The sequence below is a fragment of the Nocardia jiangsuensis genome, assembly GCF_042650385.1.
GTDB lineage: Bacteria > Actinomycetota > Actinomycetes > Mycobacteriales > Mycobacteriaceae > Nocardia > Nocardia jiangsuensis.
In genome coordinates this window covers 112,706-161,173 of record NZ_JBHSAX010000009.1, presented here as the reverse complement: position 1 = coordinate 161,173, position 48,468 = coordinate 112,706, and the positions used below count along the sequence as shown (strand labels likewise).

Annotated in this window: 49 protein-coding genes (1 of these 49 running past the window's edge); 28 read left to right on the top strand and 21 right to left on the bottom strand. The window is 71.7% G+C overall.

The genetic code is table 11. The features are described 5' to 3' along the window. Positions 1 to 6 precede the first annotated feature (6 nt). From ACFO0B_RS09990 to ACFO0B_RS09975, 4 genes are read right to left on the bottom strand one after another with little or no spacing between them, the layout of a single operon-like run. A complete protein-coding gene (locus tag ACFO0B_RS09990) occupies positions 7 to 1,359 on the bottom strand; it encodes a cytochrome P450 (RefSeq protein WP_378612086.1) in 1,353 nt (450 codons plus the stop codon). A 10-nt stretch (positions 1,360 to 1,369) separates the two neighbouring features. Then, positions 1,370 to 1,564: a ferredoxin gene (locus tag ACFO0B_RS09985; RefSeq protein ID WP_378612085.1), complete on the bottom strand. Its 195-nt coding sequence runs from the start codon at positions 1,562 to 1,564 to the stop codon at positions 1,370 to 1,372. 14 nt (positions 1,565 to 1,578) lie between these two features. Beyond that, on the bottom strand, positions 1,579 to 2,439 hold the full coding sequence (locus tag ACFO0B_RS09980; RefSeq protein ID WP_378612084.1) for a mycofactocin-coupled SDR family oxidoreductase: 861 nt from the start codon (positions 2,437 to 2,439) through the stop codon (positions 1,579 to 1,581). Between the two features lie 25 nt (positions 2,440 to 2,464). Beyond that, positions 2,465 to 3,172: an SDR family NAD(P)-dependent oxidoreductase gene (locus tag ACFO0B_RS09975; protein ID WP_378612083.1), complete on the bottom strand. Its 708-nt coding sequence runs from the start codon at positions 3,170 to 3,172 to the stop codon at positions 2,465 to 2,467. A gap of 186 nt (positions 3,173 to 3,358) precedes the next feature. On the opposite strand from ACFO0B_RS09975, the gene ACFO0B_RS09970 reads away from it, so the two are divergent. The 4 genes from ACFO0B_RS09970 to ACFO0B_RS09955 are packed head-to-tail and all read left to right on the top strand — an operon-like array spanning position 3,359 to position 8,385. Continuing rightward, positions 3,359 to 4,825: an aldehyde dehydrogenase family protein gene (locus tag ACFO0B_RS09970; protein ID WP_378612081.1), complete on the top strand. Its 1,467-nt coding sequence runs from the start codon at positions 3,359 to 3,361 to the stop codon at positions 4,823 to 4,825. Then, positions 4,822 to 6,030 (top strand): CaiB/BaiF CoA transferase family protein, encoded by a 1,209-nt coding sequence (locus ACFO0B_RS09965; protein ID WP_378612079.1) that lies wholly within the window; start codon positions 4,822 to 4,824, stop codon positions 6,028 to 6,030. The genes ACFO0B_RS09970 and ACFO0B_RS09965 overlap by 4 nt, the downstream gene beginning before the upstream one ends. Positions 6,031 to 6,049: 19 nt before the next feature. Continuing rightward, complete coding sequence (locus tag ACFO0B_RS09960) at positions 6,050 to 7,225, top strand: OB-fold domain-containing protein (RefSeq protein WP_378612078.1); 1,176 nt, start codon at positions 6,050 to 6,052, stop codon at positions 7,223 to 7,225. Beyond that, positions 7,222 to 8,385 carry a thiolase C-terminal domain-containing protein gene (locus ACFO0B_RS09955; protein ID WP_378612077.1) on the top strand — a complete coding sequence of 388 codons (1,164 nt, stop codon included), beginning with the start codon at positions 7,222 to 7,224 and terminating at the stop codon, positions 8,383 to 8,385. Before ACFO0B_RS09960 ends, ACFO0B_RS09955 begins: the two co-directional genes overlap by 4 nt. 255 nt (positions 8,386 to 8,640) lie before the next feature. Here ACFO0B_RS09955 and ACFO0B_RS09950 read toward each other — a convergent pair whose 3' ends face one another. Together ACFO0B_RS09950 and ACFO0B_RS09945 are read right to left on the bottom strand one after the other, a co-directional pair. Beyond that, a complete protein-coding gene (locus tag ACFO0B_RS09950; RefSeq protein WP_378612076.1) occupies positions 8,641 to 8,943 on the bottom strand; it encodes a hypothetical protein in 303 nt (100 codons plus the stop codon). Between the two features lie 4 nt (positions 8,944 to 8,947). Further along, positions 8,948 to 10,204 carry an amidohydrolase family protein gene (locus ACFO0B_RS09945; RefSeq protein ID WP_378612074.1) on the bottom strand — a complete coding sequence of 419 codons (1,257 nt, stop codon included), beginning with the start codon at positions 10,202 to 10,204 and terminating at the stop codon, positions 8,948 to 8,950. Between the two features lie 194 nt (positions 10,205 to 10,398). Between ACFO0B_RS09945 and ACFO0B_RS09940 the strand changes: the two genes are divergently transcribed. Both ACFO0B_RS09940 and ACFO0B_RS09935 read left to right on the top strand, forming a co-directional pair. Beyond that, a complete protein-coding gene (locus ACFO0B_RS09940) occupies positions 10,399 to 11,223 on the top strand; it encodes a radical SAM protein (RefSeq protein ID WP_378612072.1) in 825 nt (274 codons plus the stop codon). A gap of 17 nt (positions 11,224 to 11,240) precedes the next feature. Beyond that, positions 11,241 to 12,353, top strand: coding sequence for an adenylate/guanylate cyclase domain-containing protein (locus tag ACFO0B_RS09935; RefSeq protein WP_378612071.1), 1,113 nt, complete (start codon positions 11,241 to 11,243; stop codon positions 12,351 to 12,353). Here ACFO0B_RS09935 and ACFO0B_RS09930 read toward each other — a convergent pair. The 4 genes from ACFO0B_RS09930 to ACFO0B_RS09915 form a co-directional block, all read right to left on the bottom strand. Then, complete coding sequence (locus ACFO0B_RS09930; RefSeq protein WP_378612070.1) at positions 12,341 to 12,793, bottom strand: MaoC family dehydratase; 453 nt, start codon at positions 12,791 to 12,793, stop codon at positions 12,341 to 12,343. The two genes, ACFO0B_RS09935 and ACFO0B_RS09930, sit on opposite strands and share 13 nt — an antisense overlap. A 139-nt stretch (positions 12,794 to 12,932) precedes the next feature. Further along, positions 12,933 to 14,354 carry a FadD3 family acyl-CoA ligase gene (locus ACFO0B_RS09925; RefSeq protein ID WP_378612069.1) on the bottom strand — a complete coding sequence of 474 codons (1,422 nt, stop codon included), beginning with the start codon at positions 14,352 to 14,354 and terminating at the stop codon, positions 12,933 to 12,935. 8 nt (positions 14,355 to 14,362) lie between these two features. Then, positions 14,363 to 15,559, bottom strand: a complete 1,197-nt coding sequence (locus tag ACFO0B_RS09920; RefSeq protein ID WP_378612068.1) for an amidohydrolase family protein — start codon at positions 15,557 to 15,559, stop codon at positions 14,363 to 14,365. A gap of 38 nt (positions 15,560 to 15,597) precedes the next feature. After that, positions 15,598 to 17,151: an AMP-binding protein gene (locus ACFO0B_RS09915; RefSeq protein ID WP_378612067.1), complete on the bottom strand. Its 1,554-nt coding sequence runs from the start codon at positions 17,149 to 17,151 to the stop codon at positions 15,598 to 15,600. A gap of 198 nt (positions 17,152 to 17,349) precedes the next feature. Between ACFO0B_RS09915 and ACFO0B_RS09910 the strand changes: the two genes are divergently transcribed. Further along, on the top strand, positions 17,350 to 17,934 hold the full coding sequence (locus ACFO0B_RS09910) for a hypothetical protein (protein WP_378612066.1): 585 nt from the start codon (positions 17,350 to 17,352) through the stop codon (positions 17,932 to 17,934). A 3-nt stretch (positions 17,935 to 17,937) separates the two neighbouring features. Here the strand turns inward: ACFO0B_RS09910 and ACFO0B_RS09905 are convergent, their stop codons facing one another. After that, entirely contained in the window at positions 17,938 to 18,546 is a 609-nt protein-coding gene (locus ACFO0B_RS09905; protein WP_378612065.1) for a TetR/AcrR family transcriptional regulator, read from the bottom strand. A gap of 357 nt (positions 18,547 to 18,903) precedes the next feature. On the opposite strand from ACFO0B_RS09905, the gene ACFO0B_RS09900 reads away from it, so the two are divergent. The 15 genes from ACFO0B_RS09900 to ACFO0B_RS09830 all read left to right on the top strand — a co-directional run bounded on the left by ACFO0B_RS09900 (position 18,904) and on the right by ACFO0B_RS09830 (position 34,034). Next, positions 18,904 to 19,776, top strand: a complete 873-nt coding sequence (locus ACFO0B_RS09900) for an MlaE family ABC transporter permease (RefSeq protein ID WP_378612064.1) — start codon at positions 18,904 to 18,906, stop codon at positions 19,774 to 19,776. Continuing rightward, positions 19,776 to 20,630: an ABC transporter permease gene (locus ACFO0B_RS09895; protein ID WP_378612063.1), complete on the top strand. Its 855-nt coding sequence runs from the start codon at positions 19,776 to 19,778 to the stop codon at positions 20,628 to 20,630. Before ACFO0B_RS09900 ends, ACFO0B_RS09895 begins: the two co-directional genes overlap by 1 nt. Before the next feature lie 4 nt (positions 20,631 to 20,634). Beyond that, positions 20,635 to 21,900 carry an MlaD family protein gene (locus tag ACFO0B_RS09890; RefSeq protein WP_378612062.1) on the top strand — a complete coding sequence of 422 codons (1,266 nt, stop codon included), beginning with the start codon at positions 20,635 to 20,637 and terminating at the stop codon, positions 21,898 to 21,900. Beyond that, complete coding sequence (locus ACFO0B_RS09885; protein WP_378612061.1) at positions 21,897 to 22,934, top strand: MlaD family protein; 1,038 nt, start codon at positions 21,897 to 21,899, stop codon at positions 22,932 to 22,934. Before ACFO0B_RS09890 ends, ACFO0B_RS09885 begins: the two co-directional genes overlap by 4 nt. 5 nt (positions 22,935 to 22,939) lie before the next feature. Then, positions 22,940 to 23,968, top strand: a complete 1,029-nt coding sequence (locus ACFO0B_RS09880; RefSeq protein ID WP_378612060.1) for an MCE family protein — start codon at positions 22,940 to 22,942, stop codon at positions 23,966 to 23,968. Next, the gene (locus ACFO0B_RS09875) at positions 23,965 to 25,068 is read left to right on the top strand and encodes an MCE family protein (protein WP_378612058.1); all 1,104 of its coding nucleotides are present in this window, start codon (positions 23,965 to 23,967) and stop codon (positions 25,066 to 25,068) included. Before ACFO0B_RS09880 ends, ACFO0B_RS09875 begins: the two co-directional genes overlap by 4 nt. Beyond that, the gene (locus ACFO0B_RS09870) at positions 25,065 to 26,171 is read left to right on the top strand and encodes an MlaD family protein (protein ID WP_378612057.1); all 1,107 of its coding nucleotides are present in this window, start codon (positions 25,065 to 25,067) and stop codon (positions 26,169 to 26,171) included. The genes ACFO0B_RS09875 and ACFO0B_RS09870 overlap by 4 nt, the downstream gene beginning before the upstream one ends. Beyond that, the gene (locus ACFO0B_RS09865) at positions 26,168 to 27,442 is read left to right on the top strand and encodes an MlaD family protein (RefSeq protein ID WP_378612055.1); all 1,275 of its coding nucleotides are present in this window, start codon (positions 26,168 to 26,170) and stop codon (positions 27,440 to 27,442) included. The genes ACFO0B_RS09870 and ACFO0B_RS09865 overlap by 4 nt, the downstream gene beginning before the upstream one ends. Before the next feature lie 11 nt (positions 27,443 to 27,453). Then, complete coding sequence (locus ACFO0B_RS09860) at positions 27,454 to 28,110, top strand: hypothetical protein (RefSeq protein WP_378612054.1); 657 nt, start codon at positions 27,454 to 27,456, stop codon at positions 28,108 to 28,110. 90 nt (positions 28,111 to 28,200) lie between these two features. Next, positions 28,201 to 29,481: a cytochrome P450 gene (locus ACFO0B_RS09855; RefSeq protein WP_378612053.1), complete on the top strand. Its 1,281-nt coding sequence runs from the start codon at positions 28,201 to 28,203 to the stop codon at positions 29,479 to 29,481. Between the two features lie 25 nt (positions 29,482 to 29,506). Continuing rightward, on the top strand, positions 29,507 to 30,340 hold the full coding sequence (locus tag ACFO0B_RS09850; protein WP_378612052.1) for a mycofactocin-coupled SDR family oxidoreductase: 834 nt from the start codon (positions 29,507 to 29,509) through the stop codon (positions 30,338 to 30,340). A gap of 4 nt (positions 30,341 to 30,344) precedes the next feature. After that, positions 30,345 to 31,250 (top strand): LLM class flavin-dependent oxidoreductase, encoded by a 906-nt coding sequence (locus ACFO0B_RS09845; RefSeq protein ID WP_378612051.1) that lies wholly within the window; start codon positions 30,345 to 30,347, stop codon positions 31,248 to 31,250. Between the two features lie 64 nt (positions 31,251 to 31,314). After that, positions 31,315 to 31,782 (top strand): MarR family transcriptional regulator, encoded by a 468-nt coding sequence (locus ACFO0B_RS09840; RefSeq protein ID WP_378612050.1) that lies wholly within the window; start codon positions 31,315 to 31,317, stop codon positions 31,780 to 31,782. A gap of 94 nt (positions 31,783 to 31,876) precedes the next feature. Next, entirely contained in the window at positions 31,877 to 32,875 is a 999-nt protein-coding gene (locus ACFO0B_RS09835) for an acyl-CoA dehydrogenase family protein (protein WP_378612049.1), read from the top strand. Next, the gene (locus tag ACFO0B_RS09830; protein ID WP_378612048.1) at positions 32,859 to 34,034 is read left to right on the top strand and encodes an acyl-CoA dehydrogenase family protein; all 1,176 of its coding nucleotides are present in this window, start codon (positions 32,859 to 32,861) and stop codon (positions 34,032 to 34,034) included. The genes ACFO0B_RS09835 and ACFO0B_RS09830 overlap by 17 nt, the downstream gene beginning before the upstream one ends. Positions 34,035 to 34,085: 51 nt before the next feature. Here ACFO0B_RS09830 and ACFO0B_RS09825 read toward each other — a convergent pair whose 3' ends face one another. After that, positions 34,086 to 34,637: a carboxymuconolactone decarboxylase family protein gene (locus tag ACFO0B_RS09825; protein WP_378612047.1), complete on the bottom strand. Its 552-nt coding sequence runs from the start codon at positions 34,635 to 34,637 to the stop codon at positions 34,086 to 34,088. Between the two features lie 119 nt (positions 34,638 to 34,756). Here ACFO0B_RS09825 and ACFO0B_RS09820 point away from each other — a divergent pair, with 119 nt between their 5' ends. Continuing rightward, positions 34,757 to 35,329 carry a hypothetical protein gene (locus tag ACFO0B_RS09820; protein WP_378612046.1) on the top strand — a complete coding sequence of 191 codons (573 nt, stop codon included), beginning with the start codon at positions 34,757 to 34,759 and terminating at the stop codon, positions 35,327 to 35,329. Between the two features lie 4 nt (positions 35,330 to 35,333). Here ACFO0B_RS09820 and ACFO0B_RS09815 read toward each other — a convergent pair whose 3' ends face one another. From ACFO0B_RS09815 to ACFO0B_RS09795, 5 genes are read right to left on the bottom strand one after another with little or no spacing between them, the layout of a single operon-like run. Continuing rightward, complete coding sequence (locus tag ACFO0B_RS09815) at positions 35,334 to 35,666, bottom strand: hypothetical protein (protein ID WP_378612045.1); 333 nt, start codon at positions 35,664 to 35,666, stop codon at positions 35,334 to 35,336. Between the two features lie 43 nt (positions 35,667 to 35,709). Further along, on the bottom strand, positions 35,710 to 36,780 hold the full coding sequence (locus ACFO0B_RS09810; RefSeq protein WP_378612044.1) for an NAD(P)H-dependent amine dehydrogenase family protein: 1,071 nt from the start codon (positions 36,778 to 36,780) through the stop codon (positions 35,710 to 35,712). Positions 36,781 to 36,815: 35 nt separating this feature from the next. Then, positions 36,816 to 37,652: an acyl-CoA thioesterase gene (locus ACFO0B_RS09805; RefSeq protein WP_378612043.1), complete on the bottom strand. Its 837-nt coding sequence runs from the start codon at positions 37,650 to 37,652 to the stop codon at positions 36,816 to 36,818. 48 nt (positions 37,653 to 37,700) lie between these two features. Beyond that, positions 37,701 to 38,264, bottom strand: coding sequence for a twin-arginine translocation pathway signal (locus tag ACFO0B_RS09800; RefSeq protein WP_378612274.1), 564 nt, complete (start codon positions 38,262 to 38,264; stop codon positions 37,701 to 37,703). After that, positions 38,192 to 39,118 carry a hypothetical protein gene (locus ACFO0B_RS09795; protein WP_378612042.1) on the bottom strand — a complete coding sequence of 309 codons (927 nt, stop codon included), beginning with the start codon at positions 39,116 to 39,118 and terminating at the stop codon, positions 38,192 to 38,194. The genes ACFO0B_RS09800 and ACFO0B_RS09795 overlap by 73 nt, the downstream gene beginning before the upstream one ends. Positions 39,119 to 39,264: 146 nt before the next feature. Here ACFO0B_RS09795 and ACFO0B_RS09790 point away from each other — a divergent pair, with 146 nt between their 5' ends. Genes ACFO0B_RS09790 through ACFO0B_RS09780 form a run of 3 tightly spaced genes read left to right on the top strand, consistent with a single transcriptional unit; the run spans position 39,265 to position 41,462 of the window. Then, positions 39,265 to 40,785 carry a class I adenylate-forming enzyme family protein gene (locus tag ACFO0B_RS09790; protein WP_378612041.1) on the top strand — a complete coding sequence of 507 codons (1,521 nt, stop codon included), beginning with the start codon at positions 39,265 to 39,267 and terminating at the stop codon, positions 40,783 to 40,785. An 11-nt stretch (positions 40,786 to 40,796) separates the two neighbouring features. Further along, complete coding sequence (locus ACFO0B_RS09785; protein WP_378612040.1) at positions 40,797 to 41,099, top strand: hypothetical protein; 303 nt, start codon at positions 40,797 to 40,799, stop codon at positions 41,097 to 41,099. A gap of 18 nt (positions 41,100 to 41,117) precedes the next feature. Next, positions 41,118 to 41,462, top strand: coding sequence for a DUF4286 family protein (locus ACFO0B_RS09780; protein ID WP_233017357.1), 345 nt, complete (start codon positions 41,118 to 41,120; stop codon positions 41,460 to 41,462). 53 nt (positions 41,463 to 41,515) lie between these two features. On the opposite strand, the gene ACFO0B_RS09775 is transcribed toward ACFO0B_RS09780, so the two are convergent. Then, on the bottom strand, positions 41,516 to 42,313 hold the full coding sequence (locus ACFO0B_RS09775; RefSeq protein WP_378612039.1) for an acyl-CoA thioesterase: 798 nt from the start codon (positions 42,311 to 42,313) through the stop codon (positions 41,516 to 41,518). 48 nt (positions 42,314 to 42,361) lie between these two features. Beyond that, entirely contained in the window at positions 42,362 to 43,006 is a 645-nt protein-coding gene (locus ACFO0B_RS09770) for a TetR/AcrR family transcriptional regulator (protein ID WP_378612038.1), read from the bottom strand. A 139-nt stretch (positions 43,007 to 43,145) separates the two neighbouring features. Between ACFO0B_RS09770 and ACFO0B_RS09765 the strand changes: the two genes are divergently transcribed. Next, positions 43,146 to 44,138 carry an acyl-CoA dehydrogenase family protein gene (locus ACFO0B_RS09765; protein ID WP_378612037.1) on the top strand — a complete coding sequence of 331 codons (993 nt, stop codon included), beginning with the start codon at positions 43,146 to 43,148 and terminating at the stop codon, positions 44,136 to 44,138. After that, the gene (locus tag ACFO0B_RS09760) at positions 44,122 to 45,297 is read left to right on the top strand and encodes an acyl-CoA dehydrogenase family protein (RefSeq protein WP_378612036.1); all 1,176 of its coding nucleotides are present in this window, start codon (positions 44,122 to 44,124) and stop codon (positions 45,295 to 45,297) included. The genes ACFO0B_RS09765 and ACFO0B_RS09760 overlap by 17 nt, the downstream gene beginning before the upstream one ends. Positions 45,298 to 45,370: 73 nt before the next feature. Here the strand turns inward: ACFO0B_RS09760 and ACFO0B_RS09755 are convergent, their stop codons facing one another. Together ACFO0B_RS09755 and ACFO0B_RS09750 are read right to left on the bottom strand one after the other, a co-directional pair. Then, a complete protein-coding gene (locus tag ACFO0B_RS09755) occupies positions 45,371 to 46,924 on the bottom strand; it encodes a hypothetical protein (protein WP_378612035.1) in 1,554 nt (517 codons plus the stop codon). A gap of 116 nt (positions 46,925 to 47,040) precedes the next feature. Beyond that, positions 47,041 to 48,468 carry the 3' portion of a hypothetical protein gene (locus ACFO0B_RS09750; protein ID WP_378612034.1) on the bottom strand. Its footprint extends 393 nt past the window's final position, so 1,428 of the gene's 1,821 nt are visible here — the last part of the coding sequence; its start codon lies beyond the right edge, outside the window; it ends in the stop codon at positions 47,041 to 47,043.

Genomic DNA, 48,468 nt, shown 5'->3' with positions numbered 1-48,468 from the left:
CCGGATTCAGATCTCGGCGGCGCCGCGGTGCACGGTGACCGGCTCGGCGAGCCGCTGCTCGTCGACGACCTTCTGCAAATTCTCCAGCGTCTCCGCCAGCCCGGGACCGAGCCGGGGCCCGGGGGTGAAGGTGGCGGGCAGGTGCCGCATGCCCTGGATCACCGCGATGGTGTCGTAGTGCACAGTCTCCTCCGGGATCGCCCGGTAGTCCGGCATCCGGTCGAGCACGGCGACCAGCATCCGCTTGAAGACCGTGCGCGCCACGTTGGAGCCGATGCAGCGGTGGATGCCGAGCCCGAAGCTGTAGTGCCGGTTGCCCTTGCGGTCCAGCACCACCTGTTCCGGGTCCTCGAAGACGGCCGGGTCGCGGTTGGCCATGGCCCAGGAGAGCCAGAGCCGCTCGCCCTCCTTGAAGGAGGCGCCCGCCGCATCGAAGTCCTCGGCGACGGTGCGGCCGTCGCCGGGGGCGGGGGTGTAGTAGCGCAGGAACTCCTCGGTGGCGGAGTCCAGCAGCACGTCGCGCTCCCGGCTCAGCTCGGCCCGCTGCTCCGGGTTCTCCGAGAGCCACTCCAGCGCGTGCGCGGTGAGCGCGGTGGTGGTGTCGAAGCCGCCGCCGATGAGCAGGCTGAGCATGCCGAGGATCTCCATGTCCGGCAGCGGCTCGCCGTTCACCTGCGCGGAGGCGACCGCGTGGATCAGCCCCGGCCGCGGGTTCTGCCTGATCTCGGCCAGGTTGGTGAGCAGGTCGATGCCGAGGGCGCGGTGCATCTCCGCGACCCGCGGATAGTCGGGGGAGTCCGGCGGTGTGTAGACGGCGGCGTGCACCGGCTCGTTGTAGATGGTCCACTTGGCCAGCGGGACGCCGAGCATGCCGAGGGTGAGCACGGCGGGCACCACATTCGCCAGCTCGTCGACGAAATCGATGCGGCCGCTCTCGATGTGCTCGTCGATGGCGGCGCGCACCACCTCGTCCACGAACGGGATCCAGCGCTTCACCGCGGCGGGGGAGAGGTAGGGGTTGAGCGCGGAGCGCAGCTCGCGGTGCTCCGGCTCGTCCATCTCCAGGATGCCGCCGCGGATACCGCGGGCGCGCGGGGCGGGCGGGATGGAGATGCCCCGGTACCCCTTCCGCACGCCGTGCGGATCGTGGTCGTTCGAGACGTGCGGGCAGCGCGCGAGCTCGAAGACCTCGCGGTTGCCCGCGGCCACCCAGTGCCCGTCGTAGGTATCGGTCCAGGCGAGCGGGCACTCGCCCTGCATCTCCTCGGTGATCTCCTGGAACTTCTCCCGGTACTCCGGTGCGTACCGGTCGAAGTGGAAGCGGGGCGTCCGGTGGCTCGTGTTCTCCCCGGGGGTCATGGGCCGCCTCCTATTCCGCGACGGAGATCGCGCGCTCGGGGCAGGAGTGCACGGCCTCGCGCACCTGCTCCGCCTGATCCCCCGGGACCTGCTCGGCCACCGGAGTGGAGTGGCCGTCGATGTCACTGAGTTCGAACGACTGCGGGGCGATCATGGCGCACAATGTGTGCCCCTGGCAGCGATCCTGATCGACCTGGACCTTCACGGTGTTTCTCCCTCTCAGATGTGGTAGTCGTACCACTTCAGGTAGCCGCCCGCGTCGACGCGCAGCTGCGTACCGGTGATGAAGCGAGCCTCCTCGGAGGCAAGGAAGAGCACGGCGTCGCTGATGTCCCCGGGTTCGATGTAGGGGATCGGCATGGCCTGCTGGACGCCGAAGGCTGGCTCGGCGTCGGCGCGGGTCGGGTGCTCCAGATCGGGGCGGAACGAGCGGTACATGGGCTCGCTCTGCAGCATGGGGGTGTTGCAGTTGGTCGGGTGGATGACGTTGGCGCGGATGTTCTGCACCGAGATGTGCAGCGCCAGCTGGTGCACGTACTGCGCCAGCCCGCGCTTGGCCACCACGTAGGCGATGCCGCCCGGGTCCTTGCCCGGCTGGTCCACCTTGCCGATGTCCATCAGCGCCGCGACCGAGCCGGTGGCGATGATCGAGGCGCCCGCCTTCAGGTGCGGCAGCGACGCCTGGATGGTGTTGATGACGCCGATCAGGTTGGTGTCGATCACGTCCGACCAGGCCTGCCACTGCGGCTGGCCCTTCATCCCGGCGATCCCGGCCTGGGCCACCACGATGTCCAGCCTGCCGAACTCGGCGATGGCGGTGGCGACGACCTCGCGCAGCCGCGGCGCGTCGCGCACGTCGGCCTGCTCGGCGATGATCCGGCGGCCGGTCTTCTCGACCAGCCGCGCGGTCTCGTCCAGGTCCTCGCGGGTGGCCATCGGGTAGCCGATGGTGTCGATGTCGTGGCAGATGTCGATGGCGACGATGTCGGCGCCCTCCTCCGCCAGCCGGACGGCGTGGCTGCGGCCCTGGCCGCGGGCCGCACCGGTGACGAAGGCGACCTTGCCCTCTACACGTCCCACGGGAATTCCTCTCGTTCGATCTTGCTCAGGTGTTCCGGCCGCCGTTGACCCCGAGGATCTGGCCGGTGATGTAGCCGGCCTCCTCCGAGATCAGGAAGGCACAGGCCGCGGCGATGTCCGCCGGGGTACCGATGCGGCGCACCGGGGTTCGCTTGATGTGGTCCTCGACGGTGCCGCCGAGGCGCCCGCCGTCCTCGTTCTTGCGCAGCATCGGGGTGTCGATGAAGCCGGGCGGCACCGCGTTCACGGTGATGCCGTTGGGGCCGAGCTCCAGCGCCAGCGCCTTGGTGAGCCCGTTGACGGCCGACTTGGCCGCCACGTAGTGCGTCATGAAGGGCTGGCCCGAGTGCGTGCTGGAGGAGGAGATGTTGACGATCCGCCCCCAGCGCTGCTCGAGCATGTCCGGCAGCACGGCCTGCACGCAGTGGAAGACGCCGTGCAGGTTCACGTCGACGACGCGCTTCCATGCCTCGAAGGTGAGGTTCTTGAACTTCTCGAAGCCCTCGAGTCCGGCCGAGTTGACCAGCACGGTGACCGGCCCCAGCTCGGCGCGGATCGTCTCCAGCGCGGCGGCGATCTCCTCCGGCTTCGTGACGTCGGCCTTGAAGCCGAGCTTGTCGTCCTCGGCGGGGGCGAGATCGAGCGTGGCGACCCGGTAGCCGTCGCTCCGCAGCCGCTCGGCGATACCGAGGCCGATGCCGGACGCGCCTCCCGTGACCACAGCGGTTCTCACGCGCGACCCCCGGGTGTAGTCTTCGACACAAGAATCTCCTTTTCGGATGTGAGAACGGTACTCTCGTGGTGTCCGGTTTCGCAAGACGGGCGAGCATCCCGATCGGCGATAGTTGCCACGGCCCGCTGTGCTGAATGTATCATTCTCGCCAAGAGAGAATGTGCTTTCCAGTAGCGAGGAGACGGGATGTCAACGCAGGAACAGGCGGTCGCAGTGGCGCGCCGGCTGCTGATCGATGGGCAGCTGGTCGAGACCGGGCGGACACTTGCCTCGCTCGACCCGGCCACCGGCGAGATCTACGGGTACGCCCCCGAGGCCGGGGTGGCCGAGGTGGACGCGGCGGTCGCCGCCGCGCGGCGCGCCTTCGACGAGACCGATTGGGCCACCAACGCGGAGTTCCGGGCGCACTGCCTGGACCAGCTGCACACGGCGCTGCGCGCGAATCTCGAGGAGCTGCGCGCGCTGACCATCGCCGAGGTGGGCGCGACCAAGGCGCTCACGCACGCGAACCAGCTGGAGACGCCGATCGAGATCGTGCGCTACTACGCGGACCTGCTGAAGAGCTACGACTTCACCGAGGATCTCGGCAATATCGAGGTCCGCGGCCAGCAGCACCACCGCTGGGTGGAGAAGGAGGCGGCGGGCGTGGTCGCCGCCATCGCCGCCTACAATTACCCGCACCAGCTGGCCTTCGCCAAGCTCGCGCCGTCCCTGGCCGCGGGCTGCACCGTCGTGCTCAAGGGCGCCCCGGACACCCCGCTGGCCACCCTCGCGATCGGCGAGATCATCGCGAACCACACCGATATCCCGGCGGGCGTGGTGAACGTCCTCGCCTCCTCCGATATCGAGGTCGGCAAGCGGATGACCACGCACCCCGAAGTGGACGTGGTCACCTTCACCGGCTCCACCCCGGTCGGGCGGCAGATCATGGCCGCGGCCAGCGGCACGCTCAAGAAGGTGTTCCTCGAGCTCGGCGGCAAGTCCGCGGCGATCGTGCTGGACGACGCGGACTTCTCGCTCGCCGCCATGTTCGCCTCGTTCAGCATCGTGACGCACGCGGGCCAGGGCTGCGCGCTCACCACCAGGCTGCTGGTCCCGCGCAAGGACCACGACCGGATGGCGGAGCTGGTGGCGGGGAACTTCGCGCACGTCAAGCACGGCGACCCGAACGATCCGGCCACCTACATGGGCCCGCTGATCAGCGAGCAGCAGCGGGAGAAGGTGGACGGGCTGGTCAAGCGCGCGGTCGAGGCCGGCGCCACCCTGGTGACCGGTGGCGAGAAGCTGAACCCCGGCTTCTTCTACGCGCCGACGCTGCTGGCGAACGTCGACCCGGACAGCGAGATCGCGCAGGAGGAGGTCTTCGGCCCGGTCCTCGCGCTCATCCCGTACGACGATGACGACGACGCCGTGCGGATCGCCAACAACTCCATCTACGGCCTCTCCGGCGCGGTCTTCGGCGCCGACTCCGAGCGCGCCAAGGCGATCGCGCGGCGGATCCGCACCGGCACCTTCAGCATCAACGGCGGCAACTACTTCTCCCCGGACGCGCCGTTCGGCGGGTACAAGCAGTCCGGCATCGGCCGCGAGATGGGCCGGGTCGGGCTGGAGGAATTCCTGCAGCTCAAGACCCTCGCCGAGGTGCTCCCGTGAGCGGGCCGCTGGCGGGCATCAAGGTGCTGGAGGTCGCCATGTACGGCTTCGTCCCCTCGGCGGGCGCGGTGCTCTCGGACTGGGGCGCCGACGTGGTGAAGGTGGAGCACGCGGTGGCGGGCGACCCGCAGCGCGGGCTGCGGCGGGTGGGCGCCTTCACCGTCGAGGGCGACCCGAATCCCAATGTGGAGCACGCCAACCGGGGCAAGCGCAGCGTCGGGATCGACATGTCGGTGGCCGAGGGGCGCGAGGTGATCCTGGAGCTGGCCAAGGGCGCCGACGTCTTCCTGACCAGCTTCCTGCCCTCGGCGCGGACCAAGTTCGGCATCGACGTGGACGACATCCGCGCGGTGAACCCGTCCATCGTCTACGCCAGGGGCAGTGCGCTCGGCCCGCGCGGCACCGAATCGGTGCGCGGCGGGTACGACATGACCGCCTTCTGGTGCCGCGGCGGCGTCGCCGCCACCATCACCCCGCCCGGCACCGACGGCATGATCCAGCCGCCCGGCCCCGCCTTCGGCGACACCATCTCCGGCACCAACCTGGCGGGCGGGATCGCGGCCGCGCTGCTCAAGCGCGAGCGCACCGGCGAGACCTCGGTGGTCGACGTGTCGCTGCTCGGCAGCGGGCTCTGGGCGCTCGGCCACACCATCGCGCTCTCCGCGCACGGCAAGCAGCCGATGGTGGCGCCGAAGCCGGGAACGCACGGCGCGCCGACGAATCCGCTCTCCGGGCTCTACGCCACCTCGGACGGCCGGTTCCTCTCCTTCGTCATGCTGCAGCCCGCCAAGTTCTGGGCCGACGTGGTCCGGCACATCGACCGCCCGGAACTGGCCGACGACCCGCGCTTCGCGGACGCCGCCGCCATCGCGGAGAACACCGCGGCCGGCGTCGCCGTCCTGCGCGAGGCGATCGGCGCGCGCACGCTGGCCGAGTGGACCGAGCGCTTCGCCACCCTCGCCGGGCCGTGGGCGCCGGTGCAGGATTCGCAGCAGCTGCTCTCCGACGGGCAGATCCGGGCCAACGAGTACGTGCTGCCCGCGGGCGAGCTGCAGCTGGTCTCCAGCCCGGTGCAGTTCGACGTGGCCGCGCCGGAGCTGCGGCCGGGGCCGGAGTTCGCGGCCCAGACCGAGGAGGTCCTGCTCGAGCTCGGCTTCGACTGGGATCGCATCATCGCGCTGAAGACCGCGGGCGCGGTCTCCTGACGCCCGAGAGGAGTTGATCATGCCGCACGTCGCGTCGATGGGGACGTACCTGCCGTGCTGGGGGGATCGACACGACCGCGTCGTCGGCGACGACGAGGACGCCGTCACGCTGGCCGTCGAGGCCGGGCGCGCCGCGCTGGCCGGCGGCGAGCCGGTGGAGCGGGTTGTGCTGGTCAGCCGCGAGCTGCCGCTGGTCGGCAGCAGCAACGCGGCGGTACTGCTGGCCGGGCTCGGGCTGGACCCCGAACTCGAGGTGATCGAGCGGCTCGGCGGTGCACCCGCCACGCTGGACGCGCTGAGCTCGGCCCGCCCGCGCACCCTCGTCATCGGGGTCGACCTCGAACCCGCGGGCGCGGCGGCGGCCTGGCTCTCCGATCGGGACGGCGCGCAGGTGCGCACCACGGCGCGGGTCTCCCGCAGCCTGCCGGTGCGCACCCGCAACGAAACCGGCGTGCACGACTACGGCGATCCCCGGCTGCTGCGCGAGCGCGGCCTCGCCGCCTCGCTCTCCGCGGCCTGGCTGGACACCCCGGTCGCGGTGGCCGGGGTCGACCACAAGCAGGCGACCGCGCTCTGCCAGGCCCCGCCGCCGCAGGTGCCGACGCTCGGCGCCTCCGCCGCGCTGTTCGCGCTCGCCACCATGGTCGAGTGGGACGCGGCCGGGCTGCTGGTCGGCGTCGAGCAGGCCAGCCTCTCCGGGGTGACCGTCGTCCCCGGCCCGGTCGCGCTGCACCGGGTCGAGCCGCCGGCCCGGCCGCCGTCGGACGGCACCTTCGAACCCGGCGCCGACCTGCCCATCTCGCTCGCCGCCTACGACCGCGCCTTCGAGGCGAAGGTGCGCTGGGAGGCGGGCAGCCACCCGGGCAGCGACGAGCTGGACTTCCCGCCCCGCTACCGGCTCGGCGCCGACGGCACGCTCGCCACCGACTACACCCTGGTTCCGCTGCCGCGCACCGGCACCGTGTACGCGGAGACCACGGTCCGGATGCCGGTGCCCGGGCTGAAGAGCCCGTACTCGCTGGTCATCGTCGAGCTCGACGGGGTCGGGGTGCGCGCGCTCGCCAAGGTCACCGGCGCCGACGCAGGCACCGCCACCATCGGGGTGCGCGGGCGGATGGTGCTGCGCCGGGTCGCGGAGCGCTCCGGCGTGCCGGACTACGGGTACGCCTTCGAACCCGAAACGGAGAACTCATGAGAAGGGTCGCGGTCGTCGGCGCCGGGATGACGCCGTTCGCCGAGCACTACGCGCTCGGCATCCAGGATCTGCTGCCCATGGCCTTCGCCGAGTGCGCCGCCTCGGTCGACAAGGGCGTGCGGCTCACCGACGTCGAGGCCGCCTGGTTCGGCGCGCTGCGCACCACCGACGGCTTCCCGGCGGGCGTGCTCGCGGACGCGCTCGGCGTGCCCGACCTGCCGGTGACGCACGTCGAGAACTCCTGCGCCACCGGCAACGACGCGGTCCGCAACGCGCTCTACGCCATCGCCTCCGGCGCGGTCGACGTGGCACTCGTGATCGGTGCGGACAAGCTGCGCGAGACCGCCGAGAAGGACATGCTGCGCGAGTGGGAGTCCATGACGCGGCACCGCTCCTGGGACTACCAGCTCGGGCTCTTCGCCCCCGCCGGGTTCGCCCTGCACGTCAACCGCTACCTGTACGAATCACCCGCCACCCGCGAGCACCTCGCCATGGTCGCGGTGAAGAACCACCGGCACGGCGCGACGAACCCCAAGGCGCGGCTGCGCTTCGAGATCAGCATGGAGCAGGCGCTGGCGGCGCCGATCGTCGCCGAGCCGTTCGGCGTCTACGACTGCGTGCCGCAGAGCGACGGCGCCGCCGCGCTCATCCTCGCCGCCGAGGACGTGGTCGACCGCTACACCGACGCGCCCGTCTGGGTGCGCGGGGTCGGGCTCGGGCTGGACACCGTCATGCACCAGCACCGCGCCGACCTCACCACCTTCCAGGCCACCGTCCGCGCCGCGCGCCGCGCCTTCGACATGGCCGGGCTCGGGCCGTCCGACATCGACGTGGCCGAGGTGCACGACTACTTCACCGGCATCGAGCTCATGAGCTACGAGGACCTCGGCTTCGCCGAGCGGCACGAGGGGTACAAGCTGCTCGAAGCGGGGGTGACCTCGGTCGGCGGCGCGCTCCCGGTCAACCCGAGCGGTGGTCTCAAGTGCAAGGGCCATCCGCCGGGCGCCACCGGCGTCGCCCAGTGCGTCGAGCTCTTCGAGCAGCTGCGCGGAACCGCTGTCAACCAGGTCGACGGTGCTCGAATCGGTCTGGCGCACAACCTCGGCGGGCCCACCGCGGTAGCAGCGGTCACGATCCTCGAGGGTCCGGGGCGGTCCTAGCCTCGTGCCCACCGGGCGGCTGTCGCGCTGCCGCCCGGGGCCGGCCGTCCACAGCGACGGGCGTCGCTCTCTGCCACGAACGGGCGCCGCGTTGCCCTGTTCGCGAGCGGGCGCAGCGTTGCTCCCCGCCGCAAGCGGGCACCGCGGGGCTCCGTGCCGCCGGCGGGCGCCGCGCGGCGGTCCGGTCGCAGGCCGGAAATCTCCCCTACACGGGACGAGCCCGGCACCGACAGGTGCCGGGCTCGTCCCGATCGATCAGAGTTCCTCCCAGACGGTGAGCCGCGTCCGCGCGGGATCACCGGCATCCGTCACCGCCATCCGCCCATCCTTGGCGCGTGCCCCGAGCTCGGCCAGCACGGCGGCCGGGTCACCCTCGAGGGTGAAGACCGAGAGGTAGCGCCCCTCGTCGGGACCACCGCGCACGAGCCGGTGCCGTTCGGCGGCGACAACGCCGGGGATGGCGAGCATCTCCGGGATGTGCACCTCGGTGTACCAGCGGTTGTACTCCTCGTCGCGCCCCTCCTTCGGGGTCGCGAACACCATCAGCCGAGCGGGCACCGCGTCACCCGGCCTGGGCGGCGTAGGCGGCGGCGTACGCGGCGCGCGAGGTGGTCGAGATGTCCACGTCGGTGGCGGTGGCGCGCAGCGCGCCGACCGAGGCCCGCTCGCGCGGGATGTGCTGGAAGGGATCCCAGTTGAAGTGCCTGCAGGCATTCTCCCAGGTGATCTTGTTGATATCGGCGTCCGATGCGCCCGCCGCGTCCAGCTCCTCCAGCACGAACTCCGGGGCGTTCGGCCAGATCGAGTCCGAGTGCGGGTAGTCGCACTCCCAGGCGATGTTGTCGATCCCGATGTCGTGCCTGGACTTCAGCGCCGTCCGATCGGTGACGTAGCAGGCGAGCACGTGCTCGCGGAAGACCTCGCTCGGCAGCTTGCCGCCGAAGTCCCTGCGCAGCCAGCGCTGGTTGGTGTAGTGCCGGTCGGAGCGGTCGAGGAAGAACGGAATCCAGCCGACGCCGCCCTCGGAGAGCGCCACCTTGAGCTTGGGGAACTTCCGGAAGGCAGGGCCCCACAGCAGGTCCTGCGCGGCGATCAGCGAGATGCTCGGCGCCAGCACCATGAGGTTGTCGATCGGCGCGTCCGGCGCCAGCCGCAGCACGCCGAAGCCCTGCCCGATGTGCAGGTTCATCACGGTGTCGTTGTCCTGCAGCGCGTTGAAGACCGGCGCCCAGTAGTCGCCGTCGTGGTAGCTGGGCAGGCCGTCGATGTGCGGCAGCTCGGGCATGGTCACCGAGTGGCAGCCGCGGCTCGCCAGCCGCTCGATCTCGGCCACCGCGAGCTGCGGATCCCACATGGGCAGGATGCCGATCGGGATGAAGCGGCCCGGGTAGGCGCCCGCCCAGTCCTCGATGTGCCAGTTGTTGTAGGCCTCGATCATGGCGACGGTGATCTCGTCCTGGCCGCCGCGGCTCAGATGGCCCGCGCTGAACCCGGTGAAGGTCGGGAAGCACATCGAGGCGAGCACGCCGTTGACGTCCATGTCGCGGATGCGAGCGTGCACGTCCCAGACGGCGGGGCGCATCTCGGCGTAGCCCGCCGGGTCCCGGCCCCACTCCTCGGCGGGCCAGGTGACCACGGCGTTCAACCCCGCGACGCCGGTGGGCCGGTCGCGGTAGATCCACTGGTCGATGCCCTTGTCGTTGGGGACGACCTTGGGCACGTACTCCGCGAACTTCTTCGGAACGTGGTTGTCGAACATGTCGAGCGGCTCGACCACATGGTCGTCGATGCTCACCAGAATCAGGTCATCGGGTTTCACGGGACTCCTCGCTCTGTCGTGGACTGTGCCGAGATGGTCGATCTTCCCTCAAGAGAACGGCACTCTCACACCTGGCTCGAGGATACCGCAGGGGAAACGCTGGGTCGATGGTCCGTGGCCCCGCGCCGCCCTTGTTCTGCTGCGGAAGCAGGATTATCCTAAGTGGAGAATGTAATTCTCACGAGGAGGTCGGCATGACCGCACCGACGACCGTCGTCTGGGAGCTCGCGCCGCGCTACCCCCGCTCCGGACCGTACCGCTTGCCTGCGCCGGGTGCGCCGCGCGCGCTCGACACCGCCGAATGCCGCACCCTGCTCGACGAATTCGCCCGGCTCGGTGTGGTCACCGTCGAGGTGTCCGGTGGCGAGCCCACCGGCCGCGCCGACTTCGCCGATCTCGCCGCGCACGCGAGCGCCCGCGGGCTCGGCCTCGCCTTCCACACCGACGGCACCGGGGTCACCCCGGCGCTGGCCAGGCAGCTCGCCGGCGACCACCGGCGCACCGCGCGGGTCGCGCTGGCCGCGCCGACCGAGGCGGCCGACGATGCCGTGCGCGGCCCCGGGGCCTACCGGGCGAGCGTGCGCGCCATGGAGCTGCTCGCCTCCGCCGGGGTCTACGAGTTCGAGGTCGCGGTGCCGCTCACCCGGCACAGCGCCGAGCGGCTGGACGCGCTGCTCGCCGTCGCCGGGATCTTCGGCGCCCGGCTGCGCCTCACCGGCGACCGGCCGCCCGAGGCCGCGCCGGACGCGGCGCAGCGCAGGGCGGTCGCCGCCTGGGTCGCCGAGCACCGTGAGCGGGTGCGCTTCGGCGTGCACCCCACCGGCGATCTCGCCGAGGAGTGCGGCGCGGGCCGCGACATCTGCCTGGTCGACGTCGTCGGCGACGTCTTCGCCTGCCCCGTCGCGCGCGGGGTGCGCCCGCACGGGAACGTCCGCGACGCGGGCGGTTTCGCCGCGGTCGCGCGCAGCCTGGTCCCCGCCGTCTGCCCGGCCGCGCCCGCCGTCGCCCGCCCGGCCTGACGGTCGGGGGTGGGGGAGTGAGCGATTCGCCCGAACCGGGCACCAGCCCCGGCGCGCCCGCCGACGTCACGACGCGGGCAGCGCAATCTCGGCCCGGTGTTGCGGGAGCGGATGTCGGCGTGGCGGATGCCGAGTTCGACGCGGTCCGGGCGGTCGCGGACGCTGTCGCGCGCGGCGCGGGACGGGAGGCGGCCGGGCCGGTGGCGTTCGGCGAACCCCGCCGGTACACCGCCGATCGAGCGGCGGAGGTCGCAGGCATCCCGCCGGCCAGGGCCCGCAGGTTCCTGCGCGCCCTCGGCTACCCGGCGGTGGACGACAGCACCCCCGATTTCGCACCGTCGGACGTCCGCCTGCTGCGGCTGCTCACCGGCTACGTCGACGAAGGGATGGTCGACGAGGCCGAGGCGCTGCACCTGACCGGCGTCCTGGCCAGGGCCATCGCACAGCTGGCCCGGTTGCAGGTCGACATCGTGGCCGGGCAGATGCAGCGCGCCCCGCAGACCGTCGACACCGTCTCCGCGCTGGCCGAGCGGATGCCGGAGGTGCAGTGGCTGCTCGGCCAGCTCTGGCGGCGGCGCCTGGAGGACGCCCTGCACGTGCTCGACCCGGCGGCCGACCCGCCCGCGGGCAGGGACAGCGGGGTCGGCTTCGCCGATGTCGTCGGCTTCACCGAGCTCAGCCGCGATCGCAGGGCCGGTGACCTGGTCCGGGTGGTGGCGCGGTTCGAGCACCGCTCGATCGACGTGGTCGCCGCGTCGGGTGGCAGCGTCGTCAAGCTGCTCGGCGACGAGATCCTGTTCACCGCGGACACTCCCGCCGCGCTCGCCGAGATCGGCATCGGGCTGACCCACGCCTTCGCCGCCGACCCGGACATCCCGGGGCTGCGCGTCGGCGCCGCCTGGGGCCCGGTCATCCGCCAGCTCGGCGATGTCTTCGGCACCACGGTGAACCTGGCCAGCCGCCTCACCGCGCTCGCCGAGCCCGACACGGTGCTGATCGACCCGGCGCTGGCCGAAGCCCTCACGGGCAGCACCGAATTCCGGCTCACCGCGGGCGCTCCCACCGACGTCCGCGGCATCGGCCTGCTCACCCCCGTGCGCCTGGAGCGAGCAGCCGATCAGCTCAGGTAACGCACCAGATGCTGGGCGACGCAGGCCGGTTTCGCCGCCCCCTCGGCGGTGATGGTGACGGTCCGTGACGCCTGCACCCCACCGGCGACCTCGGTGACCGCGGTGAGCGCGACCGTCCCGCGCACCTTGCTCCCCACCGGCACCGGGTCGATGAAGCGCACCTTGTCCAGCCCGTAGTTGATCGCCATCCGCGCCGAGCGCACCGCCATGACCTGCTGCGCGATCGGCGCGAGCAGCGCGAGCGTGAGGAACCCGTGCGCGATGGTGCGCCCGTAGGGCCCGGCGGCGGCCCGCTCGGCGTCCACGTGGATCCACTGGTGATCCCCGGTCGCCTCGGCGAACCGGTCGATCCGCGCCTGATCGATCTCGATCCAGTCGCTGCCGCCGAGTTCGGTGCCGACGGCGGCGCGGAGCGCGTCGAAGTCGGGGAATTCGATCATGAGGGGAAACCTTCCAGGTCGTGGCGCGAGTACGGTGCCCGTCGCGTGGCCGTGCGCCGGGCACCGTACTCGCCCGAGCCGCGGCAGGCCGGCCCCGGGCGCACATGGGGGTGTTCGGAGGAACGCGCCGGGGCCGGGCTCAGCGCAGCTGGTCCTTCATCACCTTGCCGGTGGCGTTGAGCGGCAGCGCATCCAGGAACCGCACCGAGCGCGGCACCTTGTAGCCTGCCATCCGATCCCGGCTCCAGCCGATCAGCTCGTCCTCGGTGAGCGGCGCCGCAGGCACCACGTAGGCCCGCCCGACCTGGCCGAGCCGCTCGTCCGGCACCCCGATCACGGCGGCCTGCGCCACCGCGGGATGCTCCAGCAGGAACCCCTCGATCTCCGCCGGGTAGGCATTGAAGCCGCCGACGATGAACATGTCCTTCTTCCGCCCGACGATCCGCAGCCTGCCGTCCGGGTCCAGCTCACCGAGGTCTCCGGTGTGCAGCCACCCCTCCGGGTCGATCGCCGCGGCGGTGGCCTCGGGATCGTCCAGGTACCCCTGCATGACGTTGTAGCCGCGGACCAGGATCTCGCCGTCATCCGCGATCCGCAGCTCGACCCCGTCGCACGGCTGCCCGACGGTGGTCGCGATCTGCTCGAAGGTGTCGCCGGGGCGGGACGCCGTCGCGGTGCCCGCCTCGGTGAGGCCGTACCCGGTCATGATCGACCGGAACGGCAGCTCCTCGCGCACCCGGCGGATGAGCTCCACCGGGATGTCGGCCGCGCCGGTGACGGCGGCCCGCAGCGAGGAGAGGTCGCGGCTGCCCTTCGCCGCGAGCAGCGAGTGGTAGAGCGTCGGCGGGCCGGGCAGCATGGTGACCCGCTCGCGCTCGACCAGGTCGAGCACGGTGTCGACGTCGAAGACCGGCACCGGCAGGATGGTGGCGCCGCGGATGAGCGAGGCGACCAGCCCGGCCTTGAGCCCGAAGGTGTGGAAGAACGGGTTGACGATCAGGTAGCGGTCGCCCTCCCGCAGATCCGCCAGCTCGCACCACTCCGCGTAGAGCCGCAGCGTCTGCGCGTGGTTCATCAGCGCGCCCTTGGGGCGGCCGGTGGTGCCGGAGGTGAAGATGATGTCGGCGATGTCGGTGCCCGCCACCGGGCGCTCGAACGGCTCCCCGCTGCCGAGGAACTCCGACTTCAGATCGAGCACCGGCACGTCGGCGGTGTACTCGGTGCCCTGGAAACCCTGCTGCACCAGCACCGCCTTCGCCCCGCTGCGCCGGATGACGTCGCGCGCCTCTTCGGCCTTGAACCGGGTGTTCACCGGGACGAGCACGCCGCCCGCGGCCATCAGCCCGAAGGCGGCGACGATCCACTCGGCCGAGTTGGGCGCCCAGACCGCGGCCCGGTCGCCCTTCTCGATGCCGAACGCGGCGAAGGCGCCCGCCGCGCGGCGCACCCGCTCCGCGAGTTCGGTGAAACTCCACCGCAGCTCACCGTCGACGACCGCCTCGGACGAACCGAAGCGGTCGGCGGCGGAGAGCACCATCTGCGGGATGGACTCCCAGGTCATGATGGGTTCTAGACCTTGAGCAGCCGGGCCAGGTTGCCACCCATGATGCCGGCCTGGTGCTCCAGCTTCATGTCCTTGATCTCGTGGATGTAGCGGGCCGGCTCGGCCAGCCCCTCCGGGTGCGGCCAGTCCGAGCCGAAGAGCACGTGGTCGGCGCCCATCACGTCGGAGAGCCGGACCAGGTCCTCCTCCCAGAACGGGGAGACGTAGAGGCTCTGCTTGAGCGCCTCGACCGGGTGGCGGAAGCCGAAGCCCTCCGGCGCCTTCTTGTACACGTCGGAGAGCTGCTGCAGCAGCGGCTCCAGCCAGGCCGAGCCGTTCTCGATGACCGCGATCTTGAGATCCGGGAAGCGGTTCAGCGCGCCGTGGCAGACCCAGGAGGCCACCGCGTCGGTGACCGGCCGCCACTGGTTGGTCATGGCGAAGGTGTTGGTCTGGAAGGGCAGCATCTCCAGGCTGTTCCCCTCCCACTCGGCGTCGTAGCGCGAGTAGCCGCTGTCCGAGGAGTGCATGGTGACCAGCACGTCCAGCTCGACCACGCGCTTCCAGAACGGGTCGAACTCCGGCAGCGCGAACGAGCGCATGCCCTTGTAGCCGGGCACCGGCGCCGGGCGCACCAGGATGGCCTTCGCGCCGTGCTCGACGACGGCCCAGTTCAGCTCGTCGATCGCGCGCTCGACGATGGGCAGGGTGATCACCGGGATGGTGAAGATCCGGTCCGAGTGCACGAAGGCGCCGTCCTGGCCCCAGTCGTCCAGCATCCAGCGGTTCAGCGATTCGACCACCGCGTGGATCAGCTCCGGGTGGTGCCGCATCCGCTCTTCGATCAGGCTGGCCAGGGTCGGGAACATCAGCGCGCGCTGCAGCTGCAGATCGTCCATGACCTTGAGCCGGGCGATCGGGTCACGGAAGGCGTCGATCGCCTTCATGGACTTGCCGAAGATCTCCCTGCGGCTCTTGCCCTCGGGGTTGCCGTGCTTGAAGTACTCCTCCATCGCGCCGGGGCGGGCGACGACCTCGAACGTGGGGTTCGGGATGTACTCGCTGATCTGGCCGAGCACCGCGATCTTCGTGCGGCCGTTGATCTCGACGTACTGGATCGCGCCCTTGTACTGCTCCGGCAGGTACCGGGTCAGCGCTTCCTTCGTCTCGTACAGGTGATTGTCCGCGTCGAAGAGTTGATACGGCAGGTCGACCTTGCTCATGGAATCCTCCTTGTCGTCTAGTGAGAATGATATTCTCTTCAGGAGCGAGTCGCAACGCCCTGAGTGGATGCGAGTTCCCGGCGGACCACGTATTTCTGGATCTTGCCGCTGGGGGTGCGCGGGAAATCCGCGACGACGTGCACCTGCTCCGGCCACTTCTGCTTGGCCAGCCCGGCCGCGGCGAAGTGCGCGCGCAGTGCGTCCAGGTCCGGGGCGGCGTGCCCGGGCAGCAGCCGCAGCACCGCGGCCGCGCGCTCGCCGAGCCGCGGATCGGGTACCGCCACCGCGACCGCCTCGGCCACGCCGGGCAGCGTCAGCAGCAGCTCCTCGACCTCGAGCGCGCTGATGTTCTCGCCGCCGCGGATGATGATGTCGGACTTGCGATCGGTGATGGTCAGGTAGCCGTCCGCGTCGAGCACGCCGATGTCGCCGGTGTGGTACCAGCCGTCGGCGTCGAAGGCCGTCGCGGTGAGCTCCGGGTCGACGTAGCCGAGGCAGAGGTCGGGGCCGCGGCTGATGATCTCGCCGTCCTCGGCCAGCCGGAGCTCGACGCCGGGCAGCGGGTTGCCGTCGGTGTAGAGCCGCTTGTCCTCGGGTGCGCTGTGCAGCGAGCCGGTGATCGAGGGGTGCTCGGTGCTGCCGTACGAGCGGTAGACCGTGATCCCGGCGCTCGCCAGCCTGGTGGTGATCGCGGCGGGCACCGCGGCGCCGCCGAGCCCGGCGTAGCGCATGGCGGGCAGGTGCGCGGGGGTGTGCTCGGGGTGGTCGAGCAGGCTGGTGACGTAGTACGGCACGCCGCCGCCGACGGTGATCCCGTGCGTCGTCATCAGGCCGAGGATGCGGCCGGGGTCCCAGACGTCGATGAGGTGGATCGGCTTGCGGTCGAGCACCGGGATGAGCAGCGCGTTCACCATGCCGATGAAGTGGCCGACCGGGGCGGCGGTGAGCTGGTCGCCGCGGTCGGCGGGGTACCAGGCGGCGAGCTGCCTGGTCTCGTGCACGAGCGTGTTGTGGCTGTGCACGACGCCCTTCGGGGCCCTGGTGGTGCCGGAGGTGAAGGCGATCAGCGCCGGGCCGTCGGGGTCGGTGCCGAGCACGCCGGGCATGGGCTCCGGGTCGAGCAGGTCGTCGAAGTCGCGGCCGACCACGCCGGTGATCGGGACCGCCGCGTAGGGCTCCGGCGGGAACTCCAGGCTGCCGAAGCGCTCCAGCGTGATGAACACCTTCGGCCGGACCGTGTCCAGGATGTAGCCGAGCTCGCGGCGGCCGTAGAAATGCACCACCGGGACGACGGTGGCGCCGAGGACGGCGGAGGCCCAGAAGGTCGCCGCCGCCTCCATCCAGTTCGGCAGCTGGAAGGCGACCACGTCGCCCGGGCCGACCCCGCGCCTGCGCAGCCCGGCCGCGAGCCGCCGCGCGACCTGCTCGACCTCGGCGAAGGTGCCGTCGTAGGGGCGCTCCGTGGAGTGGATCCGGAACGCGGCCCCCGGCGCGGCGGCGAGCCCGTCCGCCAGGAGTTCGCCCAGCGTCTCGCCGGTCCACCAGCCCTGCTCCCGGTAGCGGCGGGCCAGCTCGGGAGGAATCGTGCGCATGGGAGCCCCTTCTCGACCGCATAGCGTTCTCTCGAACAGAGAATCACATTTTCCGGCGGGAGAACAAGCGTGTGGCCTAGGGTGTGGTCGGTAGTTCGTTCCGGGTGGTGCGGCAGCCCCGCGTCCCCCCAGTCCCGACGCCGCCGGGCGCCCGGAGCGATCGCCGTGTCGACTCTCGCGATCCTCGGGATGGAAACCATGGCTACTCGATCCGCCGCCCCCGGCGTCCACTCCGTCACCCGCTGGCGGGCGCATGCCCGCGAGCACCCGCTCCGGCACCGGCTGGCGGTGGTGGCCCCGGACGCCGCCGACGTCATCCGCAATGCCGGTGGCTGGCTCTTCGACCGCTCCGCGGCGGGCTGGGAGGTGACCGTGCTGGTCGCCGACTCCGGCGACGTCGCGCCGCTGCGGATCCTCGGCGTCACCGTGCTCGACCTGCGCCAGGCGCTCGCCGGGCCGATCCACGAGATCTGGCCCATGGCGGTGGCCGTCTCCGCCGCGACCTACCGGGTCGAGCCGCTGGTCCGCACGGGGGTGCTGGACTGTCTCGATCGCGGCCTCACCGAGGTCGCGGTCTGGGGCGACGACCTGCCGGACGAGCTGGCAGGCCGGGTCGCGCCCTCCTATCACCGGGTCAGCGTCGCGGCCCGCGCCTTCAAGTCCTGCGCGCTGGCCGCCGCCGGATGTGCGGGGGAGCCGGTGCCGCCGACCGAGGTCTTCGGCGCCGGTGAGCTGCTGCCGCCGCGGTACCGGGCCGAGATGCGCGACCTGCTGCCCGCCTGACGGTCAGCCCGCGGGCTCGGGGCTGCCGGCCCTGGCCCGCTCGAGTTCGGCGATCTCCCGCTCGACGAGGTCGAAGGCCTCGCTGTGCCCGCCGGACATGCCGAGTGCGCGCTCCAGCACCACCACCCGGGACACGCTCGTCATGAGCACCGCCATCGCCGCGGGCGGGAAGCGCTCGGTGTCCAGCCCGTACTCGGCCAGGATGCGGGTCAGCGCGGTGGTCTGGATCGTGCGGAAGCGCTCGGCGTAATCGGCGACCGCCGCCCTGATGGCCGGGCGGTGATTCGACAATCCCACGAACTCCATGGTGAAACGGACGGCGGCGGGATCGATGCTGAATTCCCAGAGCGCGCGCAGCGGGGCGGACGTTTCCATCATCTCGGCCTGCATGACGAGCCCCTCGTCCGCGCGCCGGATGAAGATTTCCAGCAGGAGGTCGTCCATCGAGCGGAAGTAATAATGCACGAGCTGGGGTTTGAGCCCGGCGCGCTCGGCGACGCGCCGGGACGTCACCGCCGCCCAGCCCTCGTCGAGCAGCAGCTGCTGGGCGGCCTCCAGTAGAACGCCGCGGTTCTTGGCGTCGGGGGCGCCGATACGGCGGGGCGATGGCATCCGCCTGCTCCCTTCCGGAGTCCTGATCCTGGGATCAATTCGTATCGTAGTAGTGGACGGCTGTCACTATTGACGTCTCTCCGGCAACCATGCTATGCATGTGCACAGCATCTGTTCCGGTGGAGTAGCTCTGCGATTTCCTCCGGGTTGACGGGCAATTGCCGTCGCCCCTATTTCGCATTTTCCGACATGTTCGATGTGAAACGCGTGTGGTGCGAGGAGAATCAAATTCTCTCAATCGTGCATTCCACTCTTGACGACGCTGAGAGATAGCGCCCACAATGGGAACAGTTGGTTCTCACAAGTGCAGTACGAGATTCTCCGCGACGTTTCCGCCGCCGATCAGAAGGTTCATAGATGACGCTCAGCCCTGGTCCCGCAGGCGGTGAACTCCCCGTCGCGAAGCCGGCGACCCGGGAGGTCACCGACTGGGGCCGCGGCTACCTGAAGCGGCATCCGGTGGCCGCGCTGGAGACCGTCGGCGGGCAGTTCGTGCTCGGCGTCCGCGCCATCCAGTACCTGGTCGCCGATATCGTCACCGGGCGCTTCGCCTTCGCCGAGTTCGTCAGGCAGTCGGCCTTCATGGCCTCGGCGGCGGCGCTGCCGACCATCTTCGTCTCGCTGCCGATCGGGGTGACGCTTTCCATCCAGTTCGGCCTGCTCGCCGGGCAGGTCGGTGCCACCTCGCTGGCCGGCGCGGCCAGCGGGCTCGCGGTGATCAGGCAGGGCGCGCCCATGGTGGCCGCGCTGCTCATGGCCTCGGCCGTCGGCTCGGCCATCTGCGCCGACCTCGGGAGCCGCAAGATCAGGGACGAGCTGGACGCCATGGAGGTCATGGGCGTCTCGGTGGTCAGGCGGCTGGTCGTGCCGCGGGTGGCGGCCGCGGTGCTGGTCGGGGTCTCGCTCACCGGGGTGGTCTGCTTCGTCGGCTTCCTGGCCGGGTACCTGTTCAACGTCTTCGTCCAGGGCGGCGCGCCGGGCAGCTTCGTGGCCACCTTCGCCTCCTTCGCCACCGTCGGCGACCTGTGGCTCACGTTGGTGAAGGCGGTCGTCTACGGCGCCATCGTCGCGGTGGTGGCCTGTGAGAAGGGGCTCGGCACCAAGGGCGGGCCCGCGGGCGTCGCCAACTCGGTCAATTCGACGGTGGTCTCCTCGATCCTGCTGCTCATGGTGGTGAACGTCGTGTTCACGCAGATGTTCATGATCCTGTTCCCGCGGTCGGGGCTGTGATGGCCGCGCCGTACCGCCCGCTCGGCACCCGCACCCTGCTGCGCACCTCGCGCCAGCTCGGCACCTCGTTCATGCGGCTCGGCCACATGATCACCTTCCTGTTCCGCGCGCTCGGCTCGATCCCGGTGATGCTGCGGCACTACCGCGGTGAGTTCCTGCGCATCCTCTCCGACATCACCTGGGGCAACGGCTCGATCGTCGTCGGCGGCGGCACCGCGGGGGTGATCATCGTGCTCGGCGCGGCGGGCGGCGCCATCGTCGGGCTGGAGGGGTACAACGCGCTGCACCTGCTCGGCATGGAGCCGACCATCGGGCTCATCGCCTCCACCGCCTCCACCAGGGAGCTGGCCCCGATCATGGCCTCGCTCGCCTTCGCCGCGCAGGCGGGCTGCCGCTTCACCGCGCAGCTCGGCGCGATGGGGATCGCCGAGGAGATCGAGGCGATGGAGTCCATGGGCATCCGCTCGATGCCGTACCTGGTGAGTACCAGGCTGCTCGCGTCGATCGTGGCCATGATCCCGCTCTACGTCATCTGCCTCGCGGTGAACTACATCGCGGTCGAGGTGGTGGTCGGGCTCTCCGGCGGGCTCTCGCACGGCACCTACCAGCACTACTTCCAGCTCGTGCTGAACGGCCCCGACATCGTCTACTCGCTGCTCAAAGCCATTGTCTTCGTGATCATCACGACCACCGTGCAGTGCTACTACGGCTTCTACGCCTCGGGTGGACCGCAGGGCGTCGGCATCGCGGCGGGCCGCGCCATGCGCGCCGCCATCTCGCTGATGATCATCGTCAACCTGCTACTCACGGTCGCGCTGTGGGGCATCGGCGCCAGCGCCCGGCTCGGAGGCTGAGGTCATGTCGGTGCTGTTCGAGAAGGACGGCCGCGGGCCGTCCGGCACCGCGCTGCTGCTGCGCGGGCTGGTGCTGGTGCTGGCGACCGCGCTCGTGGTGACGCTGCTGCTGCTCAAGTCGACCGGTCGCTTCGACGAGAAGCTCGAGGTGACGGCGGTGCTCGCGCAGCTCGGCGACGGGCTGCCGACGCGCTCGGACGTCAAGTTCCGCGGCATGCTGGTCGGCATCGTCGCCGGGGTCACCCCGGCCACCGGCGACGCCGGGAACAGGGTGCTGCTCCAGCTCGATCCGGTTGCCGCGCAAGGTATTCCGCGCACGGTGACGGCCAGGGTGGTTCCGAGCAACGTCTTCGCGGTCTCCTCGGTGCAGCTGGTCGACAACGGCCCCGGCCCGGCGCTCACCGCGCAGACCGAGATCCGCCAGGACACCAGCCTCTCCACCGTGCAGCTGCAGACCGCGCTGACCAAGCTCCGCGAGATCATCGCCAGCACCGCCCGGATCGGCACCGGCAACACCGTCGGCATCCTCGCCACGGTGGCGCGCGCCACCGACCGGCGCGGCACCGACCTGGTCGAGGCGGGCGCCCAGCTGAACCGGATCACCGCCGAGTTCGACGCGCTGCTCACCCCGGACGGCGGCCCGCCCACGCTGACCATGGTCGCCGACGCCGTGCGCGGGCTGAACACCTCCGCCCCCGATCTCCTCGACGCCCTGCACCACGCGGTGCTGCCCATGCGCACCCTGGCCGAGCAGGACGCCCAGCTGGCGGGGCTGCTCGGCGCGGGCAACGCCACCTTCGGCACGCTCGCCGGTTCGCTGGACCGGCGCACCGACCAGATCGTCGACGTCACCCGGAAGATGGGGCCGGTGATCGACGTCTTCGCCGAGGGCTCCCCGGCCTTCGGCCCGATCGTGGTGCGCATCAAGCGCCTCTCCGAGCTCTGGTTCTCCGAATTCTGGAACGCCGACAACCCGCGCGGGCGCGGCAAGTTCCAGTTCCGCTTCACCCCGCACACCCCTTACACCAGGGCCGACTGCCCGCGCTACGGCGACATCGCCGCGCCGAGCTGCAGCACCGCCCCCACCGACATCCCGATCGAGCCGGTGCCCGCCGCGCTCGACCCGGCGAACCAGCCCGCCGCGCCCGAGCTGCCGCCGGAGATCAGGGACCTGATCGAGCGGGCGCTGCAGGGCAACCCCACCGGTGCCGAGTCGCTGCTGGCGCCGCTGGTCGCCGACGGCCCGTTCCCGGCCGGCGGTGCCCGATGAGCTACCGCCGCCCGCTGATCGGGATCAGCCTCTTCGTCGCCGTCGCGATGGCGCTCATCTGGGTCACCTTCGTGACCCTCGACCGCGGCATCAACGGCGACACCGAGGACTACTCGGCGGTCTTCAGCGACGTCAGCGGCCTGCGCGTCGGCGACGACGTGCGGATGGCCGGGGTCAGGGTCGGCCGGGTGGACGGCATCGAGCTGGACGGCCTTCTGGCCCGGGTGCGGTTCCGGGTGGAGGACGACCAGACGCTCTACGGCAACACCAAGGCCGCCATCACGTACCAGAACGTCATCGGGCAGCGCTATCTCGGGCTCGCGCTCGCCGAGTTCGGCGACGGCTCGGCGCTGCGGCCGGGCGCGGAGATCCCGCTCGAACACACCGAGCCGTCCTTCGACATCTCCGCGCTGCTCAACGGTTTCGAGCCGCTCTTCGGCGGGCTCGACCCGGCGCAGGTCGACAACGTGACCGGCGCGCTGATCAAGGCGCTGCAGGGCGACCGGACCTCGCTGGTGCTGCTGGTGGAGCAGGTCTCGTCGCTGGCCGAGTCGCTGGCCGGGCCGGACCAGGTGCTCGGCGCGGTGATCGGCAACCTGAACGCGGTGGTCGGCAACCTGGCGCTGCAGACCGGCCAGGTCGGCTCGCTGATCGGGCAGTCGCGGGCCATCGTCGACGGGCTGACCAGGCACCGCGACGAGCTGTTCGGCGCGCTGGACCAGGCGGCGGTCACCACCGCGGGGCTGGCCGACACCATGGACGGCATCCAGCCCGAACTGGAGTCCATGCTCAATCGCGAGCCCGGCTTCACCAGGCACTTCGCCGAGAACAAGGAGAACTTCGCCTACCTCGGCTTCAACCTGCCCGGGTTGTTGAAGGGGCTGGCCAGGGTGAGCCAGGAGGGCCCGTACCTGAACACCTACCTGTGCAACTTCGGCGTCACCATCCTGCCCGCGCTCTCCTCGCTGGTCCCGACCGTGGTCGACCTCGCCACGCCCGGCGGGCAGGCCCAGTACTCCCCGATCTGTAGGTGAGGCGGATGACGAAGACGTGGAAGCGGCCGCTCGAGGAGCACCGCCGCGGCGTGCTCGGGCTGATCGCGGTCGCGGTGCTGCTCGCGGTGCTCGCCGCGGCCGTCGGCTGGAGCCGGATCGGCATCGGAACCACCCGGTACGAGGCGGAGTTCGCGCAGGCGGCCGGGATCAGCACCGGCGATCAGGTGACCCTCGCCGGCGTCCCGGTCGGCACCGTCGACGCCACCCGGCTGGCGGGGGACCGGGTCCTGGTGACGCTCGCGGTCGACTCCGGGGTGCCGCTCGGCACCGGCACCGGCGCCGCCATCAAGCTGACCACGCTGCTCGGCGCCCGCTACGTGGAGCTGCGCCCGGCCGGCGACGGCGAGCTGCCAGATCACCGGATCCCGCTGGAGCGCACCGAGGTCCCCTACGACCTGCAGACCGCGCTGGACAACGCCACGGTCACCTTCGACCGGCTCGACGCCGGGCAGATCGGCACCTCGCTGAACACCCTCGCCGCCCAGCTGCAGGGGGTCCCGACGGTACTGCCGGGCATGCTCGCGAACGTCCGCGCGCTGGCGACGATCATCGGCGACCGGCGCACCGAGCTGAGCGCGCTGCTCGCCGCGAGCCAGCAGCTCACCGGCGTCGTCACCGACCAGCAGGCGAACCTGGCCGCGATCATGACCCAGGGCCGCGACCTGCTCACCGAGATCGTGTCCCGCCGGGACATGGTGCTGCGGCTGATGGACGCCACCCGCCGACTGGCCGACCAGGTCCGCACCCTCGTCGTGCGCGACCGGCCCGCCGTCGACACCCTGATCGCCGGGCTCGACGAGCTGCTCGGCAGCCTGGCCCGCAACGACGCGCTGCTGCGCAGCACCCTGGAGATCCTGCCGATCCCGATCCGCAACTTCGCCAATGCCTCCGGCACCGCCAACGAGGTCGACTTCACCGCGCCGGCCGGGCCGCTGATCGACTCCTGGATGTGCGCGCTCGGCGGGCGCGCCGAGGGAGCCGGGCTCGCCCCCTACCACGAGGACTGCCAGTGAGAGCGAAGCGAGTCCTGGTCCGGGCGGGTGTGGTGCTGGCGATCGGCGCGCTGGCCGGCTGCGCGGGCAGCGCCGTCGTCCCGGACGACACCATCGCGGTGACCGCGCAGTTCGACAACGGCGCCGGGCTCTACCCCGGCAATGCCGTCGCGGTGCTCGGCATGCCGGTGGGGAAGGTGACCTCGGTCGAGCCGCGCGGCACGCACGTCGAGGTGCGGATGGAGCTCGACGGCGACGTCGACATCCCGGCCGACGCGCGCGCCGTCACGCTCTCCACCTCGGTGCTCACCGACCGGCACGTCGAGTTCACCCCCGCCTACCGCGGCGGGCCGACCATGGCCGACGGCGCCAGGCTCGGCCCGGAGCGCACCCGCACCCCGGTGGAGTTCGACCGGCTGCTCGGCGCCGCCGAGCGGATGGCGGGCGAGCTGCAGGGCGAGCAGCCCGGTGACGGCCCGGTGGCCCAGCTGCTCGGCGTCTCCGCGACCATCGCCACCGGGAGCGGGCCGGAGCTCAGGCAGACGCTCGACCAGCTCGCCACCGCCCTGAAACTCGGCAGCGACGGCGGCGCGGAGACCCGCGACACCCTCACCAAGCTGGTCGACCAGCTGTCCCAGTTGCTCCGCGCCGCGGCCGCCAACGAGGACACCATCCGCCAGTTCGGCGCCGCCACCGGGCAACTCGGCGACGTGGTGGCGGACCTGAACATCGGCACCGGCAACACCGGCGCGCAGATCACCGACATCATGCGACAGACCGACGCGCTGCTCACCGAGAACGCGGGCGCGCTCGAGTCGACCCTCGCCAACGGCGCGACGGTGACCAAGGCGCTGGCCGACTACCGCAGCGAGCTCGGCGAGTTCATCGACGTCACCCCGCTGCTGCTGAACAACGCCTACAACGCGGTCGACTTCCAGTACCGCGGCGTCCGCGTGCACGCGCTGCTCGACAAGGTCTTCTTCGACGGCCAGCTGGTCAAGGAGGTCTGCAATATCCTCGGGCTGCGCCAGCTCGGCTGCGCCACAGGCACATTGCAGGACTTCGGCCCCGACTTCGGGATCACCGACATGCTCGACGCCATGTCCAGGATGCCGCGATGAGCGCCGGGCGGGTCACCCGCACCGCCGCGCTCGCCGTCGCGGCGCTGGCCGCGAGCACCGGCTGCGCGGTCGGGCTCGGCGACCTGCCGCTGCCCGCACCCGGCTCGGGCGGCGACAACTACACCGTGCGCGCGAGCTTCGCGAACGCGCTGAACCTGCCCGCCAAGGCCAAGGTCCGGCTCTCCGGCGCCGACGTCGGCGAGGTGAGCGACATGGCGGTGCGCGACTACACCGCCGTGGTCACGCTGACCATCCAGCAGGGGGTCCGGCTGCCGCTCGGCACCAGGGCCGAGCTGCGCACCGCGACCCCGCTCGGCGACGTCTTCGTCTCGCTCACCCCGCCCGCCGAGGCCACCACCGCCACCCCGGTGCTGGCCGACGGCGACAGCATCGCGCTGGACCACACCGCCGCCGCGACCACCATCGAGGAGCTGCTCACCACCGCCTCGCTGCTGGTGAACGGCGGCGCCATCCGCAACCTCACCACCATCGTGAACGGGCTCGGCAACGCCGTCGGCGAGCGCGGCGACCGGATGGCCGAGCTCATCGACCGCTCCACCCGGGTGGTGCAGGCGCTCTCCGCCCGCTCCGACGACATCCGCTCCACGCTCGCCGAGGTGGACCAGCTGGCCCGCCGGATCGACGAGCAGCGCGGCACCGTCGACGACGTCATCGCGGCGGCGGGCCCGGCGCTGGACACCCTGCGCGCCAACTCCGGCCAGGCGCTGACCCTGGTCAACGAGGTCGAGCGGATCACCGCGCAGATCGGCCGCTTCCCCGGGGTGAACGGCGAGCAGACCACCGGCATGGTCGCCGACATCAACACCATCGCCGCCCAGCTGAATTCGGCGGCCACCAACCCGGATGCCAGCGTCGCGGCGATGAACGCGCTGCTCGGGCCGGTCATGGCGGTCACCGTGAGCACCTCGGCCAGCACCGACGCGGACTGGCAGGACCTGGCGATCGGCGCGCTGCCCGACCCCAACCATCCGGGCGACCCGGAGAGCAGGCTGCCCGACCAGCGGGACTGGCAGAACTTCATCGGCACCCTCACCTACACCCTGCTGAAACTCCAGGGCCGGATCACCGGGGGTGCGCGGTGAGCGCGCTGGAACGGCCCGCGCGGCTGCTGGTCGGCACGGTCTCCGCGGTGCGGGCGCGGCGCTCCGCGGTCTCCGCGGTGGCGCTGGCGCTGACCCTGGTCGTCGGGGTCGGGTACCTGGTGTTCGGTTCGCTCGGGGTGAACCCGGCGGCGGAGACCATGCGGGTCAGGGTGCACCTGGCCGACTCCGGCGGGTTGCTCGCCGGGCAGAACGTCACGCTGCGCGGAGTGCCGATCGGCAAGGTGGAATCGGTGCAGCTCGCCGGCGCCGGGCTGGTCGCCACCGCGGTGATCGACGCCGCCACCGCGGTGCCCGCCGACGGCGAGGTGCGGGTGGCGAGCCTGTCGCTGGCGGGGGAGCAGTACCTCGACTTCCGGCCCGACCGGGACGGGGGCCCCTACCTCGCCGACGGCGCCGAGATCGCCGTCGAGCGGACCAGCACCCCGACCCCGCTCTGGAAGACGCTCTCCCAGCTCGACTCCACGTTGGCGCAGGTGGATCCGGCGCAGCTGGCGGCGGTGGTGAACGAGCTCGGGGTCGGACCGGAGGGGCCGGAGAAGCTCGCCGATCTGCTCGACAGCGGGATCTTCCTCGCCTCGACGCTGGATTCGGTGCTGCCGCAGACTGTTTCGCTGATCCGGGACAGCAGGCAGGTGCTCGGCACCGTCCGCGACCTCGCCCCCGGGCTCGGCGATTTCGCGGCCGACATGAACGTGGCGCTGACCGGGGTGGAGGCCAAGTCCGGCGGGTACGTCGAGCTGCTGAACGCCGCGCCGGGGACGTTGCGCGCACTCGACGCGCTGCTCGCGCAGAACTCGCCGAACGCCGCCGCGCTGCTCGGCAACCTCGGCGTCGTCGCCGACACCACCGGCCCGCGGGTGCCCGCCTTCCGGGAGTTCTTCTTCCCGACCGAGCGGGCGGGCTCCACCCTCGACGCCATCGCGGTCGCCTTCCACGACGGCGGAGTCTGGGGGCTGGTGAACCTCTACCCGCGCTACGCCTGCGACTACGACCTGCCGCGCCGCCCGCCCTCGCTCCCCGACTTCCCCGAGCCGTACCTCTACACCTACTGCCAGGACAACGACCCCTCGGTCCTGATCCGCGGTGCCCGCAACGCCCCGCGCCCGCCCGGCATCGAGATCCCCGGCGCGCCGCCCCCCGGCGAGCCCGCCGACCGCCAGGCCACCCCCACCCCCATCGGCCCGCTCTCCCTCCCGCTCACCTTCGCGGGCCCCCCGCTCCCGCCCCCGCCCCCGGCCCCGCAACGCTGAGAGGAACCACCATGAGTGACACCGACACCGCTGTTGACGCCCGGCCGGACACCGCCGAAAACGCAGCCCCTGAAACGAAACCCGAGCTCGGGAAGGCGACAGACTCCGCAGTGGAGCAGTCGACCCCCGAATCCGCCGCAGGCGGAACCACCGAGGGCGGCGGCGAGACCCGCGGCGCGCACTGGCTGCGTCTCGCCCGCAAAGCCGCCCTGCCGGTCACGGCGCTCATCGCCATCGCCGCGACAACGGCGGCGATCATCCTCGGCGTCCAACTCCGCGACGAGCGCAGGACGGACGCGGCCGCCGACGCCGCACTGGAAGCGGCGAAAACCTACGCCGTCACCCTGACCAGCGTCGACTCCAACAATCTCGACGCAGGCTTCACGGCGGTACTCGACGGCTCCACCGGCGAATTCCGCGACATGTACACGCGATCCAGCGGTCAGCTCCGCCAGCTCCTGCTGGAGAACAAGGCGACGGGCAAGGGAACGGTCCTCGACGCCGCCGTCAAGTCGGCGAGCGAGACCGAGGTCGACGTCCTCCTGTTCATCGACCAGACCGTCACCAACGCCGCCTCCGCGGACCCGAGGATCGACCGCAGCCGCGTCGAGATGACCATGCAGCTGGTCGACGGCCGCTGGCTCGCCAGCCGCGTCTACCTTCCCTGATACGCCACTCCGGCCGATCCGGAGATCTCTCGCAGATAAGCGAGAATGAAATTCTCCACCTGAGATATGATTGTTTCCGAGGAGCTACCGATGACCGACTTCGACACCGTCGACTACTTCACCGATCCGAGCCTGGTCCCGGATCCGTACCCCTACTTCGACCACCTGCGCGCCCAGTGCCCGGTCAAGCAGGAGCCGACCTTCGGCGTGTACGCCGTCACCGGGTACGAGGAGGCCACCGAGGTCCTGCGCGACACCGAGAAGCTGTTCTCCTCGGCCATCGCCGTCGGCGGCCCGTTCCCGCCGCTGCCGTTCACGCCCGAGGGCGACGACATCACCGAGCAGATCGAGCAGCACCGCTCGCAGCTGCCGATGTTCGAGCACATGGTCACCATGGACCCGCCGCAGCACACCTACGCCCGCTCGGTCCTGAACCGGCTGCTCACCCCGGCCCGGCTCAAGGAGAACGAGGAGTTCATGTGGCGGCTGGCCGACCAGCAGCTGGACGAGTTCCTCGCCGACGGCAAGACCGAGTTCCTCGCCGCCTACGCCAAGCCGTTCTCGCTGCTGGTCGTCGCCGACATGCTCGGCGTGCCGGAGGAGGACCACCAGCAGTTCCGGATCGTGCTCGGCGCCGAGCGCCCCGGCTCCCGGGTCGGCGCGCTGGACAACGAGATCGTGGCCTCGAACCCGCTGGAGTGGCTGGACGAGAAGTTCGTGCAGTACATCACCGACCGCAGGGAGAACCCGCGCGACGATGTGCTCACCTCGCTGGCCCAGGCCAAGTACCCGGACGGCTCCACACCCGAGGTGATCGACGTGGTCCGCTCGGCCACCTTCCTTTTCGCCGCGGGCCAGGAGACCACCGCCAAACTGCTCGGCGCCGCCCTGCGGGTGCTCGGCGACCACCCCGAGGTGCAGCAGGCGCTGCGCGCGGACCGCAGCCTGATCCCGAACTTCATCGAGGAGACGCTGCGGATGGACTCGCCGGTGAAGTCCGGCTTCCGGCTGGCCAAGCGGGCCACCCAGGTCGGCGAGGTGGACATCCCGGTCGGCGCGACCGTCATGGTCTGCCCCGGCGCCGCCAACCGTGACCCGCGGCGCTTCGAGAACCCGCACGAGTTCCGGTTGGACCGCAAGAACTTCCGCGAGCACATGGCCTTCGGCCGCGGCGTGCACTCCTGCCCCGGTGGCCCGCTGGCGCGGGTCGAGGGCCGCGTCTCGATCGAGCGGATCCTGGACCGGATGCTCGACATCGAGATCGACGCGGAGCAGCACGGCCCGGCCGGCGAGCGCCGCTACGACTACGAGCCCACCTTCATCTTGCGTGGCCTCAGCAACCTGCACATCACCTTCACCCCCAACCCCTGAACAACACAACGGAGAGAGGTCCACGATGACCGGACGGGTCGACGGCAAGGTCGCCTTCATCACCGGCGCGGCGCGCGGCCAGGGTCGCAGCCATGCGGTCCGGCTGGCCGAGGAGGGCGCGGACATCATCGCGCTCGATGTCTGCAAGCAGCTCGACAACGTTCCCTTCCCCATGCCGACCTCGGAGGATCTCGCCGAGACCGCTGACCTGGTCAAGGCCAAGGGCGGGCGGGTCGTCACCATCGAGGCCGACGTCCGCGACTTCGACGCGGTCAAGGCCGGGCTGGACGGCGCGGTCGAGCAGCTGGGCAAGCTGGACATCGTCATCGCCAACGCGGGGCTCGCCAACGAGGGCGGCGCGCTGGTGGAGATGCGCGAGGACCTCTGGGACGACATGATCGGGGTCAACCTGACCGGCGTCTGGAAGAGCGTCAAGGCCGCCATCCCGCACCTGCAGGCGAACGGCAGCGGCTCGATCGTGCTGACCAGCTCGGTGGGCGGGCTCAAGGCGTACCCGAACGTGGGGCACTACGTCGCCGCCAAGCACGGAATCGTCGGGCTCATGCGCACCTTCGCGGTGGAGCTCGGGCACCAGAACATCCGCTGCAACTCGGTGCACCCGACGCACGTCAGCACCGACATGCTGCTCAACGAGGGCACCTTCAAGCTCTTCCGCCCCGACCTGGAGAACCCGGGCCCGGACGACCTGAAGCCGATCTGCCAGATGTTCCACGTGCTGCCCACCCCCTGGGTGGACTCGGAGGACGTCAGCAACGCGGTGCTGTACCTGGTCTCGGACGAGGCGCGGTTCATCACCGGCGTTCCGCTGCCGGTCGACGCGGGCTCGATGCTCAAGTAGCAGCATGGAATTCGGGTTGTGCCTGCCGTGCCTCGGTGAGTTCGCCGAGCCGCGGCGGGTGGCCGAACTCGGCCGGGAGGCCGAGATCTGCGGATGGGACGGCGTCTTCGTCTGGGACCATGTCGTCTTCCCGTTCGGCGACACCGAGGTGGCCGATCCCTGGGTGCTGCTCACCCTGCTGGCCGCGGCCACCACGCGGATCCGGCTGGGGCCGCTGGTCACCCCGGTCGCCCGGCGCAGGCCGTCGACGCTGGCCAGGCAGACCGCCACCGTCGACCGGCTCGCCCGCGGGCGGCTGGTCTTCGGTGCCGGGCTCGGCTTCACGCTGGCGGCGGAGTACGGCAGCTGGGGTGAGGTCGCCGAGCCGCGCGCGGTCGCGGCCCGGCTGGACGAGGGGCTCGACCTGCTGGCCCGGCTCTGGACGGGGGAGCCGGTCTCCTTCCGCGGCGCGCACTTCCACGCCGAGGTCGGCGCCCTGTTGCCCGCCCCCGCCCGCCGCCCGCCGATCTGGATCGGCGGCAACTGGCCGAGCCTCCCGCCGCTGCGCCGAGCCGCCCGCTGGGACGGTTTCGCGCCCATGATCATCGGCCAGGACGGTTCCTTCGCCCCCACCCCGGAGGTGGTCCGCGACATAGCGATTCGCCTCGCGGAGCTGCGCGCCGCGGGCACCCTGCCGCCCGACGCCGCGGGAGTCGTCGCCGGTGCACCCGGCGCGCTCGGCGCCGAGCGGCCTGACCTGTTCGACCTCGTGGTCACCGGGAACACCGGCGGCACCGAACCGCGCCGCGATGCCGACACCACCGCGGCGGTGGAAGAAGCGGGCGCCACCTGGTGGCTCGAGGGCTTCGGCCCCGGGCCGGGCGAGTTCGAGCGCGCCCGGCGCAGGATCGCCGCCGGCCCGCCCCGGTGAACTCCGCGCTACTCTCGGATCGAGAGTCTCTCTTTTCCGGAGAGATCGGCGGAAGGACACGGACATGCCCGCGGCCAAGGAAACCCGATCGGATACCGCCCGCGCGCTGCGCGACGCGCTGCGTGCCCAGGCCACGAGGACGGTGGTGTTCCACTCCGCCGTCGCGGCCCGGCTCGGCATCACCGTCACCGACCTGAGCGCGCTGAACATGCTCAGCATGGCGGGCCCGCTCACCCCGGGCCAGCTCGCGGACCGCCTCGGCATCACCAGGGGCGGCGCGGTGACGACGGTGATCGACCGGCTGGAGAAGGCCGGGTACGTGCGGCGCAGCCGGGACGAGGAGGACCGTCGCCGGGTCCGGGTCGAGCTGGTCGCGGTGCGCGCCGACGTCGCTGTCGCGCCGCTCTTCGGCGCCATCGGCCAGAGCCTCCCGGACGACGAGGAAACCCTCGCCATCCTGCTCGCCTTCGTGCAGGAGCTGAACGGCGCGCTGGAGCGCGGCACCGAGCGGGCCACCGCCGACCGCGGCTGATCACCCCTGCCTGGCGTTCCGCGCGATGAAATGGTAACTCTTGAATATGAGAATCTAGTTCTCATCGTGTGGTACGGCGAGGAGGCAGGCCGAGATGCTGTTCGAGTTCGACTCCGACCAGCGGCTGTTGCGCGAGACGGTGCGTGACGTCGCGGCGAAGGAGTGCCCGCCCGCGCTGATCCGGGACATCGTCGACAAACAGGGCGACCCGGCCCCGCTCTGGCAGACCTACGTCGGCCTCGGCTGGACCGAGCTGACCGAGCCGGGCGAGACGGTGGAGCTCGGCATCCTGTTCGAGGAGCTGGGCCGCGCCACCGACCCCACCCCGTTCCTCGCCACCATGTCGCAGTTCGCGCCGCTGGTGCCGGGCGTCGGCAAGCTGGACCGGCCGGGCGCCGCGGTCTACGAGGGTGTCACCGCCGCCCCCGACGGCACCGGCTGGCGGCTCACCGGCACCGCGCACCACGTGCTCGACGGCGACCGGGCCGAGCGGTTCGCGGTGGTCACGGGCGCCGGTGTCTTCGTGGTCCCGGCCGCGATGGTGACCGCGCGGCGCACCTCCGTCTTCGACCCGGTGCTGCACCTGGCCGAGGTCACCTTCGACGGGGTCCGGCTGGAGGCGGCCGACCGCACCACGGTCGATGTGGAGCGGGCCAGGCAGCACGCGCTCACCGGGATGGCGCTCACCACCGTCGGCGCCTGCCGCCGGATCCTGGACCTGGTGCTGGAGCACGTGCGCAGCCGCAAGCAGTTCGACACCGTGATCGGGTCGTTCCAGGCGGTGCAGCACAAGGCCGCCGACATGCACATCGCCATCGAGCGGGCCAGCGCGCTCGGCTTCTTCGCCGCGCTCTGCCTGGCCGAGGACGACCCGCGGCGCGGGCTGGCCGCCTCGATGGCGAAGGCGGCGGCGGGGGAGTGCCAGTCGGTGGTGTTCCGGCACGGCGTCCAGCTCTTCGGCGCCATGGGTTTCACCTGGGAAAACGATCTGCAATTCGCGCTCAAGCGCGCCAAGACCGGCGAGCTGCTGCTCGGCGGGGCGGCGGAGCATCGGGCGCTGGTGGCCGAGGAGTACCGTGCGTCTCTCGTTTGATTCCGACGTCGAGGAGTTCCGCGCCGAGTTCGCGGCCTTCCTCACCGAGCACCAGCCCGGCGAGGACGAGGCGCGCGAGCGCTCGAAGTCCAGTGCGGACGTGCCCGAGTGGGCCCGGCGCTGGCAGCGGCTGCTCTTCGACAACGGCTGGCTGCTGCCGGCCAACCCGCCGGAGTTCGGCGGCCGCAACGCCTCGGTGCTGCAGCAGTACGTGCACCTGGAAGAGCTGTCCAAGCGGCGGATCTACCACTCCTTCAACCCGCAGGGCGTCGGCATCATCGCCGCCTCGCTGCTCTCCTTCGGCACCGAGGAGCAGAAGCACCGGTGGGCGGTGCCCATCCTGCGCGCGGAGATCACCGCCGCGCTCGGCATGAGCGAGCCGGGCGCCGGTTCGGATCTGGCCGGGCTGCGCACCCGCGCGGTCCGCGACGGGGACCACTACGTGGTGGACGGGCAGAAGGTCTGGACCTCCGGCGCGCACGACGCCGACGTCCTGCTGACCTTCGTCCGCACCGACCCCACCGCCCCGAAGCACAAGGGCATCAGCGTGCTGCTGATCCCCACCGACACCCCCGGCGTCACCCGCCGCCCCTTCCCCTCGGCCTGCGAACCGGACGACCTGGACTTCAACGAGGTCTACTTCGAGGGCGTGCGGGTGCCGGTCGCCAACCTGGTCGGCCCGGAGAACGGCGGCTGGACGGTCGCCAACGGCTCGCTCGGTCACGAGCGCACCCTGCTCTGGCTCGGCTACGCCGACCGGCTGCAGGATCTGCTCGCCGACTTCCGGCCGCGCACGGTCTTCGACCGCGACGCCTACGCCGGGCTCGTGATGGACAGCTACGCGCTGCGGCTGCTCGGCTCGGCCGCGCTGGCCAGGGAGTCCCGTAACCAGCAGGACGTGCCCGCGCTCTCGGTGCTCAAGGTGCTCGGCTCGGAGGCGGTGCAGACCGCCACCGAGCACGCGCTCACCGCGGTCGGCACCGACGGCCTCGCCTCCCCGGCGATCAGCTCGCCGCCGAGCCCGCTGAACCTGGAGAACTTCTGGTGCGGCTGGTTCGAGCGCTACCTGCGCAGCTTCGCCGGCACCATCGCCGGCGGCACCTCGGAGATCCAGCGCAACATCATCGCGCAGCGGGTGCTCGGGCTGCCGCGCGCCTGATCTCGACACGAACGGCGGGGGCTCCGGAATCCGGGGCCCCCGCCGTCGTCGTCAGCGCTTGCCCTCGTACCCCGCGGTCGGGTCGGGCGAGATGCCGAAGCTGTTGAAGGCCAGCGCCAGCGTGGTGTAGCAGCCGACGGTGAAGACGAAGTCCATCCGCTGCCGGTCGTCGAAGCGCTCGCCGAGCGCGTCCCAGGTCTGCGCGGAGAGCACCGACTTGTCGTCCAGCTCGTCCACCGCCTCGAGCAGCAGCCGGTCGAAGGCGTCGGGGGCGCTGCCGTTGCGCCTGGCCGCCTCGACCTCGGCGTCGGTCAGCCCCACCTCCTTGCCCATCGCCACGTGGTGCAGCCACTCGTAGACGCACTCGCGCCGGTGCGCCACCCGCAGGATGATCAGCTCACGCTCGCGCGGCTCGAGTGTGGAGTTGAAGAGCAGGTGCACGTTGAAGCCGAGGAAGGCGCGGGTCAGCTGCGGGTGCCTGACCAGAACCGAGAGCGCGTTGCCCGCGCCCTCGGGGTTGCGGCGCTCCCGAGGCAGCATGCGGGAGAGGGCCTTGTCGACCTCTTCGTCCCACTGATCGCCCGGAAGGGGGGTCAGAGCCATGACGTTCTCCTGTCGGATTCGAGGGGATCGGCAACGGATTGTGCCGATTCCGCATATGGGTTCTCCCAAAGTGAGAATATACTTTCCATAAAAGAGAGCGACGCGCAGAACGGACGATCATGGCTGCTCACACCTCCGATCCCGCTACCGGCAGGCGGGCTCACTCCCGCAAGCACCTGCTTCGCTACCGGCTGGCGGTGGTCGCGCCGACCGCCGCCGACGTCGTGCGGTACGCGGGTGGCTGGCTGTGCGACCGCACCATGGCCGGCTGGGAGGTGACGGTCGTGCTCACCGACACCACCGACGCGCGGCCGCTGGAGATCCTCGGCGCCACCGTGCTGGATCTGGAGACCTCGCTGGAGAGCACCGTGCACGACACCTGGCCGCACGCGGTGGCGGTGGCGCCCGAGCTCTTCGACGCCGATCCGCGGGTGCGCCGCGGCGTGCTCGACTGTCTGGACAACGGGCTGATCGAGGTCGCGGTCTGGGGCGAGGAGCTCCCCGCCGAGCTGGACGCCAGGCTCGGCACGGTGCATCACAAGCTGAGCGTCGCGGCGCGTGCCTTCAAGGGCTGCGCGCTGGCGGCGGCGGGGCTGCGGGGTGCCGAGATCGAGTACTCCGAGGTCTTCCGCAGCGGAGAGCTGCTGCTCACCGGCGCGTGGGGCGGCACCGACCTGGTTCCGGTGGGCTGAGGCGTCAGGACGCCAGCCTGGCGCCGGTGACCGTGGTGCGCGGTTCGCCCTGCCAGCCGCAGGGCAGCCCGCAGCTCGCCCGCACCACGACCTCGGTCGCGCCGCTCGCCATGTCGCGCTCGACGGCCGAGGCCTGCGCCGGGTAGCCGCACTCCGGGCACTTCTCGAAGAAGTCGAGCACGTCGCGCACGCGCATCCGGATCGGCCGATCCAGCGGCGTCGGCTGCCGCGCCGGCAGCGGGCGCAGCGGCCGGACGTCGCCGCTGCGCGGGGCGCCGCGGCGATCGGCGGGGTCCGGCAGCCGGCCGCTGCCGATCGGTGGGGACAACCGGATCATGTCCTGAGAATAGCATTCTCCGTTTGCGTGAGTAGAGTTTTCATCAGCTCCGGCCGAGCTCGGCGACGATCGGCGGCAGGTCCCCGGTGGTGCGGATACCGGGCGGCGCGGCGCGCAGGTAGGCGACGGCGTTCACCGCGCGGTTCGCGGCGTAGCGCGGGGAGACCGCCGCCAGCCGGTCGGGCCGCACCGGGTAGCGCAGCGAGAGCTCCACCGGGGTCTCGCCCTCGACGCTGACGTGCCAGCCGGTCTCCCCGACCGTCCAGGCCGGGTCGAGCTCGTCGGTGCAGTACCAGGTCGAGCGGTAGCCGAGCAGGTCGTGGCCGTCGGCGACGCCCGTGACGGTGATGCGCTGGGCCGCAACGGTCCCGGCGGGGATCACGGTGCCCGCCAGCGCGACATCGCGCGTGGCGACCGCGTGCTCGCCGCGCACCGCGACGGTGTCCAGCGGCAGCCGCAGCGACTCGGCGAGCAGCCGCAGCGACGGCGCGTGCAGCCTGCGCGCGTGCGCCAGCCGCTCCGGTTCGAACTCCCGCGCCGCGCCGCCGAACCCCATCGCCTCCAGCATCAGCCGGTCGGCGCCGTGCGTGGCCAGCTGCACGCTCTCCTCGATGGCGATCCGCCGCACCCGGCGCTGCAGCGAGCTGAGCGCCACCGGCAGCGTCTCGGTGACGAATCCCGGCGCGACCCCGGTGCTCAGCACCGAGGCGCCGCCGAACCAGCAGGCCGCCTCGATCCGGGCGCAGACCTCGGGCTCCATGCTCTCCGGGTGCCGCAGCTCGCCGTGCGTGGTGACCACGTCGATCCCGGCGACCAGCAGCCGGCACACCTCGTCCGGGTCGAAGAGCCGCGGCATGTAGAGCACACAGTCGGGGGCGAGCGCGAGCACCTCGGCGACATCGGTGGTGGCGGTGATCCCGGTGGCCCGGCCCGCGCCGCAGAGCTCGGCCGCGTCCAGCCCCGCCTTGGCCGGGTCGTGCACGAGCACGCCGCAGAGCACCAGGTGCGGGTGCTCGAGCACGGCGCGCAGCGCGTGCGCGCCGACATTGCCGGTGGCCCACTGCACCACCCGGTGGCTGGCGGTCGGGGGCGGCAGGAGCGGTTCGATGGCCATGCGGGTTCCGTTCGATCGGCGGGACGCGGGGGCGGCTACGGCCGGAAGCGGAGCAGCCCCTCCTGCGCGAAGGAGGCGACCAGCGAGCCGTCGCCGGTGAAGACGTCGCCGCGGCCGTAGCAGCGGCCGTGCGCGACCAGCGGGCTGTGGTGCCGCAGCAGCAGCCAGTCGTCGGCGCGCAGCGCGCGGTGGAACCAGAGCGAGTGGGTGATCGGCGCCGAGGTGAAGTCGGTGCCGTTGCCCGCCTGGCTCACTCCGCCGAGCGGGCGCAGCGCGGTGCCGATCGGGAAGAGGTCGGTGGCGTACGCGGCCAGCGCGGGGTGCAGCTCCGGCGGCGCGGCCGGGGTGCGCATCCAGACGTCGTAGTCGGGTGGGTCGGTGCCGGGGTCGTCCAGGTCGGCGGTGGCCCTGGTCTCCCACGGGAGCAGCGGCATCTCGATCCGGTGGCTGGGCCCGGGCAGGGCGGGGAGCTCGGGGGAGGTCTGGTGGGCCGGGCCGTCCTCCGGCAGGTGCAGCGAGACCATGGCGGTCGCCACCACGTCCCGCTTCTGCCGCGCGGTCACGGTGAGCGCGGCGAAGGAGCGGCCCTCCTGCTGGCGCTGCACGATGTAGTAGACCGGGGCGTCGCCCTTCCCCTCGTGCGCGAAGAGCGTGTGCAGGGATTTCACCGCCTTGGCCGGGCAGGCGAGCTGCGCCGCGCGCACGATCTGCGCGAGCACCTGGCCGCCGAAGAGCCAGCCGTTGTCCAGGGGAAGGCTCGGGCCCTCGTAGACGGTCAGCGTCTCGCGGCGCGTGCCGCGGTCACCGGGCGGAGTGGTCGGCCGCTGACGCAGGTCGAGGCACTCGAGCAGATCTCCCCACAGGTCAGGCATACCTAAGTGTAAACGAACTACCGCCTCAGGAGAATGTTGTTCTCCGGGTCAGACCGGGTCGAAGGCGGCGATGCGCCAGGTGTCCGCGACCCTGTCCAGGGTCACCCGCACGCTGCTGGCGGCCAGTGCCGGGTCGGGTTTCTCCGCGCTGGTGGTGCTCTGGTTGATGAAGACCAGGACCACCGCCTGGTCCTGCCGCAGCTCGGCGACGGCCGCGCGGACGACGGTCGCGCTGGTGCGCACCGACTTCTCGCGCGCCGCCGGGGCGACCACCTGCTCGGTGAACTGGCTGTAGTAGTCCAGGAAGTCGCCGGTGAGGTGCTGTTCGGCGGCGGCGAAATCGCGGTCGAGGGTGTCCGGGGCGTAGGAGAGCAGCGCGACGGTTCCCTCGGTGGCGGCGGCGACCGCGCGCTCCTGCGCGGCGGTGCCGGTGCCCTCGCTCGGGCGGTTCGCGGCGTACAGCGTGACGGCGGTGGCGATGCTCGCGATCACCAGGATCGCGAGCAGGATCGAACCGGCGTCGGCGCGGAGGCGGGCGGTCACGGGACGAACTCCACTTTCGACATGCGCATGGTGTCGCCCTCGCGCTGCACGGTGACGCTGAGCCGCCAGGCGCGCGGCTCCTGCTGCGCGCCGCCGGAATTGGTGACCTTCGAGGTGGCGGCGACCAGGACGACGGCGGAGTCGTCGGTCATGGACTCCACCGCGACCGCGTTCACCGTGCCCTCGGTGGCCACCTGGGACTGCTCGATGACCGAGGTGAAGTCGGCCGAGCGGCCCTGGAAGTCGTCCCGGAACGTGCCGGTCGAGTTGTCGAGGACGCGCTGCACGTCGGCCGCGGCGTGCGTGAAGTCCAGGGTGGTCAGCGCGACCACGCCCTGCTTCGCCGCCGCCGCGAACTCGCCCGCCCTGCGCTCCTGCGCCGCGGCCTCGCGGTGCTGGTACCCGAGGAAGGCCGACGTCGCCAGCGCCGCGGCGATGGTCAGCACCGCCGCGGCCTGCAGCGCCGTCCGGCGCGGGTGCGCGGCGAGCGTCGTGCGGAGGCGCCGCAGCCGCCCGTACCGTTCGACCGCCACCGGCTCCTCGGCCGGGCCCTTCGCGGCCGCGTCCGCTGTCGCGGATGCGGCTCCCTCGGGGGCGTTCGGCGCGCTCGCGGGGACCACCCCGCCATCGCCCGAGGCCGCGGTCCCGGCGTCGTCCGTGCCGTCGCCCGGGTCGGCTGCGTCGCTGCCAGGCCTCGCCGACTCGATGGTCTCGACTTCGTCGGCGGCTTCGTCGCGCTGGGTGGCCTCGGCGCTCGGCGCCGGACGCCTGCTCCCGGCCTCGCGGCGCAACTGCGCGGCCTTGGCACGCGCTCGCGCGGCTTCGGCCCGCGCCTCCGCGGCAACAGCCTCCGCTTCGGCCGCCTCCGCGGCGAGCAGGAGATCGTCCTCGACCGCCACGTCGGGTCCGGTGACCGGACTCATGGGCAACCTCCGTTCGTCTCGGAATCGGATGAGAATGACGTTATCACGCGAGTGAAGACCTATTTCCGCGATTCCGGGGCGCGCGGTGTGATTATGTTATTCTCGCTGACGAGAATGGCTGTTTCGCTAGGCGGAGAGGTGCGGGGATGAGCGTTTCGCTGCTGCTGGACATGGCGGCATCGAGCAACCCGGACCGCCCGGCCCTGGTCTGCGACGAGGTGCGCTGGAGCGTCACCGATCTGCACACCGCGGTCCAGGGCGGATCGGGCGTGATCGCGGCCGCGGGCGCGCGCAGCGTCGGCTACGTCGGCACCGGCGGCCACCTGCTGCCGCTGCTGATCTTCGCCGCGGCGGGCGCGGTGGTGCCCTTCACCCCGCTGAACTACCGCCTCGGCGCCGACGGCCTCGGCGCGCTGATCGCCCGCCTGGACACCCCGCTGCTGATCGCCGACGACGAGTACCACGACGTCGTCGCCCGGATCGCCGGACCGGGTGCCACCGTGCTCCGCTCCGCCGAGTTCCTGGAGCAGGCGGCGGCCGCGGAGCCGGTCTCCGACTTCCCCGACCCCGAGCAGGTGGCGGTGGTGCTCTTCACCTCCGGCACCACCTCGACCCCCAAGGCGGTCGAGCTCTCGCACAACAACCTGGTCAGTTACATCACCGGCACCGTCGACTTCGGCTCCGCCGACCCCGACGACGCCGCGCTCGTCTGCGTCCCGCCGTACCACATCGCCGGGGTCGGCGCCGCGCTCTCCAACCTGTACGCGGGCCGCAAGGTGGTGTACCTGCGCAACTTCGACGCCACCAGGTGGATCGATCTGGCCGCGAGCGAACAGGTCACCTCGGCGACGGTGGTGCCGACCATGCTGGCCAGGATCATCGCCGAGCTGGAGCGCACCGGCGCCACCCTGCCCGCGCTGCGCACCCTCGCCTACGGCGGCTCGAAGGTGGCGCTTCCCCTGCTGCGCACCGCGCTGGAGTTGCTGCCCGAGGTCGGCTTCGTCAATGCCTACGGCCTCACCGAGACCAGCTCCACCATCGCGGTGCTCGGCCCCGACGAGCACCGTGCCGCACTGGCCTCCGACGACCCGGCGGTGATCCGCAGGCTCGGCTCGGTCGGTACCCCCGTGCCCGGGATCGAGCTGCAGGTCAGGGACGAGAGCGGGAATGTGCTCCCGCCCGGCGAGACCGGCGAGCTGTACGTGCGCGGCGCCCAGGTGTCCGGCAGGTACACCGGCATCGGCTCGGTGCTGGACGCCGAGGGCTGGTTCCCGACCAAGGATGTCGCCACCCTGGACGCCGACGGCTACCTGTTCCTCGGCGGCCGCTCGGACGACACCATCATCCGCGGCGGCGAGAACATCGCGCCCGCCGAGATCGAGGACGTGCTCGTCGAGCATCCGCAGGTGCGCGAGGTCGCGGTGATCGGCGTCGAGGACCTCCAGTGGGGGCAGATCATCGTCGCCGTCGTCGTGCCGGCGGACGGCGCCGAGCCGGACCCCGAGGAGCTGCGCGCCTTCGTGCGCGCGGGGCTGCGCGGTTCGCGCACCCCGGACCGCGTCGTCTTCCGCGACGCGCTGCCCGCGACCCCGACCGGCAAGGTGCTCCGCCGCGACCTGGTCACCGAGTACGGGCCGGAGCAGGCGGCGGACGCCGTCACCACGTAGAGAGGACGACAATGGTCAAGAACGGAACCCGACTGCGCAGCCAGGTCTGCGACACCGAGGTCATCGTGGTGCGCGCCGCGGACAGCCTGGACGACCTGCGCGCCGGCGGCGTCCCCATGGTCCCGCTCGGCGGCGACGCCGCACCCGGCGGCACGCTGGAGCCCGCGTTCGCCGACGGCAACCTGATGGGCAAGCGCTACGTCGACGAATCCGGCGCTGAAGTGCTCGTCACCAAGGCCGGGGCGGGCACGCTCAGCGTCGGCGCCACACCGCTTGCGCTCAAAGAGGCGAAGCCGCTCCCCGCGAGCGACTGAGGGAAGGAAGGGTCCGCCGTGACCGAAGCGAAGATGCTCGTGTTCGCCAATGCCGTCGAAGGCCAGGACGACGCGTTCAACGAGTGGTACGACACCACGCACCTGGCCGACGTGGTGAAGGTGCCGGGGATCAGCGCCGGGCAGCGCTACGACCTGGTGCCCGGCGCGCTGCCCGGCCGGGCCGCCGCCGCGCCCGCGCACCGCTACCTCGCGGTCTACGACCTCACGGCCGAGCCCGCCGAGGTGGTCGCGGAGTTCACCAAGCGGGCCGGGTCCGGTGAGATCCCGCTCAGCCCCACGCTGGATGTCGCGAGCCTCAGCGTCGCGGTCTGGAAGCCGCACGGCGAAGCCGTCACCGGCTGATCGCTCGAACTCGAAGGGCCGCCCGCACTCTCGTGCGAGCGGCCCTTTCGCGGTCAGGAGCGCTGGCGGAAGAGCGCCTCCTGGGCGTAGGAGGCCACCAGCTCGCCGGACTCGGTGATCACGTCGCCGCGGCCGAAGATCCGCCCGCCCGCGAGGATCGGTGAGTGCTGCCGCAGCACCTGCCAGGCATCGCTGCGCACCGGCCGGTGGAACCACAGCGTGTGCGAGGTGACCGCGGACAGGAACTGGGTTCCGTTGCCCACGTGGCTGATTCCCTCCTCGGGGCGCAGCGCGGTGCCGATCAGCGTGAGGTCGGTGGCGTAGGCGGTGAGCGGCGCGCCCAGCTCGGGGGAGACCTCGGGGGTGCGCAGCCACAGCTCGTAGGCGGGCGGCCCGGCCTCGGTGCTGTCCAGGTCGTCGACGGCCCTGGTCTCCCAGGGGATGAGCCCGAAGTCCCTGCGGTGCTCCGGCCCCGGTAGCGCCCCGACGCCGGGCAGGCTCTGCCGCTCGGCGCCCTCCTCGGGTGCGTGCAGCGAGACCACGGCGCTCGCCACCACCTGCTCACCCTGCCGCGCGGTGATGGCCGCGGTGGCGAAGGAGCGCCCCTCGTGCTGCGGCTGCACCTCGTACCGGATCGGGGTGTCCGACTTCCCCTCCCGCGGGAACACCGTGTGCAGCGACTTCACCGACTTCTCCGGGAATGCCAGCCGTGCGGCCACCAGCAGCTGACCCAGGATCTGGCCGCCGAAGACCCGGTGGTACTCCAGCGTCTGGTTCGGTCCCTCGTACGCGGCGGCCTCCACCGGTTCGAGGTCGAGGGTGGCCAGCAGGTCTTTCCACATGTCGGGCATATACGGATTGTAAGGCACCCTCTACCAGATGGAGAGTGTCATTCTCATTCAGGTCACCGCTATGCCGTGTGCGCAGAAGTTCCAGACCTCCTCGGCGGTGATCGGCCGCACCTCGCCCTCGGTACTGCCCGGCTGCGAGATGAACATGACCGTGTGCAGCGTCATGGCCGCCATCCGCCGCGGCGGCAGATCGGCGCGCAGCCGCGCCGACTCGCTCGCCTCGGTCATGAGCTCGGTGAACATGGCGAAAAGCGCCGCGTGCGCGGTGCGTACCTCGGCCGGGTGCGAGCTGAGCAGCTGCGGCGCGAACTCGGTGAAGAGCGGTCGGCGGGCATCCGGATCGGGGCGGCAGAGCTGGAAGAGCAGCTCGACCGCGGTGCGCAGCTTCGCCAGCGGGTCGGCGTGGCCCGCGGTGGCGGCCCTGATCTGCTCGGCCGTCTTGCTCAGCGCGTCCTCGTAGAGTGCGAGCAACAGCTCGTGCTTGCCGTCGAACTGCAGGTAGAAGCTGCGCAGCGACTGCTGCGAGCGGTCGACGACCTCCTGCACCGTGAAGTCGGTGCTCCCCTTCTCGGTGATGATCGCCTGCGCGGCGTCGAGGAAGCGCTGAACCCGCTGGCCCGCCCGCTGGGTGGCGGTGCGCAGCGAGCGCTCGACCGCGCGCTGCTTCCACGCGGGTTGTTCCTCGCTGCTCACGGGGCCGCCAAGGGGTTGGGACGTGACGGAAGCGGCATGGTCCAGCTCCGTTCAGCTCTGGCCGTTTTGGAGAATCCACACTACCGTATTTGAAGAACATAATTCTCATGCGTTATCGACGGAAGTGAGGGCGATCCGCGTGTTGCTCGAGTTCGACTCCGATCAGCGCTTCTGGCAGCAGACCGTGCGCGAGGCCGTCGCCAAGCACTGCCCGCCCGCACTGGTCCGGGAGGTGGTGGATCGGGGCGCCGATCCCGGTCCGCTCTGGAAGCTCTACGTCGAACAGGGCTGGACCGCGCTGACCGATCCCGCCGACGCCGTCGAGCTGACCATCGTGCTCGAGGAGCTCGGCCGCGCCACCGATCCCACGCCCTACCTGGCGACCATGACGCAGTACGCCCCGCTGGCGGGCGCGGCCGAGCCCGCGGTGGCGGGTGCCGCGCTCTTCGACGGCATCGCCGCGCACCGCGACGGCGGTGGCTGGCGGCTGGACGGCACCGCGCAGGTGCTCGACGGCGACCGGGCCGAGCGGTTCGCGGTCGCCACCGGCGCCGGCGTCTTCGTGCTCCCCGCCGCGGCGGTGACCGCGCGCCGCATCCCGGTCTTCGACCCGGTGCTGCACGTCGCGCAGATCACCCTGGACGGCGTGCGGGTGGCCGAATCGGACCGGGTGGCAACGGATTCCGCGCGGGCCCGCGCCGCCGCGCTCACCGGGCTCGCCGCCACCGGCGTCGGCGCCTGCGCCCGGGTGCTGGAGCTGGTGGTCGCGCACGTGCGCGAGCGCAAGCAGTTCGGCGCGCCGATCGGCTCGTTCCAGGCGGTGCAGCACAAGGCCGCCGACATGCACGTCGCGGTGCAGCGGGCCCGCGCGCTCACCTACTGGGCCGCGCTCACCGCATCGGCGGGCGACCCGCGCGCCCCGCTGGCCGCCGTCATGGCCAAGGCCGCCGCGGGCGAATGCCAGGCCCTGGTCTTCCGCAACGGCCTGCAGCTGTTCGGCGCCATGGGCTTCACCTGGGAGAACGACGTCCAGTTCGCGCTCAAGCGGGCCAAGGCCGTCGACCTGCTGCTCGGCGGTGCCGACGAGCACCGCGCCACGATTGCGAGGGAGTACCGTGCAGCTGTCCTTTGACGCGGACGTCGAGGAGTTCCGCGCCGAGTTCGTCCGGTTCCTGGACGAGCACCTGCCCGCCGACGCCGCCGCGGGCGAGCGCCCCGGCTCCACCGGCGACATCCCCGAGTGGGCGCGCGCCTGGCAGCGGGTGCTCTTCGAGCACGGCTGGCTGGTGCCGGGCAACCCGCCCGGCTACGGCGGGCGCGGCGCCGGGATCCTGCAGCAGTACGTGCACCGGGAGGAGCTGGCCCGGCGCGGCATCTACGAGAACTTCAACCCGCAGGGGTCGGGGATCATCGCGGCCTCGCTGCTCACCTTCGGCACCGAGGAGCAGAAGCAGCGCTGGGCCGCGCCCATCCTGCGCGGCGACCTGACCGCCGCGCTCGGCATGAGCGAGCCGGGCGCCGGCTCCGACCTGGCCGGGCTGCGCACCCGCGCGGTGCGCGACGGCGATGTGTACGTCGTCGACGGGCAGAAGGTGTGGACCTCCGGTGCGCACGACGCCGACGTACTGCTGACCTTCGTCCGCACCGACCCGGAGGCGCCCAAGCATCGCGGGATCTCGGCGCTGATCATCCCCACCGACCTGCCCGGGGTCGAGCGCAGGCCCTTCGCCTCGGTCTGCGACCCCGGCGATCTCGACTTCAACGAGGTCTTCTTCTCCGGGGTGCGGGTGCCCGCGGAGAACCTGCTCGGGCCGGAGAACCAGGGGTGGCGGGTGGCGAACGGGTCGCTGGGGCACGAGCGGAACCTGCTCTGGACCAGTTTCGCCGTCCGGTTGGACGGGCTGCTCGCCGATTTCCACCCGGTCGGGCCGGTGCAGGAGGATCGCTACGCGACGTTGGCGCTCGACGCGCAGGCACTGCGGTTGCTGGGATCCGGTGCGGTCGCGAAAGCGGCTGCGGGGGAGGATGACCCGGCGGAGATGTCGGTGCTCAAGTTGCTCGGCTCCGAGGCGGTGCAGCGCGCCTCCGAGCACGCGCTCGCCGCCGCGGGCGGGGGTGCGCTGCCGCATCCGGATGTGACCGCTCGGCACAGTCCGTTCAATGTGGACGAGAGTGCGCCGGGGTGGTTCGAGCGGTTCGTGCGGAGTTTCGCGGGGACCATCGCCGGGGGGACGTCGGAGATCCAGCGGACGATCATCGCCGAGCGGATCCTGGGGTTGCCGCGGGGGTGAGTACGGGTCGTCGCGGGGGCGCTGTCCGGCTGCGCATCGTGGTCCGGTGCCACGTGCTGCGGAAGGGGCCGGGTCAGGTGCGCCGGGCGATGCGGAGGTGCGGGTCGGGGCGGTCCAGCGGCGGGCGGTCCATCGGGGGCAGGGGCGGTCCCATCGGGAGCGGCGGCGGTGCCACCGGATTGCCGGGATCGAGGCGTTCTGCCTCGGTGAGCCAGCCCCTCGCCTGGCGGAACACGTGGTCGCGGCGCAGCGGTCGCCCGGCCTCCGGTGCCACGGCGCCAGCGCCGAGCGCCGGTGTGGCATTCAGGGCCGAGCCGAGATGGTGCAGGCAGCGGCCCTGGCCGCGCGGGTCGGCCAGGTCGCGGTAGCCGGTCCATGCGGTCTGCCAGTCATGGATGGCGGCGACCTGCTGACCGAGCATCCAGTGCAGGATGCCCCTGATCTCGGTGGCGTGCACGCGGCCGCCCGGATCGCGGCCGTCCTCGGTGCGGGCGAGGGCGAGTTCGAGGCGGTCGCCCGCGGCCTCGAGCCCGTCGCGGTGGAGTTCGGCGACCGCGAGGTTGATCAGGACGCAGACCTCGGCGGACAGGTCCGCGCGCGGTACCAGGCGCCACAGTCGCTGGAGGTCGCGAACGATCGCGTCCAGCTCGCCCCCGTCGCGGAGCTGCTCGAGGGCCAGGCTGTGTCTGCGGCGGGCAGCGACAGCGGTGGCCCAGGCCAGTGGGCGGTGGTGCTCCGGTACGTCGGCCGCCGGGTTCGCGCGCAGTCGCAGCAAGGCTTCGTGCAGCGGGAACTTCGGCATGTCGTCGAGCGCGATCAGCAACGCACGCAGGTCGTCGCCCCGGGAGTCGTGCCCGTAGTACACGTCGAGGGCATCGACGAGGCGAATCAGCTCGGGCAGCACCGCCGTCGGTAGGTTCCCGCGCGAGATCGCGCCGGTGACCAGATCGCGCAGTTCGGCCTCGGCGCCGTCGAACCAGGCCCGGGCCCTCGCCACATGGCCGGGATGTCCGAGCGCGACGGCCCGCGCGCTCGCCCGGTCGGCGTGCTCGCGCACCAGCGCGTAGAGCGCGGCCGTCCAGCCCGGTTTCGCGAGCACCCCGCTGCCCTCCGAAGCCGCCAGTCGTACCGTGGGGTAGTAGTAGGCACCGGACACCGCCAGGATCTGGTCGTGCAGCAGCTGCTCGCGCAGCTCGGCGGCGGTGCCGAAGGCGGGCCTGTCCGTGTCGGGGTGACGGAGCGAGTGTGCGGCGTCCGAGAGCGCTGCCGTCAGGGCGAGCAGCATCGCACTGTCGTACCGGGGTACCGGGAGCAGCTGGAAAACCGCTGCCTCGGTGGGGTTCCGCGCTGAACCGACCGGCAGAGCGAAGGTCGTGGGTGGCGGCGGCATGCCCTCCACCGCCACCTCGAGCTCATCGAACGAGTCCAGCAGCGCGCGAGTCCGCTCAAGCCGCTCCCCGTCCTGCCGCTGTGAGTACCACCGGTGCCCCGCGAAGAGCACCCCGCCGACGACGAGAAGGATCCAGAACGCCCGCAGAGTGCCCGCCAGTGTCTCGACCACCTCGGTCTCACCGAAGGAGTCGACGACCAGGGTTCGCCCGAACTCCAGCGTCAGCGCCGTCGCCACCACGGGCGTGGTGCCAACCGCGACCCGCCACAGTGTCGAGCGCGGCTCCCCTCGCCCGCGTGCGACCTGCTCGCCGCCGCGTGCCGGATCGGGCTGTCCCGCAGCGGGTTCCGTGCTCATCGCACCGCACCCCCGGTCAACCCGGGGACCAGGCAGCGTCGCCAGGTGAGCAGCAGGACCAGTACCGGCACCACCGCGGAGAGCAGTGATCCGGCGGCCAGCCGGGCCGAGTTCTCCTCGAACTGCCGTGCCTCGCCCCAGAGCAGCAGCGACCATGGGCTGCCGCCCGCGCCGCCGAGCAGGAAGCCGATGGTGAAGTCGTTCCACACCTGCACCGATTGCAGGACAGCGACGGCGCCGAGCGCGGGCCAGGCGGTCTCCAGCACCCGTCGTACCGCGGTGGCCTGCGTGGCGAGGCCGTGCAGGGCGGCGGCGCCGTCCGGGGCGGCGAGCAGTGCGGCGCGCAGGACGAGCATCGCGATCGGGATTCCGGCGGCGGCGTGCACCAGAATCAGCGGGGTCCTGGTGCCTGCCAGCCCGCCGTGCTCGACGGCCCAGACGATCGGGCCGAGGTAGGTCTGTACCGGCAGCACCGCGAGCACCACCAGCCCCGCTACCGCGATCCGGGTGCGGCGGCGCTCCGGGGCCGCCGCGGCGAGCCGGAGCGCGGCGGGAACGGCGGCGGTCAGCACCAGCAGCGTGCTGGCCAGCGCCACCCAGCCGGTGCTGCCGAGCGAGCCGAGCAGGACGCGGTCCCGGAGCAGCCCCGTCACCGCGTCGGACTGGAAACCGTAGGGGCCCCAGAACGTCGCGACGATCAGTACCAGTATCGGAAGGGTGAAGACCAGGAAGACCGCGGTTGCCGCGAGCGTCCGCCATACCCCCGGCCGGTCCCGGATCCGGGTGCTGCTCGGCGCGGCGGGGGCGGGACGACCGCTGCCGGTCTCGTTCTGGAAGACCCAGGCGGCCACCCCCACCATCGCGGCGAGCGGCATGGCGTACACCGCTTCCGGGCCGAAGCCCGAGTCCGGATCGCTCGCCAGCCGCCACCAGAAGACCGTGGCGCCCTGGTTCCATTCCTGCAGCGGCCACGGCACCCCGATGAGCACAGCATCGAACATGCGCGCCGCGGCGACCCCGATACCGGTTGCGAGGACGAGGATCACCGGTCGAAGCTCGCGCAGCCGGTGTCGGCTCCGCTGCCAAGCCGTGAGCGCCGCCAGGTGCGCGGCCTGCCCCGGCGCGGCGTCGACGGCCCGGATGCCGTCGTGCAGCAGCGCGGTGGCGAAGCCGAACCAGGTCCAGGCGAAGGCGACCGGAGGCAGCAGACAGAACCACCAGAACACGGCGGGCTGCGAGTCCAGCCCGAAGAGGTCGGCGAGCCGCTGGAAGATCAGCCGGAAGGCGACCCCGGAGACCAGCGCGGCCACCGCGCACGGCGCCACCAGCGGCAGCCACATGTCCCACCGGTTCTGCAGCCACAGGGCCAGCGCCAGCGCGACCGCGACCATCGCCACCGCGAGTAGCACCATGGCGCCGGTGAA

Excerpts from the sequence above, each read along its gene's own strand:
- ACFO0B_RS09990 (WP_378612086.1), bottom strand. The coding sequence starts at position 1,359 with ATGACCCCCGGGGAGAACACGAGCCACCGGACGCCCCGCTTCCACTTC.
- ACFO0B_RS09970 (WP_378612081.1), top strand. The coding sequence starts at position 3,359 with ATGTCAACGCAGGAACAGGCGGTCGCAGTGGCGCGCCGGCTGCTGATC.
- ACFO0B_RS09960 (WP_378612078.1), top strand. The coding sequence starts at position 6,050 with ATGCCGCACGTCGCGTCGATGGGGACGTACCTGCCGTGCTGGGGGGAT.
- ACFO0B_RS09955 (WP_378612077.1), top strand. The coding sequence starts at position 7,222 with ATGAGAAGGGTCGCGGTCGTCGGCGCCGGGATGACGCCGTTCGCCGAG.
- ACFO0B_RS09940 (WP_378612072.1), top strand. The coding sequence starts at position 10,399 with ATGACCGCACCGACGACCGTCGTCTGGGAGCTCGCGCCGCGCTACCCC.
- ACFO0B_RS09930 (WP_378612070.1), bottom strand. The coding sequence starts at position 12,793 with ATGATCGAATTCCCCGACTTCGACGCGCTCCGCGCCGCCGTCGGCACC.
- ACFO0B_RS09925 (WP_378612069.1), bottom strand. The coding sequence starts at position 14,354 with ATGACCTGGGAGTCCATCCCGCAGATGGTGCTCTCCGCCGCCGACCGC.
- ACFO0B_RS09920 (WP_378612068.1), bottom strand. The coding sequence starts at position 15,559 with ATGAGCAAGGTCGACCTGCCGTATCAACTCTTCGACGCGGACAATCAC.
- ACFO0B_RS09915 (WP_378612067.1), bottom strand. The coding sequence starts at position 17,151 with ATGCGCACGATTCCTCCCGAGCTGGCCCGCCGCTACCGGGAGCAGGGC.
- ACFO0B_RS09910 (WP_378612066.1), top strand. The coding sequence starts at position 17,350 with ATGGCTACTCGATCCGCCGCCCCCGGCGTCCACTCCGTCACCCGCTGG.
- ACFO0B_RS09905 (WP_378612065.1), bottom strand. The coding sequence starts at position 18,546 with ATGCCATCGCCCCGCCGTATCGGCGCCCCCGACGCCAAGAACCGCGGC.
- ACFO0B_RS09900 (WP_378612064.1), top strand. The coding sequence starts at position 18,904 with ATGACGCTCAGCCCTGGTCCCGCAGGCGGTGAACTCCCCGTCGCGAAG.
- ACFO0B_RS09895 (WP_378612063.1), top strand. The coding sequence starts at position 19,776 with ATGGCCGCGCCGTACCGCCCGCTCGGCACCCGCACCCTGCTGCGCACC.
- ACFO0B_RS09890 (WP_378612062.1), top strand. The coding sequence starts at position 20,635 with ATGTCGGTGCTGTTCGAGAAGGACGGCCGCGGGCCGTCCGGCACCGCG.
- ACFO0B_RS09885 (WP_378612061.1), top strand. The coding sequence starts at position 21,897 with ATGAGCTACCGCCGCCCGCTGATCGGGATCAGCCTCTTCGTCGCCGTC.
- ACFO0B_RS09880 (WP_378612060.1), top strand. The coding sequence starts at position 22,940 with ATGACGAAGACGTGGAAGCGGCCGCTCGAGGAGCACCGCCGCGGCGTG.
- ACFO0B_RS09870 (WP_378612057.1), top strand. The coding sequence starts at position 25,065 with ATGAGCGCCGGGCGGGTCACCCGCACCGCCGCGCTCGCCGTCGCGGCG.
- ACFO0B_RS09860 (WP_378612054.1), top strand. The coding sequence starts at position 27,454 with ATGAGTGACACCGACACCGCTGTTGACGCCCGGCCGGACACCGCCGAA.
- ACFO0B_RS09855 (WP_378612053.1), top strand. The coding sequence starts at position 28,201 with ATGACCGACTTCGACACCGTCGACTACTTCACCGATCCGAGCCTGGTC.
- ACFO0B_RS09850 (WP_378612052.1), top strand. The coding sequence starts at position 29,507 with ATGACCGGACGGGTCGACGGCAAGGTCGCCTTCATCACCGGCGCGGCG.
- ACFO0B_RS09845 (WP_378612051.1), top strand. The coding sequence starts at position 30,345 with ATGGAATTCGGGTTGTGCCTGCCGTGCCTCGGTGAGTTCGCCGAGCCG.
- ACFO0B_RS09840 (WP_378612050.1), top strand. The coding sequence starts at position 31,315 with ATGCCCGCGGCCAAGGAAACCCGATCGGATACCGCCCGCGCGCTGCGC.
- ACFO0B_RS09835 (WP_378612049.1), top strand. The coding sequence starts at position 31,877 with ATGCTGTTCGAGTTCGACTCCGACCAGCGGCTGTTGCGCGAGACGGTG.
- ACFO0B_RS09825 (WP_378612047.1), bottom strand. The coding sequence starts at position 34,637 with ATGGCTCTGACCCCCCTTCCGGGCGATCAGTGGGACGAAGAGGTCGAC.
- ACFO0B_RS09820 (WP_378612046.1), top strand. The coding sequence starts at position 34,757 with ATGGCTGCTCACACCTCCGATCCCGCTACCGGCAGGCGGGCTCACTCC.
- ACFO0B_RS09815 (WP_378612045.1), bottom strand. The coding sequence starts at position 35,666 with ATGATCCGGTTGTCCCCACCGATCGGCAGCGGCCGGCTGCCGGACCCC.
- ACFO0B_RS09810 (WP_378612044.1), bottom strand. The coding sequence starts at position 36,780 with ATGGCCATCGAACCGCTCCTGCCGCCCCCGACCGCCAGCCACCGGGTG.
- ACFO0B_RS09805 (WP_378612043.1), bottom strand. The coding sequence starts at position 37,652 with ATGCCTGACCTGTGGGGAGATCTGCTCGAGTGCCTCGACCTGCGTCAG.
- ACFO0B_RS09795 (WP_378612042.1), bottom strand. The coding sequence starts at position 39,118 with ATGAGTCCGGTCACCGGACCCGACGTGGCGGTCGAGGACGATCTCCTG.
- ACFO0B_RS09790 (WP_378612041.1), top strand. The coding sequence starts at position 39,265 with ATGAGCGTTTCGCTGCTGCTGGACATGGCGGCATCGAGCAACCCGGAC.
- ACFO0B_RS09785 (WP_378612040.1), top strand. The coding sequence starts at position 40,797 with ATGGTCAAGAACGGAACCCGACTGCGCAGCCAGGTCTGCGACACCGAG.
- ACFO0B_RS09775 (WP_378612039.1), bottom strand. The coding sequence starts at position 42,313 with ATGCCCGACATGTGGAAAGACCTGCTGGCCACCCTCGACCTCGAACCG.